Origin of the sequence: Musicola paradisiaca NCPPB 2511, from assembly GCF_000400505.1 — a bacterium.
In the GTDB taxonomy this organism is placed as follows: Bacteria; Pseudomonadota; Gammaproteobacteria; order Enterobacterales; family Enterobacteriaceae; genus Musicola; species Musicola paradisiaca.
Genome location: NZ_CM001857.1, coordinates 3185507 through 3243177, shown reverse-complemented (window position 1 = coordinate 3243177; position 57671 = coordinate 3185507). Strand labels below are relative to the sequence as shown.

At 52.5% G+C, this 57671-nt stretch carries 47 protein-coding genes, 2 tRNA genes and 3 pseudogenes (1 of these 52 cut by a window edge); 38 read left to right on the top strand and 14 right to left on the bottom strand.

What is annotated here, in order from left to right:
- The first annotated feature begins 73 nt into the window (after positions 1 to 73).
- Positions 74 to 149: transfer RNA gene (locus DPA2511_RS14360), tRNA-Ala, on the top strand.
- Positions 150 to 191: 42 nt separating this feature from the next.
- Positions 192 to 267, top strand: a tRNA-Ala gene (locus tag DPA2511_RS14355).
- A 167-nt stretch (positions 268 to 434) separates the two neighbouring features.
- Here DPA2511_RS14355 and ung read toward each other — a convergent pair.
- Positions 435 to 1121 (bottom strand): uracil-DNA glycosylase, encoded by a 687-nt coding sequence (gene ung / locus DPA2511_RS14350; RefSeq protein WP_015854478.1) that lies wholly within the window; start codon positions 1119 to 1121, stop codon positions 435 to 437.
- Positions 1122 to 1493: 372 nt separating this feature from the next.
- Between ung and grcA the strand changes: the two genes are divergently transcribed.
- Entirely contained in the window at positions 1494 to 1877 is a 384-nt protein-coding gene (gene grcA / locus DPA2511_RS14345) for an autonomous glycyl radical cofactor GrcA (RefSeq protein WP_015854477.1), read from the top strand.
- Positions 1878 to 2002: 125 nt separating this feature from the next.
- On the opposite strand, the pseudogene srmB reads toward grcA, so the two are convergent.
- Positions 2003 to 3342, bottom strand: a pseudogene (gene srmB, locus DPA2511_RS21870) (ATP-dependent RNA helicase SrmB).
- A gap of 184 nt (positions 3343 to 3526) precedes the next feature.
- Between srmB and trmN the strand changes: the two are divergent.
- On the top strand, positions 3527 to 4273 hold the full coding sequence (gene trmN, locus DPA2511_RS14335; RefSeq protein ID WP_015854475.1) for a tRNA(1)(Val) (adenine(37)-N(6))-methyltransferase TrmN: 747 nt from the start codon (positions 3527 to 3529) through the stop codon (positions 4271 to 4273).
- 30 nt (positions 4274 to 4303) lie between these two features.
- Here the strand turns inward: trmN and nadB are convergent, their stop codons facing one another.
- Positions 4304 to 5923, bottom strand: a complete 1620-nt coding sequence (nadB, locus tag DPA2511_RS14330; protein ID WP_015854474.1) for an L-aspartate oxidase — start codon at positions 5921 to 5923, stop codon at positions 4304 to 4306.
- Positions 5924 to 6286: 363 nt separating this feature from the next.
- On the opposite strand from nadB, the gene rpoE reads away from it, so the two are divergent.
- The 11 genes and pseudogenes from rpoE (at position 6287) to acpS (ending at position 15743) form a co-directional block, all read left to right on the top strand.
- Positions 6287 to 6862 (top strand): RNA polymerase sigma factor RpoE, encoded by a 576-nt coding sequence (gene rpoE / locus DPA2511_RS14325; protein WP_015854473.1) that lies wholly within the window; start codon positions 6287 to 6289, stop codon positions 6860 to 6862.
- A 48-nt stretch (positions 6863 to 6910) separates the two neighbouring features.
- A complete protein-coding gene (gene rseA, locus DPA2511_RS14320; RefSeq protein ID WP_015854472.1) occupies positions 6911 to 7564 on the top strand; it encodes an anti-sigma-E factor RseA in 654 nt (217 codons plus the stop codon).
- Positions 7564 to 8520, top strand: coding sequence for a sigma-E factor regulatory protein RseB (rseB, locus tag DPA2511_RS14315; RefSeq protein ID WP_015854471.1), 957 nt, complete (start codon positions 7564 to 7566; stop codon positions 8518 to 8520). The genes rseA and rseB overlap by 1 nt, the downstream gene beginning before the upstream one ends.
- On the top strand, positions 8517 to 8984 hold the full coding sequence (rseC, locus tag DPA2511_RS14310; RefSeq protein WP_015854470.1) for a SoxR-reducing system protein RseC: 468 nt from the start codon (positions 8517 to 8519) through the stop codon (positions 8982 to 8984). The genes rseB and rseC overlap by 4 nt, the downstream gene beginning before the upstream one ends.
- Positions 8985 to 9262: 278 nt before the next feature.
- A pseudogene (gene lepA / locus DPA2511_RS21865) lies at positions 9263 to 11061 on the top strand (translation elongation factor 4).
- Positions 11062 to 11077: 16 nt separating this feature from the next.
- Positions 11078 to 12046 carry a signal peptidase I gene (gene lepB / locus DPA2511_RS14300; RefSeq protein WP_015854468.1) on the top strand — a complete coding sequence of 323 codons (969 nt, stop codon included), beginning with the start codon at positions 11078 to 11080 and terminating at the stop codon, positions 12044 to 12046.
- A 181-nt stretch (positions 12047 to 12227) separates the two neighbouring features.
- A complete protein-coding gene (rnc, locus tag DPA2511_RS14295) occupies positions 12228 to 12908 on the top strand; it encodes a ribonuclease III (protein ID WP_015854467.1) in 681 nt (226 codons plus the stop codon).
- Positions 12905 to 13810 (top strand): GTPase Era, encoded by a 906-nt coding sequence (gene era, locus DPA2511_RS14290; RefSeq protein WP_015854466.1) that lies wholly within the window; start codon positions 12905 to 12907, stop codon positions 13808 to 13810. The genes rnc and era overlap by 4 nt, the downstream gene beginning before the upstream one ends.
- Before the next feature lie 12 nt (positions 13811 to 13822).
- Complete coding sequence (gene recO, locus DPA2511_RS14285; protein WP_015854465.1) at positions 13823 to 14557, top strand: DNA repair protein RecO; 735 nt, start codon at positions 13823 to 13825, stop codon at positions 14555 to 14557.
- 74 nt (positions 14558 to 14631) lie between these two features.
- Positions 14632 to 15363: a pyridoxine 5'-phosphate synthase gene (pdxJ, locus tag DPA2511_RS14280; RefSeq protein WP_015854464.1), complete on the top strand. Its 732-nt coding sequence runs from the start codon at positions 14632 to 14634 to the stop codon at positions 15361 to 15363.
- Positions 15363 to 15743 (top strand): holo-ACP synthase, encoded by a 381-nt coding sequence (gene acpS, locus DPA2511_RS14275; RefSeq protein ID WP_015854463.1) that lies wholly within the window; start codon positions 15363 to 15365, stop codon positions 15741 to 15743. The genes pdxJ and acpS overlap by 1 nt, the downstream gene beginning before the upstream one ends.
- Before the next feature lie 8 nt (positions 15744 to 15751).
- On the opposite strand, the gene DPA2511_RS14270 is transcribed toward acpS, so the two are convergent.
- The gene (locus tag DPA2511_RS14270) at positions 15752 to 16012 is read right to left on the bottom strand and encodes a YfhL family 4Fe-4S dicluster ferredoxin (RefSeq protein WP_015854462.1); all 261 of its coding nucleotides are present in this window, start codon (positions 16010 to 16012) and stop codon (positions 15752 to 15754) included.
- A 343-nt stretch (positions 16013 to 16355) separates the two neighbouring features.
- Here DPA2511_RS14270 and pdeH point away from each other — a divergent pair, with 343 nt between their 5' ends.
- Positions 16356 to 17147 (top strand): cyclic-guanylate-specific phosphodiesterase, encoded by a 792-nt coding sequence (gene pdeH, locus DPA2511_RS21860; RefSeq protein ID WP_015854461.1) that lies wholly within the window; start codon positions 16356 to 16358, stop codon positions 17145 to 17147.
- 760 nt (positions 17148 to 17907) lie between these two features.
- A complete protein-coding gene (locus DPA2511_RS14260; RefSeq protein WP_015854460.1) occupies positions 17908 to 19428 on the top strand; it encodes a sensor domain-containing protein in 1521 nt (506 codons plus the stop codon).
- A gap of 152 nt (positions 19429 to 19580) precedes the next feature.
- Here the strand turns inward: DPA2511_RS14260 and DPA2511_RS14255 are convergent, their stop codons facing one another.
- Positions 19581 to 21764 carry a type I secretion system permease/ATPase gene (locus DPA2511_RS14255; RefSeq protein ID WP_015854459.1) on the bottom strand — a complete coding sequence of 728 codons (2184 nt, stop codon included), beginning with the start codon at positions 21762 to 21764 and terminating at the stop codon, positions 19581 to 19583.
- Positions 21765 to 22412: 648 nt separating this feature from the next.
- Here DPA2511_RS14255 and DPA2511_RS14250 point away from each other — a divergent pair.
- The 4 genes from DPA2511_RS14250 to tadA all read left to right on the top strand — a co-directional run bounded on the left by DPA2511_RS14250 (position 22413) and on the right by tadA (position 25023).
- Positions 22413 to 22754, top strand: a complete 342-nt coding sequence (locus DPA2511_RS14250) for a hypothetical protein (RefSeq protein WP_015854458.1) — start codon at positions 22413 to 22415, stop codon at positions 22752 to 22754.
- A 155-nt stretch (positions 22755 to 22909) separates the two neighbouring features.
- Positions 22910 to 23803, top strand: a complete 894-nt coding sequence (gene murQ / locus DPA2511_RS14245; RefSeq protein ID WP_015854457.1) for an N-acetylmuramic acid 6-phosphate etherase — start codon at positions 22910 to 22912, stop codon at positions 23801 to 23803.
- A 12-nt stretch (positions 23804 to 23815) separates the two neighbouring features.
- On the top strand, positions 23816 to 24478 hold the full coding sequence (yfhb, locus tag DPA2511_RS14240; RefSeq protein WP_023638405.1) for a phosphatidylglycerophosphatase C: 663 nt from the start codon (positions 23816 to 23818) through the stop codon (positions 24476 to 24478).
- Between the two features lie 50 nt (positions 24479 to 24528).
- Entirely contained in the window at positions 24529 to 25023 is a 495-nt protein-coding gene (tadA, locus tag DPA2511_RS14235; RefSeq protein WP_015854455.1) for a tRNA adenosine(34) deaminase TadA, read from the top strand.
- Between the two features lie 23 nt (positions 25024 to 25046).
- Here the strand turns inward: tadA and mltF are convergent, their stop codons facing one another.
- A complete protein-coding gene (mltF, locus tag DPA2511_RS14230) occupies positions 25047 to 26507 on the bottom strand; it encodes a membrane-bound lytic murein transglycosylase MltF (RefSeq protein WP_015854454.1) in 1461 nt (486 codons plus the stop codon).
- A gap of 281 nt (positions 26508 to 26788) precedes the next feature.
- On the opposite strand from mltF, the gene purL reads away from it, so the two are divergent.
- The 5 genes from purL to glnB all read left to right on the top strand — a co-directional run bounded on the left by purL (position 26789) and on the right by glnB (position 35668).
- The gene (purL, locus tag DPA2511_RS14225; RefSeq protein ID WP_023638404.1) at positions 26789 to 30673 is read left to right on the top strand and encodes a phosphoribosylformylglycinamidine synthase; all 3885 of its coding nucleotides are present in this window, start codon (positions 26789 to 26791) and stop codon (positions 30671 to 30673) included.
- Positions 30674 to 31671: 998 nt separating this feature from the next.
- Complete coding sequence (locus tag DPA2511_RS14215; protein ID WP_015854452.1) at positions 31672 to 33105, top strand: sensor histidine kinase; 1434 nt, start codon at positions 31672 to 31674, stop codon at positions 33103 to 33105.
- A gap of 47 nt (positions 33106 to 33152) precedes the next feature.
- Positions 33153 to 33911 (top strand): two-component system QseEF-associated lipoprotein QseG, encoded by a 759-nt coding sequence (gene qseG, locus DPA2511_RS14210; RefSeq protein ID WP_015854451.1) that lies wholly within the window; start codon positions 33153 to 33155, stop codon positions 33909 to 33911.
- Positions 33908 to 35245: a two-component system response regulator GlrR gene (gene glrR / locus DPA2511_RS14205; protein WP_015854450.1), complete on the top strand. Its 1338-nt coding sequence runs from the start codon at positions 33908 to 33910 to the stop codon at positions 35243 to 35245. The genes qseG and glrR overlap by 4 nt, the downstream gene beginning before the upstream one ends.
- Before the next feature lie 84 nt (positions 35246 to 35329).
- Positions 35330 to 35668, top strand: coding sequence for a nitrogen regulatory protein P-II (gene glnB / locus DPA2511_RS14200; protein ID WP_015854449.1), 339 nt, complete (start codon positions 35330 to 35332; stop codon positions 35666 to 35668).
- Between the two features lie 335 nt (positions 35669 to 36003).
- Here glnB and pemA read toward each other — a convergent pair whose 3' ends face one another.
- The 4 genes from pemA to DPA2511_RS14180 form a co-directional block, all read right to left on the bottom strand.
- Complete coding sequence (gene pemA, locus DPA2511_RS14195; RefSeq protein WP_015854448.1) at positions 36004 to 37104, bottom strand: pectinesterase PemA; 1101 nt, start codon at positions 37102 to 37104, stop codon at positions 36004 to 36006.
- An 85-nt stretch (positions 37105 to 37189) separates the two neighbouring features.
- Positions 37190 to 38830, bottom strand: coding sequence for a pectin acetylesterase PaeY (gene paeY / locus DPA2511_RS14190; RefSeq protein WP_015854447.1), 1641 nt, complete (start codon positions 38828 to 38830; stop codon positions 37190 to 37192).
- Positions 38831 to 38903: 73 nt separating this feature from the next.
- Positions 38904 to 40112: a polysaccharide lyase gene (locus DPA2511_RS14185; RefSeq protein WP_015854446.1), complete on the bottom strand. Its 1209-nt coding sequence runs from the start codon at positions 40110 to 40112 to the stop codon at positions 38904 to 38906.
- A gap of 363 nt (positions 40113 to 40475) precedes the next feature.
- On the bottom strand, positions 40476 to 41669 hold the full coding sequence (locus DPA2511_RS14180; RefSeq protein ID WP_015854445.1) for a pectate lyase family protein: 1194 nt from the start codon (positions 41667 to 41669) through the stop codon (positions 40476 to 40478).
- A gap of 650 nt (positions 41670 to 42319) precedes the next feature.
- On the opposite strand from DPA2511_RS14180, the gene glyA reads away from it, so the two are divergent.
- The 5 genes and pseudogenes from glyA to DPA2511_RS14155 all read left to right on the top strand — a co-directional run bounded on the left by glyA (position 42320) and on the right by DPA2511_RS14155 (position 47841).
- A complete protein-coding gene (gene glyA, locus DPA2511_RS14175) occupies positions 42320 to 43573 on the top strand; it encodes a serine hydroxymethyltransferase (RefSeq protein ID WP_015854444.1) in 1254 nt (417 codons plus the stop codon).
- Between the two features lie 138 nt (positions 43574 to 43711).
- Positions 43712 to 44854, top strand: a complete 1143-nt coding sequence (locus DPA2511_RS14170; protein ID WP_015854443.1) for a 3-phenylpropionate MFS transporter — start codon at positions 43712 to 43714, stop codon at positions 44852 to 44854.
- A gap of 49 nt (positions 44855 to 44903) precedes the next feature.
- Positions 44904 to 45566: a DUF1007 family protein gene (locus DPA2511_RS14165; RefSeq protein WP_015854442.1), complete on the top strand. Its 663-nt coding sequence runs from the start codon at positions 44904 to 44906 to the stop codon at positions 45564 to 45566.
- Positions 45557 to 46611, top strand: a pseudogene (locus DPA2511_RS21855) (nickel/cobalt transporter). Before DPA2511_RS14165 ends, DPA2511_RS21855 begins: the two are co-directional and overlap by 10 nt.
- A gap of 108 nt (positions 46612 to 46719) precedes the next feature.
- Positions 46720 to 47841, top strand: coding sequence for an ABC transporter substrate-binding protein (locus DPA2511_RS14155; protein WP_015854440.1), 1122 nt, complete (start codon positions 46720 to 46722; stop codon positions 47839 to 47841).
- Positions 47842 to 48056: 215 nt separating this feature from the next.
- On the opposite strand, the gene DPA2511_RS14150 is transcribed toward DPA2511_RS14155, so the two are convergent.
- The 4 genes from DPA2511_RS14150 to suhB all read right to left on the bottom strand — a co-directional run bounded on the left by DPA2511_RS14150 (position 48057) and on the right by suhB (position 52041).
- The gene (locus DPA2511_RS14150) at positions 48057 to 48857 is read right to left on the bottom strand and encodes an ABC transporter ATP-binding protein (protein WP_015854439.1); all 801 of its coding nucleotides are present in this window, start codon (positions 48855 to 48857) and stop codon (positions 48057 to 48059) included.
- Positions 48854 to 49936 carry a FecCD family ABC transporter permease gene (locus tag DPA2511_RS14145; protein WP_015854438.1) on the bottom strand — a complete coding sequence of 361 codons (1083 nt, stop codon included), beginning with the start codon at positions 49934 to 49936 and terminating at the stop codon, positions 48854 to 48856. Before DPA2511_RS14145 ends, DPA2511_RS14150 begins: the two co-directional genes overlap by 4 nt.
- A 5-nt stretch (positions 49937 to 49941) precedes the next feature.
- On the bottom strand, positions 49942 to 51069 hold the full coding sequence (locus tag DPA2511_RS14140) for an ABC transporter substrate-binding protein (protein WP_015854437.1): 1128 nt from the start codon (positions 51067 to 51069) through the stop codon (positions 49942 to 49944).
- Positions 51070 to 51237: 168 nt separating this feature from the next.
- A complete protein-coding gene (suhB, locus tag DPA2511_RS14135; protein WP_015854436.1) occupies positions 51238 to 52041 on the bottom strand; it encodes an inositol-1-monophosphatase in 804 nt (267 codons plus the stop codon).
- A gap of 130 nt (positions 52042 to 52171) precedes the next feature.
- Between suhB and trmJ the strand changes: the two genes are divergently transcribed.
- The 7 genes from trmJ to hscA all read left to right on the top strand — a co-directional run.
- Positions 52172 to 52906, top strand: coding sequence for a tRNA (cytosine(32)/uridine(32)-2'-O)-methyltransferase TrmJ (gene trmJ, locus DPA2511_RS14130; RefSeq protein WP_015854435.1), 735 nt, complete (start codon positions 52172 to 52174; stop codon positions 52904 to 52906).
- 129 nt (positions 52907 to 53035) lie between these two features.
- Complete coding sequence (gene iscR, locus DPA2511_RS14125; protein ID WP_015854434.1) at positions 53036 to 53530, top strand: Fe-S cluster assembly transcriptional regulator IscR; 495 nt, start codon at positions 53036 to 53038, stop codon at positions 53528 to 53530.
- 57 nt (positions 53531 to 53587) lie between these two features.
- On the top strand, positions 53588 to 54802 hold the full coding sequence (locus DPA2511_RS14120; protein WP_015854433.1) for an IscS subfamily cysteine desulfurase: 1215 nt from the start codon (positions 53588 to 53590) through the stop codon (positions 54800 to 54802).
- 24 nt (positions 54803 to 54826) lie between these two features.
- The gene (gene iscU, locus DPA2511_RS14115; protein ID WP_015854432.1) at positions 54827 to 55213 is read left to right on the top strand and encodes a Fe-S cluster assembly scaffold IscU; all 387 of its coding nucleotides are present in this window, start codon (positions 54827 to 54829) and stop codon (positions 55211 to 55213) included.
- 32 nt (positions 55214 to 55245) lie between these two features.
- Positions 55246 to 55569 carry an iron-sulfur cluster assembly protein IscA gene (gene iscA / locus DPA2511_RS14110; RefSeq protein WP_015854431.1) on the top strand — a complete coding sequence of 108 codons (324 nt, stop codon included), beginning with the start codon at positions 55246 to 55248 and terminating at the stop codon, positions 55567 to 55569.
- A gap of 110 nt (positions 55570 to 55679) precedes the next feature.
- Positions 55680 to 56198, top strand: coding sequence for a co-chaperone HscB (gene hscB, locus DPA2511_RS14105; protein WP_015854430.1), 519 nt, complete (start codon positions 55680 to 55682; stop codon positions 56196 to 56198).
- Positions 56199 to 56279: 81 nt separating this feature from the next.
- Positions 56280 to 57671 carry the 5' portion of a Fe-S protein assembly chaperone HscA gene (gene hscA, locus DPA2511_RS14100; RefSeq protein WP_015854429.1) on the top strand. Its footprint extends 459 nt past the window's final position, so the window shows 1392 of its 1851 coding nt (coding positions 1-1392); its start codon is at positions 56280 to 56282; its stop codon lies beyond the right edge, outside the window.

Here is a 57671-nt window from a genome sequence, read left to right as displayed (position 1 = left end):
TTGATTTTGGCGTTGACAGCACGGATAGCGTTGCATATTATCCGCCCCGTTCACACGATACAGCGTATGAAACGGGGCTATAGCTCAGCTGGGAGAGCGCTTGCATGGCATGCAAGAGGTCAGCGGTTCGATCCCGCTTAGCTCCACCAAACAACGCATTGTTTGGATGTTTCATGGGTTGACCCAGGTGTGGGGCTATAGCTCAGCTGGGAGAGCGCTTGCATGGCATGCAAGAGGTCAGCGGTTCGATCCCGCTTAGCTCCACCAAATTCTTCCGTAATACTTCATGTCGTATCCTTAATCCTTAATCCTTAATCCTTAATCCTTAATCCTTAATCCTTAATCCTTAATCCTTAATCCTTGCGTCGCGTTGTCTGCAGAATATCTAACGATATCAGCCATTGATCCGACGAAAGGGACAATGGCTGACGCCGTTATTCCCTTTCCGGTAATCGGGGAGTCCAATCTATCGGTGTATCTCCCTGTTGTTCCAACAAGGCATTAGCTTGTGAGAAATGCCTGCATCCCAAAAAACCACGGTGGGCGGAAAGGGGGGAGGGGTGAGGTGCTTTCAACACGTGGTGGCGTTTAGGGTCGATCATGCTGCCTTTTTTCTGCGCGTGTGAACCCCATAGTAAAAACACGATGCCTTCACGATGCGCATTCAGTGTCTCAATGACCTTATCGGTAAAGGTTTCCCACCCAAGATTGGCATGCGAGTGCGCTTTCCCTGCTTCTACCGTCAACACGGTATTGAGCAGCATTACCCCTTGTTGCGCCCAACTTTGCAGGAAACCGTGATCGGGAGTGGTAAAACCGGGGATATCGTTGGCAAGTTCCTTATAGATATTGACCAGCGATGGGGGGGCCGGTACGCCGGGACGCACCGAGAAAGACAGCCCGTGTGCCTGATTTGGGCCGTGATAGGGATCCTGTCCAAGAATGACGACCTTCACCGCGTGAAACTCCGTAAAGCGGAACGCATTGAAGACGTCTTTCTGGGGAGGATAAATCACCTTGCCTGCGGCTCGTTCTTGGTGAACGAACGTCATCGTCTGGGTGAAATAAGGTTGCTGTTTCTCTTGTGCCAACACATCGTGCCAGGTCAGGGAAGTTGCCATCATGTGCCTTTTACATGTTCAAAGAAGGGGAGCGGATTAAAGGCGAGTAGCTTACCGTCCCTTGCACTGCAGGTAAAACCTGAAGGTGCCCGATTTGCCGAAGTCATTATTGCAATGCAAAAAAAATTGAAAATTTACAAAAAATATTTAATAGATTGCTTTGGGTAAAATTGATGTGAAACAATTATTTATGCTCAATCGCTTTTGTTTTGGCTTTTTAAAATTGATTTAAATCAAGGATTGCCCATCAATGGGCTGGTATATAAGAGAACAAATCTGGCCGCGTTAATGCTGATGTTAATGAATGTTGGCATTTGTTGCAGGGTGCGGCCTTTTTCTTTTAGGCAAAACGATGCTGCCCACGGAGGCCTTATGATTACAGGTATTCAAATCACTAAAGCAAACAACAACGCTCTGGTTAATTCTTTTTGGTTGCTGGATGACGAAAAATCCCAGGCTCGTTGTGTTTGTGCAAAATCTGGTTTTAGCGAAGATCAGGTAATCGCCGTCAGCGATCTGGGCCAATTCGAATATCGCGAAGTTCCGCTCGAAGTGAAGCCGCAGGTTCGCGTTGAAGGAGGGCAGCATCTGAACGTTAATGTTCTGCGTCGTGAAACGCTGGAAGATGCAGTAAAAAATCCGGAAAAGTATCCTCAGTTGACTATTCGCGTATCCGGCTATGCCGTCCGTTTCAATTCACTGACGCCGGAACAGCAGCGTGACGTTATCACCCGCACTTTTACGGAAAGTCTGTAAGTTATTACGGGTATCGATTTGAAAATGAAAAGAGGGAGCCGATAGGCTCCCTCTTTTTGTCTATAGAACCCCTTGCTAGGCTGGGGGTTCCGTAAAGCTTCCAGTGTTGAGGCGGATATTTACTTTTACTGTTCGCCACTGTCGGCTGGTTTGTCCGTCGGCGCGCTTGGTTGACGGCGTTTGCCGATATTTTTGCGATCGCGATGCCGAACCTTGACTTTGACTTTTTGCTTCTCTTTTTCTTTCTCTTTTTGCTCTTTACGTTTGGCCAGGGCCTTCTTCGAGGGTTTCCCCGTGGACTTTTCGCTAGGCGCGCGCGTCGTTGGCCGTAGTTCCTCGACAACGCGCATTTTGAGCGGTTCGTTCAGATAACGGCTGACTTTTCCGAGCAGCAGATGATCGTGAGCTTCTACCAGTGAGATGGCGCATCCTTTGCGACCTGCTCGTCCGGTACGCCCGATGCGGTGCAAATAAATATCGGCAGTACGCGGCATATCGAAGTTGAAGACATGGCTAATATCCAAAATATCCAGCCCCCGGGCCGCCACATCGGTTGCCACCAGTACGTTTACCCGGCCGTTGCTCAAACGGGTAATCGCCTCGTTGCGTTTGGCCTGCACCATTTCGCCTTCCAGATAGCAGGCGTCGATACCAGCCTGGCGAAGCCAATCGACCAGCTCATGCACGCGCTCGCGTTTGCGAACGAAAATAATGGAGCGGGTCACATCGGGTTGGCGAAGCAAATGGCACAGCAGCGCCGTCTTATGCTCGATATTGTCTGCCCGGTAGTACCATTGCTGTATTTTTTCCGTTCCCGGCGTGAGGGATCCGCTTCAACAGAAACCGGTTCGTTGAGCAACCGTTCGGCGAAATCCTGAACCGCGTTGCCTTCCAGCGTAGCGGAGAACAGCAACGTTTGTTTGCGCCAGCGGGTTTCTCCGGCGATATGTTCGATGTCCTGGGCGAATCCCATATCCAGCATGCGGTCGGCTTCATCCAGAATTAACGTTTCCACTGCCCGGCAGTCGAAGTTTTCTTCTTTGATGTACTGCAACAGACGCCCGGTGGTTGCGACGACGACGTCCTGATTTTCGCTGAAGACTTCAGCATGGTTCATGTAGGCGACACCGCCGGTGATCGTGGCGATATCCAGATGGGTATGAGCCGCTAATGTACGCGCCTGATCAGCAACCTGCATGGCCAGTTCCCGTGTCGGCGTCAGGATCAGGATACGAGGCGGCCCTGATTTTTTGCGAGGAAAATCCAGCAGATGTTGCAAGGCTGGCAGCAAGTAAGCGGCTGTTTTACCTGTGCCGGTCGGAGCGGATCCCAGTATGTCCCTGCCATCCATCGCCGGGGGAATCGCCGCCGCCTGAATGGCTGTCGGACGCTTGAAACCCATATCATTCAGGGCCTCAAGCAGGCTTTCATCAAGGTCAAACTCGGAAAAATTGGTTGCAGTCATGATCCACCTCTGTTCGGGGCGCCGATTATAGACGTATTACTCTGCTTGTTCATCTGTTAAAGCAGAACGGCGATTAAGCCCCCCGAAGAATGAATGCAATGGTTTCTGCGTGAAGTCGGGGGTGAGCGTCACCTATAATGCCGGATATTACCGCGTTGCGCTGACAGAAAAAGGATCGACATACATGAGTGCTCGGCAGCATACGCCTGACTTGCGTGCTGATGGTTTTACGTTTAAACGGTTTTTTATTGCTCATGACCGCTGTGCCATGAAAGTGGGAACCGATGGCATATTACTGGGTGCCTGGGCGCCGTTGCGTCATGAAAGCCGGATTCTGGACGTCGGTTGCGGATCGGCGCTGATTTCCCTGATGCTGGCCCAACGATGTGAGGGACGGGTTCCGGTGGATGCCGTGGAGCTTGATATTGCAGCCAGCGTACAAGCGGCGGAGAACGTTGCGGCATCCCCCTGGCGCGATACGGTGGTGGTTCATCAGGCAGATATCGTCGAGTTTTCCTGTACGACGCCGCATCGCTATTCGCTGGTGGTGAGCAATCCGCCTTATTTTGCCGCTGGCGTCGCGTGCGCATCGCCACAGCGGACGCAGGCACGCTATACCAGCTCGTTGTCGCATGAGGCGTTGTTGCATTCGGTGAGTGCGGTGCTGATGCCGGAAGGGCGCTTTTGCGTGGTGCTGCCTAGCCAGATCGTCGGGGACTTTCTCTTCCTTGCTGAATCCTTGCAATGGCATTTGGCGTTGCGGGTTGATGTGGCCGACAATCCTCGGCGTCCGGTGCATCGTGTCCTGCTGGCATTGACGCAGGCACCGATTGACCCTGTGTATAGCAGCGCGTTGTTGATCCGTGATGAATTGCAGCAATATTCACCGGATTATCGGGCGCTCACACAGGATTTCTACCTGTCTATGTGAGCGCTTGCTGACGGCTATGACCGGGGGCGCTTACGGATGCAGCATGGTGGGCTGGAGAGTATCCGTATGTTCCGGGTAGTCCAGCGTGTAGTGCAGACCGCGGCTCTCCTTGCGGGCTAGCGCACACCGCACGATCAATTCGGCGACCTGCACCAGATTGCGTAATTCCAGCAGATTGTTGGAAATACGGAAATTGGCGTAATACTCGTTGATTTCCTGTTGCAACAGGTTAATGCGGCGGAGTGCGCGCTCCAGGCGTTTGGTGGTCCGCACGATGCCGACATAGTCCCACATGAATAGCCGCAGTTCATGCCAGTTGTGTTGGATGACCACTTTTTCGTCGGAGTTTTCCACCTGGCTTTCGTCCCAGGGGGGGAGGTTGTCGACCAGTGTTTTGTGGGGTAAACGCCGCAGAATGTCTTCGGCGGCTGACCAACCGTAGACCAAACATTCCAGTAGTGAGTTCGATGCCATTCGGTTGGCGCCGTGCAGACCGGTATAGCTGACTTCGCCAATGGCGTAGAGGCCGCTGAGATCGGTGCGGCCCTGCTGATCTACCACCACTCCGCCACAGGTATAGTGGGCTGCAGGGACGATAGGGATCGGCTCCCGGGTAAGATCGATGCCCAGCGACAGGAGTTTGTCGTAAATAGTAGGGAAATGCTGGGTAATGAAGTCGGCGGGCTTGTGGCTGATATCCAGATACATGCAGTCCGCACCCAGCCGCTTCATTTCATGATCGATGGCGCGCGCTACGATATCTCTGGGCGCCAGTTCCGCCCGAGCGTCGAAATCGGGCATGAAACGGCTGCCATCCGGCCGTTTCAGGTAGGCGCCTTCACCACGTAGCGCCTCTGTTAGCAGGAAATTTCGTGCTTGCGGATGATAAAGGCAGGTGGGATGAAACTGGTTGAACTCCATGTTTGCCACCCGGCACCCTGCTCGCCATGCCATCGCGATACCATCGCCGGAAGAAATATCAGGATTGGTGGTGTATTGATAAACCTTCGAGGCACCGCCCGTGGCCAGAACGACGGCTTTGGCCCGGCAGGCTTCGACATGTTCCTTCTCCCGGTTCCAGATGTAAGCGCCTACTACACGTTTGTGACCGGATAGCCCGAGCTTACTGGATGTGATCAAATCAACAGCATTGTAACGCTCCAGCAGGATGATATTGGGATGCTGTCTGGCTTGAGATACCAGCGTGGTTTCCACTTCTTTGCCAGTGGCGTCTGCGGCATGCAGAATGCGACGATGGCTGTGGCCACCTTCGCGCGTCAGGTGGTAACGCGCTTCGCCCTGGTCGTCGGTTTCAGTATCGAACAGCACGCCTTGATCGATCAGCCACTGAACACACTGTTTGGCATTTCGGGTGATAAAGGAAACGGCTTCGCGATCACACAGCCCATCTCCGGCGATGAGCGTATCTTCAATATGCGACTCAATGCTGTCGGTTTCGTCGAAAACTGCGGCGATACCGCCCTGAGCATAAAACGTGGCGCTTTCATTCAACGGGCCTTTGCTAAGCACCATGACTCTGGCATGGGGGGCCAGACGAAGTGCAAGGGAAAGCCCGGCGGCGCCGCTACCGATGATGAGGACATCGCAATGGTGTTCTGTCGTTGAATGGTGTTCTGTCGTCGAAGGCATGATGTTTGTTTAGTTTATAAAACAATGTTAGTGATGCTAGCATCAATAAATACATTCATACATCATTTTTGTTTAGTTTATTAAACCTTGTAGCAAGAGGGATGCTGCGGCTGGTGGTTCGGGATGCCAGAGACGTACTTTTAACGTATGATTTTCATGGTTGTGTGACATACCTGACGGAATTGAACGAAGGTTGTCCGATGCTGTACGGCATGCTTTGCGTGAAGAGCAAAATAAAAATGCCATGTGTGGAACTTTATGACGCAAACCAGACTCGAAACGAGTGCTTGCTCGATTTTTCTGATAATGGCTGGCGGTATGTAATTGGGGCGTGGAGACAGATTTGGGGAGATATTACCTCGGATGAGCGAGCAGTTAGCGGATCAGGTGCTGGTTGAGCGGGTCCAGAGAGGCGACAGAGCGTCGTTTAATTTACTGGTCGTCCGCTACCAACATAAGGTGGCGAGTCTGGTATCCCGTTATGTTCCGCCCGGTGATGTACCTGACGTTGTGCAGGAATCATTTATTAAAGCCTATCGCGCGCTAGAGTCATTTCGCGGTGAAAGCGCGTTCTATACCTGGCTGTATCGTATCGCGGTGAATACCGCAAAAAATTATCTGGTTGCTCAGGGGCGTCGTCCACCTTCCAGCGATGTGGACGCCAACGATGCCGAAAATTATGAAAATGTCGGCGCGTTAAAAGAAATTTCGAACCCTGAGAACTTAATGTTGTCAGAAGAGTTACGACGGATCGTTTTTCAGACTATTGAGTCGTTGCCTGAAGATTTGCGGATGGCGATTACATTACGTGAACTGGATGGGTTGAGTTATGAGGAGATTGCCGAAATCATGGACTGCCCCGTCGGCACCGTTCGGTCTCGAATATTCCGCGCAAGGGAAGCGATTGATAATAAAGTGCAACCGCTTATTCAGCGTTAGCTTGCTCTGAATGTTACTCATGACGAATTTGACAAGGTAGGGTGAGGTATGCAGAAAGAGAAACTTTCCGCTCTGATGGACGGTGAGGCGATAGATAATGAATTGTTGAAATCCTTGTCGCAAGACCAAGAGTTACAACAATGCTGGCAGAGTTATCATCTGGTTCGCGACACGTTGCGTGGAGAAGTCTGTGAAAGCCTGTTGAATGTAGATGTCGCATCCAGAGTGGCTGCAGCACTGGAACAGGAGCCGGTGCGGATTGCTCCTCAGCGGGTTCAAGATGCTCAACCTCATCCGGATACATGGCAAAAAATGCCGTTCTGGCGTCGTGTGCGGCCGTTGGTCAGCCATTTGACGCAGATTGGTGTCGCGGCCTGTGTTTCGCTGGCAGTGATTGTCGGGGTTCAGCACTACCAGCAAAATAACGCTGCAACGGATAATACGGCGGATGCGCCGGTAATCAGTACATTGCCGGTTATGGGGTCGGCATCGCCGGTCAGTTTGAGCGTTCCATCGGAAAATGGCGTTGCACACTCCGGTCAGCGTCAGATGCAGGCGCAGCATGAACGGATTAATGCGCTGCTGCAGGATTATGAGCTGCAACGCAGAGTGCATTCAGAGCAATTGCAGCCGCAGGGTGAACAACAGCAGGCTGCCGTACAGGTCCCTGGGACTCAATCATTAGGAATCCAGCCGCAGTAATGAAGCGTTTTTGGTTTGCCGCAAGTGTATTGCTGGGAAGCCTGTCTTATTCCTCCTTCGCCCCGGCGCAAAGCGATACCGGGGCGTTGTTGCAGCAGATGGGCAGCGCCAGTCGATCTTTGAATTATGAAATCCACTTCATCAACGTTTCCCGACAGGGAATCGAATCGTTGCGTTATCGCCATATTATCGACGGGAAGGACACCTTGGCGGAGCTGGTTCATTTGGACGGCCCTCGGCGAGCTGTTGTTCAAAAAGGTCATGAAATCAGTTATTTCGAATCAGATTCCGAGCCTTTTACTTTGTCTGGCGATCACATTGTCGATGCGTTGCCTTCGCTGATTTTTGCTAATTTCGATCGGTTATCGACATATTACGATTTCATCCCAACCGGGCGTATTCGCCTGGCCGATCGGCAAGGTGATGTGATTCGGGTTGTATCCCGTGATGGTACCCGTTTCAGCTATGTTGTCTGCCTGGATTCCGAGTCTCATTTACCATTGCGGGTCGATTTGCTCGATCAAAACGGCGAACTGTTGGAACAGTTCCGTATTGTTTCTCTTTCGTTTGATGACCATGAGGTTCAGTCGGCGGTAAAACCGCTGGATAGTCTGAGTTTACCGCCGCCGGTGAATATCCCGGCCGGGACTACGGCGAATTTCAGCTGGATTAGCGAGTGGCTACCGGCGGGGGTTGAAGAGATATCCCGCAGCCAAAGAACATTGCCCGGCGTCAACGGCGTGGTGGAGTCGCGACTATATAGCGACGGTCTGTTTAGCTTTTCTGTCAATATCAGCCCGGTTGGCGAGAAACACCCTGATCAAAATGCGTTGCTGGGGCGTAAAGCCATTCATACCGAGGTTCGCAATGAGCACGAGATTACTGTGATTGGCGAGTTGCCGCTGGCGACGGCGAGACGGATCGCCGATAACGTGATATTCAAGGCATCACAATGATAAAAGAGTGGGCTACGGTTATTTCATGGCAAGCTGGCAGCGCCCTGTTGCGTTGTGAACCTCGTTCGGGATGCAGTAGTTGTCAGACGCGCACATCCTGCGGCACCGGGTTGCTCAGCGGGAATGACGGCGATAGTGTCATGCACCAACTGTGGGTTCCCTATTCACAGCCGTTACTGCCTGGGCAGCGAGTAGAAATTGGTCTTGCTGAAACCAGCTTACTGCGCTCGGCGATGCTGGTTTATCTGGTGCCTTTGCTGGGGCTGCTGGCCGGCGCAGGCGGAATGCAGTTTTGGTTGAACAGTGAACCGGCATCGGTGTTTGGCGCGTTCTTCGGGGCAGCTGTAAGCTTTATGGCGATCCACAGAATGTCGTCCAGAATGGGGAATGATCGACGCTATCAACCGGTTATTCTGCAGGTTGCCCTGCCTGAGTCGGTATTACGTGCAAGCGTCACGCCTTAACCTGGCCATTATGGCTGTCCAGCAGATATCCCTTTCGCGATTAACTCCATATTTTTTCCTATTTAAATCACTTTTTACTGCTGTTTTCAGTTTATTTCTCGGGTATCGCTGCGGGAGCGTTCATAATCACAGGTATTGGTGTCGGCCATGACTAGGTTTTCCCTCGCATGGCATGTAGAATGCTGCGATTCGGGTATATGACAGCAGCTATGGTTGTCAATGACGCGCATGCCGATCGGCAATAATTTCAGAAATACCAAGGTAGAAAAACTTTTATAATGAAGCATATACGAAATTTTTCCATTATTGCTCACATCGACCACGGTAAGTCGACGCTCTCTGATCGCATCATCCAGATCTGTGGTGGTTTGTCCGAACGGGAAATGGAAGCGCAGGTGCTGGATTCCATGGATCTGGAGCGTGAACGCGGCATTACCATCAAGGCGCAAAGCGTCACTCTGGATTACAAGGCGTCTGACGGACAGATTTATCAGCTGAATTTCATCGATACGCCAGGTCATGTCGATTTTTCTTATGAAGTTTCCCGTTCTCTGGCTGCATGTGAAGGCGCACTGCTGGTGGTAGATGCCGGTCAGGGGGTTGAAGCGCAGACGTTGGCGAATTGCTATACCGCTATCGAGATGGATCTGGAAGTCGTTCCGGTTCTGAACAAGATTGACCTGCCGGCCGCCGATCCTGATCGCGTCAGTCAGGAAATCGAAGACATCGTCGGGATTGATGCCACGGATGCCGTGCGTTGCTCAGCAAAAACCGGCGTGGGCGTTCCAGAGGTACTTGAGCGCCTGGTGCGTGATATTCCGCCGCCGGTGGGTAATCCTGACGCGCCGCTGCAGGCGCTGATCATTGACTCCTGGTTTGACAACTATCTGGGTGTCGTATCCCTGATTCGTATCAAGAACGGTAGCTTGCGTAAAGGCGATAAGGTCAAGGTGATGAGCACTGGCCAGGTTTATAATGCTGAACGTCTGGGTATTTTCACGCCGAAACAGGTTGACCGTGATGTGCTGCAGTGTGGCGAAGTTGGTTGGTTGGTGTGTGCCATCAAAGACATTCTGGGCGCGCCAGTAGGGGATACCTTAACGCTGGCTCGTAACCCAGCGGAGACGCCGCTGCCGGGGTTCAAAAAAGTAAAACCCCAGGTTTATGCCGGTTTGTTTCCGGTCAGTTCCGATGACTATGAAGCGTTCCGCGATGCACTGGGTAAACTGAGCCTGAACGATGCGTCATTGTTTTACGAGCCGGAAAGTTCTACTGCGCTGGGCTTTGGTTTCCGTTGTGGTTTCCTTGGATTGTTGCACATGGAAATCATCCAGGAACGTCTGGAACGTGAATACGATCTGGATCTGATTACCACTGCGCCGACCGTAGTGTATGAAGTGGAAACCACCAGCCATGAAACCATCTACGTAGACAGCCCTTCCAAGCTACCACCGGTCAACAATATCCATGAACTGCGGGAGCCGATCGCAGAATGCCATATGCTAATGCCGCAGGAGTATCTGGGCAATGTGATTACTCTGTGCGTAGAAAAGCGTGGTGTGCAGACCAATATGGTTTATCACGGCAACCAGGTTGCGCTGACTTATGACATTCCAATGGCTGAAGTGGTGTTGGATTTCTTTGATCGCCTCAAATCGACATCACGCGGTTATGCATCTCTGGATTATGGCTTCAAACGTTTCCAGACGTCCGACATGGTGCGAGTGGATGTGTTGATTAATAACGAGCGGGTCGATGCGCTGGCATTGATTACCCATCGCGAGAATTCACAGTACCGCGGCCGCGAGTTGGTGGAAAAATGAAGGATTTAATCCCGCGTCAACAGTTCGATATCGCTATTCAGGCGGCTATCGGCAACCACATTATCGCGCGATCCACCGTGAAACAGCTGCGTAAAAACGTTCTGGCCAAGTGCTATGGCGGTGATGTCAGCCGTAAGAAGAAACTGTTGCAAAAACAGAAAGAGGGTAAAAAACGCATGAAGCAGGTAGGTAACGTCGAACTGCCGCAGGAAGCGTTTTTGGCCATTCTGCATGTGGGCAAGGAAAGTAAATAACACCTGAGGAGTTGGCATGGCCAATATGTTTGCCTTGATTCTGGCGTTGGCGACGCTGGTGACTGGCATTGTTTGGTGCCTGGAGCGTTTCAAATGGGCCCCGGCTCGCCGCACCAAAGCCGCGGCGCTCAGTCAGCAAGCGGGTAGCGCTGTTGGTGAAACATCACCGGTGGTCAGCCTGAAGCAGCCCGGTTGGATTGAAACCTGTGCATCAGTATTCCCGGTATTAGCGTTAGTGTTTATCGTGCGTTCATTTATCTTCGAACCGTTCCAGATTCCGTCTGGTTCAATGATGCCGACCTTGCTGATTGGGGATTTTATTCTGGTGGAGAAATTCGCCTACGGCATTAAGGACCCGATAACCCAGACGACGCTGCTGGAAACCGGGCATCCGCAACGTGGCGACATTGCTGTGTTCAAGTACCCTGTCAACCCGAGGCTGGACTATATCAAGCGGGTGGTGGGATTGCCGGGTGATCGCGTCAGCTATGATCCGCTCGCCAAGCAAGTCACCATCCAGCCAGGGTGCAGTGATCCACAGCGTTGCGACAAGGCGTTGCCGGTGACTTATAGCAATGTTGAAGCCAGTGATTTTGTACAGACTTTTAGCGGCACTGGCCGCGAGATGAGTAGTGGTTTCTATCAGATCCCGGTTGGTCAGCCCAGCGAGGGTATTCGCATGGCGGCTCGTAAAGAGACGCTGGGTGAAGTTACGCATAATATTCTGATGGTTCCCGGCGCGCAGGATCAGTTGGGGATGTACTATCAACAGTCGCGACAGCCGTTGGCATCCTGGGTTGTCCCCGCCGGTCATTATTTCATGATGGGTGACAATCGAGATAATAGTGCGGACAGCCGCTACTGGGGATTTGTGCCGGAGAAGAATCTGGTCGGCAAAGCAACGGCAATCTGGATGAGTTTTGAGAAACAGGAAGGTGAATGGCCTACCGGCATTCGTCTGAGTCGGATTGGCGGTATTCATTAAATCAATGTAAATAAACACGCAGCATATTTGAGTCTTCCGTTGTAGAATATTTCAAATAAATAAACGCAGGCTCCCGGGTGGGAGCCACTGCAAACGAAACAGTGTTGACTAGTAGTATGAAAAGACAGGTCTGTTCCGTATGCTGTTGTTTAATAAAGCATTATAGGTTTTCTGGTAACACATGAATCCCATCCTCATAAATCGCTTACAAAAAAAACTAGGTTATACTTTCCAACAATACGATCTTTTATTGCAGGCTCTGACCCATCGTAGCGCCAGCAGTAAACATAATGAAAGGCTGGAATTTCTCGGAGATTCCATTCTGAGTTTTGTGATCGCTAATGCGTTATATCATCGTTTTCCTCGCGTTGATGAAGGCGATATGAGCCGGATGCGCGCTACATTGGTTCGTGGCAATACGCTGGCGGAAATTGCCCGGGAATTTGAATTGGGCGAGTGTCTGCGGCTTGGGCCGGGAGAGTTGAAAAGCGGCGGTTTTCGTCGCGAATCCATTCTGGCGGATACCGTGGAAGCGTTGATTGGCGGTGTGTTCCTGGATAGTGATATTCAGGCGGTCGAACGTCTGATTCTCAAATGGTATCAGAGCCGTCTGGATGCCATCAGTCCTGGAGATAAACAGAAAGATCCGAAAACCCGATTGCAAGAGTTTTTGCAAGGACGACATCTTCCGCTGCCGACATATCTGGTGGTGCAGGTGCGGGGTGAAGCACACGATCAGGAATTCACTATTCACTGCCAGGTTAGCGGTTTCAGCGAGCCGGTAGTGGGAACCGGGTCAAGCCGTCGCAAAGCTGAACAGGCTGCGGCCGAACAAGCGTTGAAAAAGCTGGAACTTGAATGAGCGAAGAGCAAACCTACTGCGGCTTTGTCGCAATAGTTGGCCGTCCGAATGTCGGCAAATCCACCTTACTGAACCAGTTGCTGGGTCAGAAGATATCTATTACCTCCCGCAAACCGCAGACGACACGTCACCGCATTATGGGGATCCATACGGAAGGGCCGTATCAGGCCATCTATGTGGATACGCCAGGTCTACACATTGAAGAAAAACGAGCCATCAACCGGTTGATGAACCGTGCCGCCAGCAGTTCGATTGGTGATGTGGAACTCATTGTTTTCGTTGTGGAAGGTACCCACTGGACCGACGATGACGAGATGGTGGTCAATAAGTTGCGGGAACAGAAAACACCGGTCGTGCTTGCGATCAATAAGGTCGACAACATTACGGATAAGTCTTTGTTGTTGCCCCATATCCAGATGCTGAGCGAAAAGATGAAATTCCTGGATGTGGTGCCTATTTCAGCGGAAAAAGGCACTAACGTTGATGCGGTTGCCAGCATTGTGCGTAAACATTTGCCGCAGAGCCTGCATCATTTTCCGGAAGACTATATTACCGATCGTTCCCAGCGGTTTATGGCGTCCGAGATTATCCGTGAAAAACTGATGCGTTTTTTGGGCGAAGAGTTGCCGTATTCGGTAACAGTGGAGATTGAACGCTTCGTCGCCAATGAGCGTGGTGGGTATGACATCAACGGGTTAATTCTGGTCGAGCGCGAAGGCCAAAAGAAAATGGTGATTGGCAATAAAGGCGCCAAGATCAAGACGATTGGCATTGAAGCGCGTCAGGATATGGAACGGATGTTCGAAGCCCGGGTTCATCTCGAACTGTGGGTGAAAGTTAAATCAGGCTGGGCGGACGATGAACGTGCGCTGCGTAGCCTGGGATATATCGACGATCTATAAGGGTCGATGCCTATGGAGGGCTGGCAGCGCGCATTTGTGCTTCATGGGCGACCTTATAGTGAAACCAGCCTGCTGCTGGACTTGTTCACTGAAAATGAAGGGCGGGTCAGAGTGTTGGCCAAAGGAGCCCGAGCTCGTCGTTCAAACCTTAAAGGTGCTCTCCAACCGTTTACGCCGCTGCTGGTTCGTTGGGGAGGGCGCGGCGAAGTCAAAACGCTGCGCAATGCCGAGCCCGTTTCGCTGGCATTACCACTTCATGGTGCTTTGCTCTATAGCGGTTTATATGTCAATGAACTGCTGATGCGAGTCCTGGAATTCGAAACCGACTATTCCGCTTTATTCTTTGATTATCTTTATTGCTTGCAACAACTTGCCGCAGCACAAGGGTCTCCGGAGCCTGCCTTGCGGCGATTCGAACTGGCATTATTGGCGCATCTTGGGTACGGCGTTGATTTTCTCCACTGCGCGGGCAGCGGCCAGCCGGTTTCCGACACGATGACTTACCGTTACCGGGAAGAAAAAGGGTTCATCGCCAGTCTGGTGGTGGATAATCGTAGTTTTACCGGTCGGGAGTTACAGGCGCTTGCTGCCCGCGAATTCCCGGATATGGAGACGTTGCGTGCGGCTAAACGTTTCACTCGCATCGCTCTGAAGCCTTATTTGGGGCCTCGCCCGCTGAAAAGCAGAGAACTGTTTCGGCAATTTCTGCCTAAACGATACATGCTGCCTTCGAAAGGAGAGGCATAAGTTAATGTGAATATGCCGTCGCGGTTATCATGGGTGTACACTGCCGCAATCGTTTTGCTGATGAAGGATAAATCATGTCTGAGTTGTTGTTGGGCGTAAATATCGATCACGTCGCCACCTTGCGTAATGCGCGTGGTACTGCGTATCCAGATCCGGTGCAGGCGGCATTTATCGCCGAGCAGGCGGGAGCAGACGGGATCACTGTGCATTTGCGGGAAGATCGGCGTCATATCACCGATAGGGATGTCAGGTTGTTGCGTCAAACTATCCAGACCCGGATGAACCTGGAAATGGCAGTGACTGATGAAATGCTGGCTATTGCCTGCGAACTGAAACCGCATTTTTGTTGCCTGGTCCCGGAAAAACGCCAGGAAGTCACAACGGAAGGCGGCCTGGACGTTGCCGGACAGTTGGAAAGAATGAAGATCTCAGTAGCCAGATTGCGCGATGCCGGGATTCAGGTTTCCCTGTTTATTGATGCGAATCATGCGCAGATAGACGCTGCCGCCGCCTGTGGCGCACCCTATATTGAAATCCACACTGGCGCCTATGCCGATGCGGTTGATGAACACACCCGCCAGCTGGAATTTGCCCGCATTCGTGAGGCGGCCTCTTATGCCGCTGGCCTGGGGATTAACGTTAATGCCGGGCACGGATTGACCTATCACAATGTACAACCCATTGCAGCACTGCCTGAGATGCATGAGTTGAACATCGGTCACGCCATTATTGGTAGAGCAGTGATGAGTGGTCTCGCCGACGCAGTCGCAGACATGAAGTCCCTGATGCGGGAAGCCCGTCGTTAATGGCAATTCTGGGGCTCGGTACGGATATTGTAGAGATCGCCAGAATTGAAGCGGTGGCCGGGCGTTCCGGCGACCGTTTGGCCAGACGGGTTCTGAGTGAGCATGAGTGGCGGCAATATCAGATGCATCATCAGCCGATTCGTTTTCTTGCCAAGCGTTTCGCAGTAAAGGAAGCTGCGGCTAAAGCGTTTGGTACCGGAATTCGAAACGGCCTGGCTTTTGCCCATTTTGAGGTGTCCAACAATGGAATGGGAAAACCTGAACTGAAATTGCTCGATCGCGCGGCAGAACTGGCTGCGGAAATGGGTGTAAGACACATTCATGTTTCTCTGGCGGATGAGCGGCACTATGCTTGTGCCACGGTCATCATTGAAAGTTGAATGACGAGTCAGAGTTTATCCGCATGGTGCAATTGAACGAATTTCTCCCAAAGTTGCTCGGTACTTTCCTGGCGGTTGGGATCTTTCAGGATCGTATTATCGATCGGGCAAACCCTTTGGCAGGTAGGGATGTCATAATGTCCGACACATTCGGTACAGCGTAACGGATCTATTTCATAAATCTCTATCCCCATGGAGATTGCCTGATTAGGGCATTCCGGTTCACACATATCGCAGTTGATGCATTTTGCGGTAATCAGCAGAGCCATATTATTTCCCTTCTATAAAACGGCGCCGATTATACTCTGGCAATGTGTTTTACACACTCGGCACCTTCATCAAGGCGATGAAGCCGAGTAAAACACAAAAACAGAGTCTATTCTGCTGATTGATAGCGTATATGGCGGGTAGACTTAACTTGATTATGTAGTTGCAGTGTGTTTTCTTTCATAGTCTTTTGATATAAAAACAATTTTTCCCATGCAATGTATCCGTCATGTTTACTTTGTAATGTAATTCATCTTACATCCAGCCAGGATAAAGTTTGTCAGGGTTCACTCGATAAACTTATATGTGCATGTGGTATATTTTTTGTTGGTAAGCGTATCTTTCATGGCGGAATATCTGGTGCAGCAAAATAGTCACTTTAATCAGTCCGGCCCTGCCATCTCTTCATCAGGAGAAGAAGGATGCGTTGATGTTGATTCGTGGCGCAGTTGCCATAGACGCTATACGTTTCAACCGATTTATCGAACATCAGGTCGGCTGATGGGAATCGAATTGTTGACCGCCGTATTTCATCCCTCTTCTCCCCAGACTCTGCTCTCGCCCGAGAAATACTTTTCCCACCTTAATGTTGTCGAACGGTTGGATATTGTTATTGATCAACTTCGGTTTCTGAATCAGTGGTCTCTCCGTTTCCAGAACGATGGCCTGCGTGCGTCCGTCAATATCGATGGTTTGACGCTTCTGGCGCTGCAGGACAACCGCGCAGCAAAGAAATTGCTCTCTTCTATGCCATGGTTGCGTTTTGAATTGGTAGAGAACCTGGATGTGCTCCCCAAAGACAAGCTGGCGGGGTTGCCAGAGGCCAATCGATTGTGGCTGGATGATTTTGGATGTGGCGTTGCTAATTTTTCTTCTCTTTCTCTGACCAAGTATGACTGTATCAAAATAGCCAGAGAGTTATTCATTATGTTGTTGAAAACGGAGCAAGGACGTCAGCTATTTCCTTATCTGATCACGTTACTGGCCAGTTATTGCAACGACGTAGTGATTGAAGGTGTTGAAACCGAAGAAGAATGGGAGATAGTTAAACAGTCTAAAGCCTCTGCTGCGCAAGGGTATTTCCTTTCCAGACCTCAACCTTTTGAAAAAATAGACAGTCTTCACACCGAACTCTAGATCACCAATTTTTTTGCCAAGATTTTCTCTGCAACCCCATGTATCGTTTTTGTCCACAGCGTTCTCTTTTGTATACCAGGGAGCGCTGACCGCGTCAGGAGCGGCCCTGGATTTTTCTATAACGAAAAATAAATTATTAGTTTACTAATGGTGGGGTTCATGTTTTTATGGCTTGTTTTTTGTAAAAAACTAGTGTTTTATGTGGTAGATGATTGAGTTTTTGACGTGAGAAAGCGCTATTTTGTTGAAAACGAGATCATTTCTCAATGACAGCACCTATAGTTGAATGCGCTATGTAATTATTTGATTTTTAATAAAAAAGTATAAATGTTTGTTACCAACGATCAAAAATAAGCTTATGATAGATTTTTTTGATTAAAATAATATTACCTATTGGTATAAGTGATTTGCTTACGAAAAATTGATGGTCACAATATTGCGCTACAAAATGCGTAAAGGGTTGTATCTAATTATTAGTCAAGCTTATATCTATAACGATTATTAATATAGCTGATTCAATTAGTGCCTGATTCTTACCCTTGGGGGCTGCACGCGGCGATATGGAGGCTTTATGCTGTCGTTTTTATGTTTGTGAACTATCCATCAGAGCCGGATAGTTTTTTTATTCTCCCTTTCTACTCTCCGGAAATGTGCCGACCCTGAAAACCCATGTGAGGGGATGTTTTTGCCGGGATTTTCATTTTCAGTGATTCGACGTTTTGTACGTTCAGGACCATTTGGGCCTGAGGGGAGTGTTATTGTGTATGAAATTATAATAATTCTATTAATAGTGCTCTTAGTGGTTTCCTCGGCAAGAAATCGTCGGCTTCAGGAGAAAAGCAATTCAGATCAAAAAAAGCAAGATTTTCTGAATATGATTTTCTTCGCTGCCGAGTACAGCCCTGCATCGATAATGATTGCTGATGAAAACTGTGAAATCGTTTATGTGAATCGTCAATTCACGACGATGTCGGGATATGAGGCGGAAGAGATTCTTGGCAGAAAAACCAATATATTAAGTTCCGGAATGACCAATGCCAGTGTTTATGACGAATTATGGTCAACGCTGAATAAAGGTGAGGTCTGGAATGGAGAGTTTATTAATCGTAAGAAAAACGGACAGTTATATTGGGAAAAAGCCAGTATCGTAAAAATATATAATAAAGCCAGCAATTCTATGCAGTATGTTGGTATAAAAATAGACATTACCGAGCGTAAGACTCAGGAACATCATGATAATTCATATAATCGCGCACTGGAGCTGCTATCTAGCGGCGCGCCGCTGAAAGATATTCTTGACGCAATTATTTTCAGCGTGGAAGAGAAAAACCCTGGGCGTATCGTGTGCTCTGTATTGCTGGTTGATAAGGAAAAGAAATGTTTGACTCTGGGTTCTGCGCCCAGCCTGCCGGGCTTTTATAAAAATGCCATGCATAACGTGAAGATTGCTGATGGTGCCGCTTCTTTTGGAACCGCTGCATATAGCGGAAAACGTGTTATTGCAGAAGATATATCTACACATCCTCACTGGTCTCTTTATAAAGGTCTGGCATTGTATGCCGGGCTACGTTCATGTTGGTCGGAGCCTATTTTTGGTCAGAACAAAGAAATATTAGGTGTCCTTAGCGTTTATCATCGAAAAGTCTATTCTCCGACGGAAGATGAGATTGCATCCATTGAAAAATCGGCGCAGTTGGTCGCCGTAGCGATCGAGCGATATCGCGCAATCGATATGTTGCGTCGCAGCGAAGAGCATTACCGCCAGCTGGCGCATTACGATTCTCTCACATCGCTGGCGAATGGGTTAACGTTTGCCGAGCAGATGGAGCAAGCTATCCAACTCTCCAAGCAGACCGGCAGGAAGATCGCACTGATGTTCCTCGATCTGGACAAGTTTAAACAAATCAATGATACCTTTGGCCACGCGACAGGTGATTTGCTGTTGAAGGAAGCTGCTGTACGTATGCGCAGCGCGGTGCGAGATACCGACACCGTATATCGCCGAAGCGGTGATGAATTCATCATCCTGTTGCAGGGAATTAAGGAAATTGAAAATACGCTGTATGTTGCAGATAAAATCCATCATGCCTTGAATGAGCCCTTCTTTATCGAAGGGAAGAAGCTCGATATATCGTGCAGTATCGGTATTGCGCTATATCCGGAGCATGGAACGGATTCGCTGACGCTGGCAATCAACGCAGATGCCGCCATGTACCAGGCTAAAGCGTTGGGGCGGAGCCAGACCCAGATCTACCACGATCTCAATAGCACCCACCAGTGAGTTCGACAGAGACCCGCTGCATATCTGCCGCGTTTCCTCTTCTATCTGATATGCACCCACCTTGGCTGTCGCATCACATCGCACCGTTATGATGCCTGACCCTGATGAATATCCCGCCCGCAATCGAATGGGTTCGAACCGTGGCTCGAATATCAGCGCGATGTATTGATCTGACCGTTCTTTAATGCATCCATCACAATTGTTTTGGGGCCATCGGCAATCACACGCCCCTTATCAAGAATGATGAGCCTGTCGACCAGCGCCAACATGGAAACCCGATGAGTGACCAATATCAGCGTCTTACCCTCAAGGCCAGGCATCAGCGCCTGACGAAACCGGTCTTCACTGCTGTTGTCCATTGCGCTGGTGGGCTCATCCATCACCAGGATCGGCGGTTCCAGCAGTAAGGCGCGAGCGATGGCGACGGCTTGCCGCTGCCCCCCGGATAACTGTAAGCCGCGCTCGCCGACCTGCAGGTTGTATCCGTCAGGGTGTAACCGGGCGAATTCGTTAATCCCGGCAATTTCGGCCGCTTTCAACATGGCCTCGTCTTCGATATAACGTGCGCCGCAGAGCAGATTCTCGCGCAACGTCCCGTTGAATAGCTGGATATCCTGCGGTACATAGCCGATGTTATGGCGCAGATCGCCGACATCCAGCTGGCGAGCGTCCATTCCGTCAATTAACAAATTGCCGTGCGAAGGGGAATAAAGCCCGAGCAGCAATTTTTCCAATGTGCTTTTTCCCGATCCGGTTCTGCCGATAATGCCGACTTTTTCACCGGGGCGAATCGAAAGGTTAAGATCGATCAGCGTGCATTTTTTTTGCTCCGGGTACTGAAAGGTGACATCGCGAAATTCAATGCTGCCGCGAATATTTTCTCGTGTGAGCGGTCGTTGCGCTTCATGGCGTTCCTGCGGTGATTGCAGTATCTGATGGGCGGCATCCACCGCCAGACGGGCATGAAGCGTGCGGCTCAGGCGGGTGGCCAACGTATTCAGAGGCGCCAGTATTCGGCTGTTGAACATATAACAGGCGATCAATGCGCCGGGCGAGAGCGTATCGCCCATGATTCGGTAGACGCCCAGTACCACGATGATGAGCCCGGCGAATTGTGTTCCCCAGTGAGTCAGGCTGGAGGAAAAGGCGGCCAGTGAGTTGATGCGGGCCCTGAGCCGGCTGAGCAACCCAACATTTTGCTCCCATTGGTATTGCCGTTCACTCTCTGCATTGTTGATTTTGATGGTATCCAGCCCGGACAAGGTTTCTATCAGTAACGAGGTTTGTTCACTGAGAAGCGGTTGTGATTTCCTGATGGCGTTTGATAACGGAAATTGTAAGAGCCAGTATGTCGCACTCAGCCCCAGACATGTCAGCAACGGAACCCAAACCAACGGCCCGCCGATAAACCCCATGGCGATCAATGCCAGCACGGTAAACGGAATATCCAGCAGCGCGCTCAAATTTTGGGGGGTGAGAAAGTTTCTCAATCCCTGCAGGGCAAGCATGTTGTGAATGAGTGGGCTTGCTTGCTGCCGGGATGCGGTCTGCATGCCCAATAACCGTTCGAATAATGTCGCAGACGCGGTCACATCGATTCTTTTGGCTGCTTTGTTCAGGCAGAGATGCTGTAGAGCACGCAGCAACAGCTCAAACAACTGAGCAATGATGATGCCGGAAGCCAGCATCCACAGGGTTTCGGTGGTTTGGCGGGGAATTACCTGATCGTAAATGTGCATCACGAATAACGGAAGACTTAGCGCGATGGCGCTTATCAGCAGACTGGCGATAGCGGCATCCAGATAAAAGAAGCGCGACAAGTTCAGGATTTCGCTGACACATAAATAAGCCCGGGACAGTAGCGGAGAAACATGCTGTTCAAAGCGATGACGCGGCTGGGCGAACAGCACCAAACCCAGGTAATTCTGCTGTAGGGTATTGTGGTCGAGGGTTATTTCGCCGCCCTCCGTTTCGCTCGGCATGATACGGGCCGACCCATCGTCATTCCACCCCAGCAGGATAGCCGCCCGGCCTTCCCGGAGCATCAGCATGGCAGGCAGCGACATTCTGGGGATTGCTGATAATGAGCGTTTGAGGATCCGGGCCTGCAAACCGGCACGGGCTGCGGCTGTCGGTAGCAAATTGATGGTTAAACGCTGTTCTTTCAGGGGTAATCCGGCGGTCAGCGCCGTGCGGCTGGAGGCTTTCCCCTGTAACCGGCACAGCACCAAAAGGCTGTCGAGCAGCGGGTCATCATGACGACTGCGAAGATCCTGATAGTGGCGAGACACGGGATTTTCCGTATCATCCGGCGGTTGTCCATGAAATGCATTCATGCTGTGGCGTGTTCCCTAACCATCATGACTGCCCGGTGGCAAAAGCGTCGAGGCCAATCAAAAAAGTGATATAACTCAAATGCATTGACTGAATGCATTGGACTCATACAGTTAACAGTTACAAGTATTATTGATGGTAGAACGTATCGGACGCAACTCTTCATTCTACTCGCCGAAGATATTGTCGCGTAAATGGCTGGCGGTGCGCAGTCAAGGGCGGGTTTAGCCGTGAACTCGGACGAGTATTATTGACGATATCTTGCTCAACCTGCGTTGAGGTGACATTCTGAGCGACAGATCGATGATGTCGTGTCGGGTTAAGACGGAAGCGGCTATCTGTCCAATCTGAGGGTATCGATCGTGCCGGGTAAAGCACTACTCGGAATAAAACCTTCATATCTATCTGGGGAAGCCACCTTTTGACAGAATACGACGGCGGTTTTGAGACCGGGTAGCGAAGGTCATGGCACCGTCTGATTTTGTCTCGCGCATGATGGGATAAACGCGATGGGGCGGCATGTTGATACGGGCTGAATCTGTTGGATCCACTCCCCAGAGCGCACTGAAGTGTAATGACATCGCAATCAGGAGTGAATCCTTGTTCCAGTAACGTAAGGATTTCACAAGTAAATAAAAAAGGGCTTTTTTATGTTTTATATTTTGCGTGACAACAGCGGTCATTTGATCAGGGTAGAGAAAGCGCCGTTTTCTGATATGAACGGTGAACTTCCCGATGATTCCGTTGAGGCAATAGCCTGGATGAATAATCAGCAAGCTATTCTGGCGAGTATTGAGAAACTGCGCAGCAGTGATTTGGAAATGGTGCGCGTGCTGGAAGATCTTATCCAGGTTCTGATCACCAAGGGACAAGTCAGCATCACCGATTTCCCGGAGGCAGCACAGCAAAAGCTCGTCAATCGGGCGCAGGCGCGTGAGACGCTGGGCGGTCTGGATGCGTTGATCCGTGAAGACGAAGACAAGATGTTCTGATCCTGGGCGGATTTTTCCATAAAACGGCTTGCCGGTGCGCCTGCAAGCCGTTTTTTATGCTCGGAATATTGATGTACCGTGAGAGACCGGGTGGTAGACCGGTTGATACTTTTATCAGGGCCTGGTGTTGCCTGGAACCAGAAGTGAGGAAAATGATGGACTTGGGAGCGTTAATTTCAGAAACGCGCAATCCGGCGTCAATGTCGTTGGATCAACTGTCGACGCTGGAGATGATGGCGCTGTTCAACCAGGAAGATCGGAAAGTGCCTGAGGCTATCAGCCAGATCCTGCCTGATATCGCTGCGGTTGTGGATGCGACGGCCGACTGCCTGAAATCCGGCGGGCGTCTCATTTATATGGGGGCAGGAACCAGCGGTCGGCTGGGGGTGCTGGATGCATCCGAGTGCCCGCCGACATTCGGTATCCCGCACGATTGCGTCATCGGCCTTATCGCCGGCGGTTCGGGAGCCATGTTCAAGGCGGTAGAGGGGGCGGAGGACGATCCGCAACTCGGCGGGTCCGATCTGGCGGCATTGTCGTTGAGCTCGGCGGATATGGTGATAGGGCTGGCCGCCTCCGGCCGGACGCCTTATGTCATTGGCGGGCTGCGCTATGCCCGCAGGCTTGGATGCCGCACCGCGGCCATTTCCTGCAACCCGCTCTCCCCCATCGCGCAGGAGGCCGAGTTCGCTATTTCTCCCGTGGTAGGGCCGGAGGTACTGACGGGGTCGACACGTCTGAAGTCGGGTACGGCGCAAAAGCTGATCCTGAATATGATCTCTACCGGGGCGATGGTACGGATGGGGAAGGTCTATCAGAATCTGATGGTGGATGTAAAAGCCACCAATGTGAAGCTGGTGGATCGCGCCTGCCGAATCCTGATGGAAGCCACCGGTACGGATCGGGAAAGCGCACGGCACTATCTGGCTCAAACCGGGTATGAAGTCAAACCCGCCATTGTCATGATCCTTACCGGTTGCGATGTCGAAGAATCCCGGCGTCGTCTGGCGCGGCAGGACGGCTACCTGCGAAATGCCTTGCAACCATAAATGGGCGACACGATGGCAGACGAAATAACGATGTTAACGCCGGAAGCGGCTTCATCCCGCAGGGTGTTTTTTGATTTGGATGGAACGCTGCATCGTCAGGATCTGTTCGGGGCGTTTTTGCGTTTTTTGCTCCGCCGACTGCCGTTGAATCTGTTGCTGCTGGCACCGCTGCTGCCGGTAGTGGGGCTCGGAATGTGGGTGTGCGGCCATACGCGGCGCTGGCCGGTGAGTTTGCTGCTTTGGGGGATAACCTTCGGTAGAAGCGAGGCGCGGCTTTTACGTCTGGAACAACAGTTTATCGAGCATTTCCGGCGGCGGATAACCCCTTTTCCATTGGTGCGACAGCGCTTGATGTCTTGTCTTGCCGAACAGAACACGCAGGTATGGGTGATCACCGGTTCTCCGCAGCATTTGGTGGAAGCGGTGTACTGCGATGTTCCCTTTATGCCGGAAGTTCATCTGATAGGAAGCCAGATAACCCGGCGCTGCGGCGGCTGGGTGTTGACTCTGCGCTGCCTGGGGCGTGAAAAAGTGGTTCAACTGGAACATCGGTTGGGGAAACCGCTGAGGTTTGAGAGCGGCTACAGCGACAGCCGCCACGACAATCCACTGATGGCCTGTTGTCGGCAGCGCTGGCGCGTAACTGCGTCAGGCCAGCTGCGTCCCTGGGGGTAGGCTGTGTATAATGCCGGCCGCTTGCTGTAAACACCCTGAACGGAGGAACCATGGATACCCTTGCGGATGATGAGTATTGGATGCGCCATGCGCTGATATTGGCTCAGCGCGCCTGGGATGAAGGGGAGGTGCCGGTGGGGGCCGTGTTGGTGCAAGGCGGTAAGGTGATTGGCGAAGGCTGGAATCGCCCCATTGGTCAGCATGACCCTACCGCTCATGCCGAAATGATGGCGCTGCGGCAGGGCGGCCGGGTGCTGCAGAATTACCGTCTGTTGGATACCACGCTCTACATTACGCTAGAGCCTTGCATTATGTGTGCCGGAGCGATGGTGCATAGCCGCATTTCACGCCTGGTTTACGGCGCGGCCGATGCCAAAACCGGCGCGGCCGGTTCGCTGGTGGATATTTTGCGACATCCGGGAATGAATCATCAGGTCGCGATTACATCAGGCGTGCTGGCGGAGGCGTGTTCAACGCTGCTGAGCGATTTTTTTCGCATGCGCCGGCAGCAGCAGAAGGCGGCGCGGGCAGCCGGAAACGCATGACTGGTGACGAGCCGGCCATGACGTCAGGGCGCGGGTTTCGTCGGCGGTATCTGTTCCGGCGGTACCACCGGATAGGCACGAGCCAGCAACTGTTGTTGCTGTTCTTTACTCTCTTTTTCCGACAGATATCCCACCAGACTCACCATATAACGGCGGATATTTTCCACATAGTTGTAGGCCTCTTGACCGCGTGCGTATCCGTTGGCGGTTTGCGCGTAATAGCGCTTTTGGCTCAACAACGGCAGACGAGTTTTAACCTCTGCCCAGCTATCGGGGTTCGCTTTTTGCGTTTCGGTTAATTTGCGTGCATCCATCATATGGGCGTAGCCCATGTTATAAGCGGCAAGCGCGAACCAGATACGTTCATCCGCCGGTATGCTGGCGGGAATTAATTGCATCATGCGGGACAGGTACTGAGCGCCGCCGCGAATACTCTCTTCCGGGTTAAGCCTGTCGGCGACATCCAGACTATCCGCGGTATTGCGCGTCAGCATCATCAGCCCGCGAACGCCTGTTGGCGACGTCGCAAGCGGGTTCCAATGCGATTCCTGATAAGAGATGGCCGCCAGCAGTTTCCAGTCGATTTCCCGTGCGTACTTTTCAAACAGTGGGCGTAAGCCGGGCAGGGTGCTGTCGATAGCGTTGAGAAATGTCGTGGTGTCCACATAATCGAAGTTCCCCACATGCCCGAGATACTTTTCTTCCAGCCGGGCCAGCGTGCCGTCTTCCATGGCCTGACTGAAAAAATCCAGCAGCGCGGCGGAGAGGCTATCATCATGCGTCCGTCGCAGATACCAGGTGACGGGCTCTTCATCGCTGAGGTCAAAGGCCACGGCGAGTTGGGGATGAATTCTCTGCATCAGACCGATGGTGACGGAGTCGGCGATGGTGTAGTCGAGTTTGCCGTCGGCAACCTGTTTTAGCAGATCCTGTTCGGAGATATCCGCCGCGGCTTCCCAGCTCAACTGGGGATAGCGGGCCGATTTTAGTGCCCGTAATGTGGCGATATGCGCGGAACCCGACAATAGTGTTAACCGGCCTTGCAACTTATCCAGTGTGGCCGGCCGGGGATTGCCCAGCCGATAGACCAGCTGCTGAGAGACGGAATAATAAGCAGGCCCGGTACGGAAACGGTTCAGTCGCTCATGGTTGTAAATCAGACCGGCGCAGAGCAGGTCGGCATCGCCGTTATCGAGATCGTTGAACAGCTCGTCAACGTTCTGACGCACCGAAACCACCAGCTTCACGCCAAGATAATCGGCGAATCGTTTAGCCAGTTCGTAGTCAAGGCCGGTGGGCGAACCGTTGTTGGGGGTATAGGTCAGCGGAGACGCAATGGTGCTGATACGTAATTCCCCGCGTGAAAGGATCTGTCTGAGCTGGAACTCCTGGTTACTGCGCCATGGAATATTCGGCCACAGCGCCAGCGTCAGCAGCAGAGCGATTACCCCGATGAAAAAATAGTTTATCGTCAAACGTTTCAAAGAGTTATCTCTCGGTGGCCAGGTGGCCAGTCTGTCTGTAACGGCAGTTTTTTGTGTGCTATTTCCCAGAGTTGGAGGGCATTTTGCGCAACAAATCGTCACTGTGCAACTTTTATTCCTTTGTCTACTGTGGGGCTCCAGCCCTCTGACGATCTGCAACAATCCCTGCGCAAACGGTTTCGTCGTCCGTCACTATTCTTTATAATGGCGTGCGTTTCCCACCCCTGTAGCGCCATAACGCACTAACGTCAGTGCACCGAAGACAAGAGAAATTTTAGATGATGGAAATACTGCGTGGTTCACCTGCCTTCTCGGCTTTTCGTATCAATAAATTGCTGGCCCGGTGTAAGGAATACCATCTGCCCGTCAGCGACATTTATGCTGAGTACGTGCATTTTGCCGATGTGAGTGCCCCGTTAAGCCAGGATGAGCAATCGCGTCTGGCCCGCCTGCTGAAATACGGCCCCTCGCTGACCGAACATGAACCAACCGGCCGTCTGCTGCTGGTGACTCCTCGCCCAGGCACCATTTCTCCCTGGTCTTCCAAGGCAACGGATATTGCGCATAACTGCGGGCTGCAGAAAATTCTCCGTCTTGAACGTGGTCTGGCTTTCTATATTCATGCGCCTACGTTGAGCGATGAACAATGGAAAGAACTGGGCGGTTTGCTGCATGATCGCATGATGGAAAGCGTATTTAGCGATATGCAGCAAGCAAGCGCGCTGTTCTCCCATCATCAGCCGGCGCCGTTGAAGCGTGTGGAAATCCTGTTGCAGGGACGTGAGGCGCTTGAAGCCGCCAACGTCCGTCTGGGGCTGGCGCTGGCGGATGACGAGATTGATTATTTGCTGGATGCGTTCACCCGGATGGGACGTAACCCGACGGATATCGAGTTGTATATGTTCGCGCAGGCCAACTCGGAACACTGTCGGCATAAAATTTTTAACGCCGATTGGGTCATTGACGGTGAAAAACAGCCTAAATCGCTGTTTAAAATGATTAAAAACACTTTCGAACATACGCCTGAACATGTGCTTTCCGCGTATAAAGACAATGCCGCCGTGATGGAAGGCTCGTCGGTCGGCCGTTTCTTCCCGAACCCTCAGGGCGTGTATGAATATCATCAGGAAGATGCCCATATTCTGATGAAAGTCGAAACCCACAACCACCCGACAGCTATTTCTCCCTGGCCGGGCGCCGCCACCGGTTCCGGCGGCGAAATCCGTGATGAGGGGGCGACCGGGCGCGGCGCTAAACCCAAGGCGGGGTTAGTGGGATTCTCGGTTTCCAACCTGTGCATTCCCGATTTCGTGCAGCCATGGGAACAGGATTTCGGAAAACCGGATCGCATTGTCAGCGCGCTGGATATCATGGTGGAAGGCCCGTTGGGCGGTGCTGCATTCAATAATGAATTCGGCCGTCCGGCCATTGCCGGTTATTTCCGTACTTACGAAGAGTCCGTGGACAGCCACAACGGCGTCGAAATTCGGGGTTATCACAAACCCATCATGCTGGCGGGCGGGATTGGCAATATTCGCGACGAACATGTGCAAAAAGGGGACATCAGCGTTGGCGCCAAACTGATTGTGCTGGGTGGCCCGGCGATGAATATCGGTTTGGGCGGCGGGGCGGCATCTTCCATGGCGTCCGGCCAATCTGACGCCGACCTGGATTTTGCTTCCGTTCAGCGCGACAACCCGGAAATGGAACGTCGTTGCCAGGAAGTTATCGACCGCTGTTGGCAGTTGGGCGAACAGAATCCGATCCTCTTTATCCATGACGTTGGCGCGGGCGGCCTTTCCAACGCCATGCCGGAACTGGTCAGCGATGGCGGTCGCGGCGGCCGCTTCGAATTGCGCGATATTCCCAACGACGAGCCGGGCATGAGCCCGCTGGAAGTCTGGTGCAACGAATCCCAGGAACGTTACGTACTGGCGGTGGCGCCGGAGCAACTGGCGCAGTTTGCTGAAATCTGTAAACGCGAGCGCGCGCCTTATGCCGTGATCGGCGAAGCGACGCAAGAACAGCATCTGACGCTGAGCGATCGTCACTTCAACAACAAGCCTATCGATATGCCGCTGGATGTGCTGCTGGGCAAGACGCCGAAAATGCAGCGTGATGTTGAGCGTAAAGTGGTGGAAGGCGTGCCGCTGAACCGCAACGAGATCTATCTGGCGGAAGCGGTGGAGCGTGTGCTGCATTTGCCGGTCGTGGCCGAGAAAACCTTCCTGATCACCATTGGCGACCGAACGGTAACTGGCATGGTCGCCCGCGATCAGATGGTGGGGCCATGGCAGATTCCGGTTGCCGATTGCGCCGTTACTACTGCAAGCCTCGATAGCTACCACGGCGAAGCGATGTCGATCGGCGAGCGAGCGCCGGTGGCGCTGCGTAATTTTGCGGCTTCCGCACGTCTGGCTGTCGGGGAAGCTATCACCAATATCGCTGCTACACACATTGGCGATTTGAAGCGGGTGAAACTCTCCGCTAACTGGATGGCGGCTGCGGGGCATCCCGGTGAAGATGCCGGCCTGTATGAGGCGGTGAAAGCCATCGGTGAAGAGCTTTGTCCTGCGCTTGGGTTGACGATCCCGGTGGGTAAAGACTCCATGTCCATGAAAACCCGCTGGCAGGAAGGCAATGACGATCGTAGCGTGACGTCGCCGATGTCGCTGGTAATCTCCGCGTTTGCGCGTGTTGACGATGTTCGCAATACCGTGACGCCGCAATTGCGTACCGACAGGGACAACGTGCTGTTAATGGTCGACCTTGGCGCGGGCCACCATGCACTGGGCGCGACGGCGTTGGCCCAGGTGTATCGTCAATTGGGGCGCAAAACGGCGGATGTCCGTAATCCGGAACAATTGGCCGGCTTCTTCAACGCGATGCAGAAGCTGGTGGCCGATGGCGCGCTGCTGGCTTATCACGATCGTTCTGATGGCGGCCTGCTGGTGACATTGGCTGAGATGGCGTTTGCCGGTCATTGCGGGATCAAGGCAGATATCAGCGCAATGGGAGAAGATTCTCTGGCGGTGCTGTTTAATGAAGAATTGGGCGCGGTGATCCAGATTGAGGCCGCCCGCCGTCAGGAGGTTGAACAGGTGCTGGCCGGGTTCGGCCTTGCCGACTGCGTACATTATCTGGGACGGGCCGCAGCGGGGAACCATTTCGAGATCGTCCAGGGTGACAATGTGGTGTATCGCGAAAGTCGCACCACGCTGCGTAAGTGGTGGGCGGAAACGACCTGGCAGATGCAGCGCCTACGTGATAACCCGCAGTGCGCCGATCAAGAGCATCGTGCCAAATCGGATGATAACGATCCTGGTCTGAATGTGACGTTATCTTTCGATCTGCAGGAAGACGTCGCTGCGCCTTATATCAGCCGTCAGGCGCGTCCGAAAGTGGCGGTATTGCGCGAGCAGGGGGTTAATTCGCATGTCGAAATGGCGGCTGCGTTTGATCGCGCCGGTTTCGAGGCTATCGACGTGCACATGAGCGATTTGCTGGCGGGGCGTCGTGCGCTGACGGATTTCCATGCCTTGGTCGCCTGCGGCGGTTTCTCCTATGGCGATGTGTTGGGCGCAGGCGAAGGCTGGGCCAAGTCCATCCTGTTTAATAATCGCGTGCGTGATGAGTTTTCTTCCTTCTTCCTGCGCCCGCAAACATTGGCGTTGGGGGTATGCAACGGTTGCCAGATGATGTCCAATCTGCGGGAATTGATCCCCGGCGCAGACCACTGGCCTCGTTTTGTACGTAATAAATCGGATCGTTTCGAAGCTCGATTCAGTCTGGTGGAGGTGGCGCACAGCCCGTCCTTGTTCCTGCAGGATATGGCGGGTTCACGGATGCCCATCGCGGTATCGCATGGCGAGGGGCGCGTGGAAGTACGTGATGAGGCGCATCTGGTCGCTCTGGAACAGAACCAGTTGGTTGCGCTGCGGTATGTCAATAACTATGGACAGATGACCGAGATTTACCCGGCAAACCCGAACGGTTCGCCGAACGGTATCACGGCAGTCACCAATGCCAATGGGCGTGTAACGGTGATGATGCCGCATCCCGAGCGTGTATTCCGGACGGTCAGCAACTCCTGGCATCCGGCCGAATGGGGCGAGGATAGTCCATGGATGCGTATGTTCCGTAATGCGCGGCGTCAACTGGGGTAAGCGCTGTGTTGATATAAGCGTAGAGCTGAAAAAGGGGCGCCGGCCCCTTTTTTTATGGCATAGATCCGCGCGCTAACGCGAAGTGTCGTAGAAAACGTTGCCGGCATTTTTTATAACCTAGCGACACTAAAACTGATGCCCCTTGAAGACCACACTGACAGCGTTGCGTGAATGTAGTGGAGAACGCACCTGTTTTTATTGAGCACCCATTCTTAATGGTTATTCACTGGATCCAGAACTGGCCGTCCGCCGTTTTTAATGTCGCTTGATATCGTGAAAACGGCAATCGGCCTGAAACTACACGCCCAAAGTGGGAGACGATGCCGCCAACATGCGGTTGTCTCAAATCAGAGACAACAAGGATATGGCATGTCTCAAAAAAGAGACATTTATTTATTTGATTAATAAGAATTATTTTTATGCCTCATGGGGCTGTCTGTTTTAGGCGACAGATAGACGGTATTTTTCCTCTATCCGCCCGATATGTTGTCGATACATCCTATTGAATAACAATGATGTCATTATTTTATTATTTAATTTCAATTTGTTGCGTTTTTATTTTTTAAAGTGGCACACTATGTGCATAGTGACGAGCGCTGCTCATTCGATTGGTTATGATTGCAAAACTGGCAAGTGGTATTGCTCATAACGCCTGGAATGACGCCAAAAGAAAAGGTGCCTATCGCCTATTTATCAGGATAACTGCTCTGCAAAGCGCTTTATCCAGCACCGGGCGACACGTTGAGTGAGGCACCGCCTATTTAGAGACCCGGTCATGCAGGTTATGTGTGACCGGGTTTCGCTTTTATAGCCCTGCTTGATGCGCCCGGTCTTGCGCAAAATGACCGCCGACAACAGTCGCCACAGCGACGGGCCGGCTGGCAATGCGTTACACCGGATGCGCGCAGTTACGCAAATCTCCCCGAATGGGGTTGTGCTTTACATCGTGGTCGCTAGGATGCTGAAAGCGGTAATCTGGTGGATGGACAAACAGTAAAATGATTTCTTTGAAACCGTGGCGCTTGTTTCCGCGCTCATTGCGACAACTGGTTATCATGGCATTTCTGCTGGTGCTGTTGCCTTTGCTGGTTCTGGCATATCAGGCATATAAAAGCCTGGACAACCTCAGCGAAAAAGCGGCGAACATCAACCGAACCACGCTCGCGGATGCGCGCCGCAGCGAAGCCATGGTCAGTATGGCGTTGGCCATTGAACGCAGCTATCGGCAGTATTGCGTTTTGGGCGACCCGACCTTATCCCAACTCTATCAAAATCAGCGTATGCAGTATTCGCAGATGCTTGACGCGCACGGGGCGGTTCTGCCGGACAAAAGTTATTACCAGAATCTGAATCAGTATCTGGCGCAGTTGACGGACATTCAGTGTCAGAACAGTACGCCAAATCAGGCGTCAGCCTTGTTACTGGAGAATTTCTCCCGCACGAATGCGCAAATGGTTCAGGCAACGCGGGAGGTGATTTTCTCTCGAGGTCAGCAATTGCAGCAAGATATTGCCGAACGGGGGCGTTTCTTTGGCTGGCAGTCGCTGGCATTGTTTCTGGTGAGCCTGGTGTTGGTGATGCTGTTCACTCGGATGATCATCGGCCCGGTCAAGGAAGTTGAACGGATGATTAATCGGATGGGGGAGGGAAAAGCGCCGGGTAAAACCAGTCTATTTCGCGGCCCCAAAGAGATTCGATCACTGGCACAGCGTATTGTGTGGTTAAGCGAGCGCCTTTCCTGGCTGGAAGCACAACGCCACGAATTTCTCCGCCATATCTCTCATGAACTGAAAACGCCGCTGGCCAGCCTGCGGGAAGGCGCTGAACTGCTGGCCGACGAAGTGGCGGGGCCGCTAACGGACGATCAAAAAGACGTCGTTGCCATTCTGGATAATAGCAGCCGACATCTCTTGCAGTTGATTGAGCAACTGCTGGACTACAACCGCAAGCTGGCTGATGTCCCCACGGGATTTGAACGAGTCGATGTCGCTGCAATCGTAGCGATGGTGGTTGAGGCTCACAGTCTATCTGCAAGAAGTAAACAGATGCGAACCCATGTTGATTTGCCGGTGTCCAACTGTCGAGCGGAAACGACATTGTTGATGCGCGTAATCGACAATCTCTACTCCAATGCGGTGCACTATGGGCAGGAATCCGGTAACATTTGGATCCAGAGTCGACAGGTCGGCAATCGGGTTCAGATCGAGGTCGCCAACAGCGGTACCCCTATTCCCGAGACCGAGCGAAGCATGATCTTCGAGCCTTTTTATCAGGGGATCCATCAGCGTAAGGGGGCAGTAAAGGGCAGCGGGTTGGGGTTAAGTATTGCTCAGGACTGTATCCGCCGCATGCAGGGAGAACTGAACCTGGTGGTGGTTGACTATGCTGATGTCTGTTTTCGTATTGAATTGCCATTAATCACCGAGAATTAATCATGATTGCACGGAGTTTTCGTCCTCTGTCGTTGCGAGGCTTGGCTATGCTGTTGCCTGATGTTCGGCAGTGTTACGTGCATAATGTATTGATATTTATAGCAACTATTCTATTGTCCGCGTGTGCGGACAAGGTAAGCGAGCCTGCTGCTCATCGTGGCGCAGACATCGTACCGCCCAGAGAGCAAGTGACCGACTACCGCATGGTTTCTTGTGAACGCCTCTGGACCTTCCATCACCCGGATGCCATGAACAATGCGCTCTACTGGCTGCGGTACATGGAATGTGCAGATCGGTTGACGGCGGCGCAGGCCAGAGAGCAGACACTGCTGGTCGGTGACAATACCTGGAGTGGTTTGTGGCGACAGGCCATTTTGCTGGATCACGCGGAATTGACCGTTCCCGAACGACATCAAATTATGGATCAGCTCAATCGACATGTTCGGGAAGTGCCTGTCGCACTGCTGCCATTACTGCAAATCTGGATGGATAAACAGAATCTGACGATTACGCTTGAGGATGAGCGTTTACGTTTTCAGCGGATACAAGAAACCAATGACAAGCAGTTAGAGAGCATGCGCGAACAGCAGGGGCATTTGCAGTATCAACTGGAAACCACGACTCGTAAATTGGAAAGTTTGACCGACATTGAGCGACAGCTTTCAAACCGCAAATCGGTGCAGAGTGATTTGTCGGAAAATGAAGAACGTCGAGCCGGTACCCGTTCTACATCTGATGGCAGTAACAAACAAACCGACGCGGTCACACCGCCAGCCGTAGTGAAAAAGGGATTCAAAAGCGAATGACCACCCGAAAAACAGCCAGTTTGCTATTGGTGGATGACGATCCCAGTTTGCTGAAACTATTGGGTATGCGTTTGAGCAGCGAAGGTTTTGCCGTGACGACCGCCGGTAGTGGTCAGGAGGCGCTGAAACTTTTACACCGGGAGCAGATCGAGCTGGTCATCAGTGATCTGCGCATGGATGAAATGGATGGTATGGCGCTGTTTGCCGAAATTCAGAAGGTTCAGCCTGGATTGCCGGTCATCATCCTGACAGCTCATGGCTCCATTCCCGATGCGGTTGCGGCAACGCAAAAAGGTGTATTCAGTTTTCTCACCAAGCCGGTGGATCGTGATGCTTTGTACAAGGCTATCGACGATGCTTTGCAGATTTCAGCACCTGCGGGTGATGAACGTTGGCGGGAAACGATCATCACCCGCAGCCCGATAATGCTGCGTTTACTGGAGCAGGCGAAGTTGGTCGCGCAGTCTGACGTTAGCGTATTGATTAATGGCCAGAGTGGGACGGGTAAAGAAGTGCTGGCACAGGCCATTCATGCCGCCAGTCCGCGGGCCGGCAACGCTTTTATCGCGATAAATTGTGGGGCGTTGCCCGAGCCGCTGTTGGAGTCTGAACTATTCGGTCATGCTCGAGGGGCGTTTACCGGCGCAGTCAGCCAGCGGGAAGGACTCTTTCAGGCGGCAGAGGGCGGAACGCTGTTTCTGGATGAAATCGGCGATATGCCGCTTTCGCTGCAGGTTAAATTATTACGGGTGTTACAGGAGCGTCGTGTTCGGCCTTTGGGAAGCAACCGCGATGTAGAGATTGATGTGAGGATTATTTCTGCAACGCACCGTGATTTACCCAAAGCGATGGAGAAAGGCGAGTTTCGGGAGGATCTGTTCTATCGGCTGAATGTCGTCAATCTGAGGTTGCCTGCGTTGAATGAACGTTCAGAAGATATTCCCTTATTAGCCAATCAGTTGTTGCGGCAGGCAGCGGCCCGGCATAAACCGTTTGTGCGCAGTTTTTCCACGGATGCCATGAAGCGTCTGATGGCGGCCAGCTGGCCGGGAAATGTGCGTCAGTTAGTCAATGTGATTGAGCAGTGTGTGGCGTTGACCAGCGCCCCGGTGATCAGTGATGCGCTGGTCGAGCAGGCGCTGTCAGGTGAAAATACGGCGTTGCCGACGTTTGTCGAGGCGCGTCATCAGTTCGAATTGAACTATCTGCGTAAACTGCTGCAGCTTGCTAAAGGTAATGTGACTCAGGCGGCGCGAATGGCGGGGCGGAATCGTACCGAGTTTTATAAATTGCTGGCGCGCCATGAGTTGGACGCCAATGATTTTAAAGAATAGTGTTAATCTATTGTGAATTTATGGCGGGCGACTCTTTGTCCATGCTGGCGCCGACCACTACATCGTGATAATTAGGATTTCATCATGAAGAAAATTGATGCAGTTATTAAACCATTTAAGCTGGATGATGTACGCGAAGCGTTAGCCGAAGTAGGGATTACCGGCATGACGGTGACGGAGGTGAAAGGTTTCGGGCGTCAAAAGGGCCATACCGAATTGTATCGTGGTGCGGAATATATGGTCGATTTTTTGCCGAAGGTGAAAATCGAGATAGTTGTTGCCGACGACATCGTGGATACCTGCGTTGAAACCATTATGCGTACTGCTCAGACCGGCAAGATCGGCGATGGCAAAATCTTTGTATTCGATGTGGCCCGTGTTATTCGAATCCGAACTGGCGAAGAGGATGAAGAGGCTATTTGATCGCGTGGCTTCTTGTTTCGGGCCTGGCCCTATGACGTTTTCGGCCAAAGCATCTGTTAGGCGAGTGGGTTAGGTACCCGGCGGTGAGTTGGAGCATAACGTTTTGAAACGATATCCGCAGGGTAAATTCCGCATCCATGAAGGTTTGCGCCCCTGACGAGGCGCTCTGTTCGTGAGCTCGTCAGGGATGTTAAACCAGTACGGCTTCCGTCTATGTCATGGCGTGCCAGTGAAACAGTGACCAGCCCTTTACTCGCGCGGATTCCAGACCGTGATAAAAAAACCGCCCTTGACGGCATGACGTCAGGGCGGTTTTTTACTTTATCGCGATGAGATCAAGGCAGGGTTGGCGTCCAACCGTTCAGCACTTTGCTCTTGGTGTACTGAGCGGCTTCCGTGCTGGTTAGCTGGCGACGTGATGAAGTAACTGCTGCGCCATTACCCGTGGATTTGTATTCGTAGAAGCGTGAGTCTTCCGGATAGAACCAGATGGTATTGCCGTCTTTATCCTTGCCGGACATCTTGTCCCAGCCGTAGATATGGTTATCCATACTGGTGTTCAGGAATACAGTTTGGCCGATAGCATTCGGGTCGGCATAACGGCCGTCCGAGAAGGTGGTCGTCGGGTGCCATGGGCGTCCCAACGCATAGCTTTTTGACGGTACGCTGCTGCTTTCCTTGATAACCCGGCTGTTGGTAATGACGAGGCCATAGGTGGTGTTGATATCGGTGCTGGGCGCGGTGAGATAGCCGTAGACGCCGCCGCTTGCGACATCGGTACGGTTACGGGATACCAGATCGCAATCGTCAAACAGGGCGGTACCATTGCCGAAGATAAAATCCACGGTGCCGCTAATGCGGCAGCCGGAGAAGAAGCTGCGGCCGCCGGAAACGTACAGCGTGTCCTGATAACTGACCAGGCTGACGTTTTTGAAGTAGGCGCGATCACTGTTGCCGGCAACGTAAAGCGCTACTGCCTGCGTATCCTTTATCTTAGTGCTGTCGCTATCGCTTTTGGCCTGGTTAGCGGGGAAGTCAAAGTCATTGCGGATAGTCAGGGCTTCTGCGGTGAAATCCTTGGCGTTGACTTTAACGGTACTGCTACCGGAGGTGCCCCACTTGGTGCCATCCGATTTGAGCGTTCCCGCCGCCGTCGTGGCCGCAATGATGGTGCCGTCGCGGCTTTGGCCTTTAAGGTGCACATTGTCCCGGCTAATGGTTAGACGTTCTTTGTACACGCCATTTTTAATATAAATCACAAATGAAGAGCTGCCCGATGGCGCACTGGCAACGGCTTCAGCGATGGTTTTAAACGCAGAACTATCGCTGGAGGATGTCGAAACGAGGGCATTGTAGGCATCCGCTGCCTGAGCATTCTGTAAACTGGCGGCGAGCAACAGCGTGAGCGCCAGTGATCCCGATATGGTTTTCAGCATACTTATATTCCTTGTATTTTAGAGGGTTGAGGTAAGGCGCATGCTGGAGTATGCGCCGGTGGTCGTGGTTGTGTTCGCGTTATTGTCAGTTCTTTGTCGCCAGCTTTGTTGCCAGCGGTTTGAGCTCAGGCGTATTCCGGATGGCATCGGCAACAATGGCGGCGACGGCAAGAGCGCCTTTTTGCTGAAAATGCGTGGTATCTGGTTGCGAGATGCTGCCTTGCTGATTGCGATAGTAAGGGTAAATATCCGGATCGACCGCCAGCCAGTATTGTTGCCACCGGCTGCCGTTATCCTGATTCGCCAGCGCGATCGTGGCGGTTTCCACATCAAGCAACGGCACCTTGTTGGCGCTGGCGGTATCGTGGATGGTTTGGGTGTAATCCCCGACGAATGCGTAGCCGTTGCTTTGATTTTGCCGGGTGTAGTGGCTGTGAACTACCGGCGTGCCTGTTTTCCCTTCGGCATTTTTTACTCTGGCGGTGGGGGTTAACAATACGGGATGCATCTGGTGCTCCCGCGCGTAGCGAATGTAGCGTTCCAGGGACTGCTGGAACGACATGTCGGGCTTCCCTGCCGGATATTGCTGTTGACCTGCGGCGTTATTGGGGTAGGTACACAAATTGGCGACATCTGCCGCGCCGCGTTCAGCTTTATTACTGTTACAGTTCTGGTCGTTATGCCCCATATGAATAAACATGTAATCGCCGGGTCGCATAAAAGGTTCCATTTGCCGGAACCAGCCTTCGTAATAAAAGTCCCGGGAACTGCGGCCTGAACGCGCGCCATTCACCACATACACATTGCCGTTCGTGCGAAATTGTTGGGCAAAGACCTGGCCCCATCCCATTCTGGGATAACGTGCTTTCTCGTAGGTGGCGGCGGTTGAATCGCCAACGATGAAAATTCGGATGTCGGATTGTTTGAGGGCCGTTAATTGTTGGCTGGCGCTGGCGTAGTCCAGTGGTTCGTAATCGCCCTGCGCATTCAACCCGACGATGGGACGGAATGCGATATCCGTCAGTACAGTGTGTCCGGCTTGTCCGGTGTTGTTGTGGTAATTGCGCGCATGGTTGATGACAGTGAGGATTTTCCACACGACAGCGTGCTGGGATGCAGCGTAAGTCAACGGGGCGAATTGGGCCGTTTGCCGAATACCTACCTGTTTGAGTGCAGTATCAAAGCCGGCATGGAAGGCCTGATGGGCAGTATTCCAGGCGCTTCGGGAAATGCCGGGAATCTCCGTTGCGTTGAGAAATTGCTGTGGGCCCAGATATCCGAGCGCTGCCGCAACGTCGGATAACATGCGGTCAGTCAGTGGGTTGATATTGGCGGTATTTTCCTTACCAGAATGAGGGGCGGGCAGTAATGCGCCCAGACAAACAGCCCTCAGTCGATTGCTGTCCAGACAATTTTCCCCACCGTATTCAATGGCGCTCAAACGCAACGGCGCTGACATCTGAGATGCATCGGCGGAGAAACGCCCGCTGTCATCGGTTTTGACATCGCGGCGTAACCCTCTGGAATCAATGACGCTGATCGTGGCCGGGAAACGGATATCGCGGGAGCTGACAATGCCGCTGATACGGGTATGGTCATTGAGCGTTATGGTGGGGAACTCGGCCGTTTCTGCTGCCGATATGGTTTCCGCCGCCAGTACCCCATGCATGGAGCCTGATATCAAGGCGCCGAACAGCACCATTCCCTGTAAAGCGGATTTTGTCATGAGTGCATAAACCTTTCAAAAGTACAGACGTAAAAACGGCCACTTGGAGAAGTGGCCGTTGCGTCAGGAAATATTACAGTTTGCCGTAACCCGCGTTACTGGTGATGCTGCTCGCCAGACTGGTCGTCATGGTTTGAGCCTTGTAGGTATAAGGGATGGTTCCCTTGTACGCCGTCAGGCTACATTCGCCGGCGAAGTCGAACGTGCTGCCGTTAACCAGCGAGCTTTTATCGGTCAGAACCTTGCTGTTGAACTGCTTGACGATACTGCAGTTTTTGTTCAGACCGTTAACACTCTTCAGGTTACTGATGGTGAAGCTATTGGCTTCAGACAGGATGCTGCCGCTGGTTCCCAGGCCTAAGCTGTACAGGTACGGATAGACACTGTGTTTTACGTCGCCGACATAAACGTTGTTATAAGCGTGGATGCTGCCGTAGCGAACGCGCGGAGTACGTTCTCTTACGCGGTCAAACACGTTTTCGAGGAAGGTGACGCGCAGTTTGCCGGAATCCTGGGAGGAGTTGCTGTCGCTGTGGCCAATCAGGATAGTCTTATCATGCAGCTCGAAACGGCTGTTGGAGACGGTGATGTAGTCAGCGCCTTTTTTGATGTCCAGTGATCCGTCGTGCTGTACATAGGTTTCACCGTTCTTGGTGGTGTACTGGTCATCGGTAAAGCTGCCGTCGCTGATGGTGAGGTGGTCGACCCATACGTGATCGGAGTTGTCGATCACCACCGCATCCCACTCGGCGTTCCAGCCGTCGCCATCTTCATAGACCGGTGCTACGTCAACCGGGGTCTCAACGTAGAGATTACGCAGAATAACGTTGCTTACGCCTTTCACCACCAGCGTCCCTTTGGTGATCTTGGCCTTGCTACCAATGCCGATGATGGTGGTATTGGAGGGGACGCTCAGCTGACTGCGGGATTTCTGGTCTGATGCGCTGGTGTAGGCTTTGCCGCCGCTGACATCGATAGCGCCGGTAATCTGGATGATTTTCGCCGTAGTACCTGCATTCAGCGCGGTTTTAAGGTCAGCCAGTGTGCTGACGGCATAAATGTTGGAAGAGCTTGCCTTGGCTCCCCCAGTCGTACCACCACTTTGTGTCGCCCAGCCGATGGAGGCGGACTCGGTTGCTTTGGTCGTTTGCAGGCTGGCGGCGTTGGCGCCCGTCGTTATGACGGAAGCTAATACAGCCGTAGCCAGAAGGGTTTTCGTGGTTGCCAGCACGCCGTGGGAGATGGTTGAGCGTCCTGCACCCGTCTTACGTGTGTTGTTCATCGCGTAGTTCCTTGCTGTTAATGATATTGTCAAAAAATCATTTCTATAAAAATGAAATTAAATTTCACCCTTGTCGGCACTTGATTTTATTCATTGGTGGGTGACATTTTGTGATCTGTGTTGTTTTTTTTGTTCAGACTTTGTTCGGGTTTTCTAAACTGTGATCGATACCGGTAACTATTTGTAATCAGTGAAAAAAACACCCATCTAATAAAATCAAATGAAATGATTATTCCCGTTACTTTTCATAATAAAAAATTATTCTTCATAAAATGCGCGATGAACACGAGGCGTGAGGAGGATGGATGAATGGACTCGTCAACAGTGAAAACGGCCACCCGAAGGCGGCCGTGAAGAGATCGATCAGAGTTTGCCTGAGCCGGCATTGTTTACAATGCTTTGTGACAACGCGGTAGTCATGGTTTGTGCGGTATAGGTATAAGGGATGGTGTCTGAATAGGTGGTCAGCCCGCAATCCGACAAATCCACCGAACTGCCGTTCAACAGTGAGCCGCTATCCGAGAAATTGCCGTTGTTGAATTTTTTTACAATCTTGCAGTTCTTCTTCAAATTGCTGACTTCAAAGCTATTTTTCTCCGACAGCAGGCTGCCTTTGGTGCCAATGCCGAAACTGTACAGGTAGGGGTATACGCTGTGCTTCACATCACCCTGATAGACATTATTGAACGAATGGATATTGCCGAAACGTACCCGCGGAGCCCGTTCCCGAACATTGCTGAACAGGTTGTTGTACAGCGTAACGTGCAGTTTGCCGGCATCCTGTGCGGAGTTGGTATCGCTATGACCGATGAGCATGGTTTTGTCATGCTGTTCGAAACGACTGTTGGAGACCGTGACGTAGTCGGCGCCGCGCTTGATATCCAGCGCACCGTCGTGTTGCACATAGGTTTCACCGTCTTTGGTGGTGTACATATCGTCGGTAAAACTGCCGTCGCTGATGGTGACGTGATCGACCCATACGTGCTGGGCGTTGTTGATGTTCATGCCATCCCATTCGGCGTTCCAGCCGTCACCGTCTTCATAGTGAGGTGCAACATCCACCGGGGTTTCGATATAGACGTTACGAACGATGACGTTGGTCACATCCTTGATGATCAACGAGCCGTTGGTGAGTTTCGCATCAGTACCGATACCGAAGATGGTGGTATTAGACGGGATGCTTAACTGGCTGCGCGTCTGTTGGTCTGTAAAACTGGTGTAGGCCGTACCGCCGCTGACGTCGATCTTCCCTTTGATCTGGATGATCTTCGGTGTGCTACCGGCATTCAATGCAGTTTTGAACTCACTGATATTGGTGACGACATAAATGTAGTCGCTGGCGGCGCTGGCGCCCCCGGTGGTCGACCCATTCTGCGACGCCCAGCCGACAGTCGGCGCTGTTTCCCGGGCTTTGCTGCTTAATAGCTCGGCAGCAAATGCGCTGGAGGTCAGCATTGATGCCGCCACCACGGATGCCAGCAGGCAACGGGAGGTTTTCAGGGCGGTGATTGACGCTATTCCTTTCCTTTGAATCGATGAGGTTAATACCTTGGTCATAATGATTTCCTTACCTTGTTCCTTGCCAAAAAAACCTTCATTTAAATTGGAATGGTATTTTAAATAAATGAATATTACGTTTCATGATGGATGTCGCTATTTTTAATTTTGCGGTTTAAATCATGGTTAATTTATTATTTTTTAATATATTTCATATGGTTATTTTTTTAGAGGGATGGGTTGTGGTTCGGCAGAATAGAGACGCTGTCGCGACGGGTGAGGCTGATACGTTTTTCCAGAACGGTCGCATAGGCACAGCTGGCGCTGAACCACGCTCCCTACTGTGCTGGTCGCCGTGACGATGATGTGTTGTTCAATACATACGCCGCATTGTGATTGATGATGTGTATCTTTAATACGTTTTATGGCGTCTGCTCATCGTCCAGTGATGAGGGGATGCAAGGCGCGATACGTGTGGATGAAGAAGGCCGCTGAATGAAAAAAACGCAGGTGACGAGTGAGAAAATGTCAGCTGGAATCCAGATTGAAAAAAATACGGGAACCCTTGTCCCACCTGTAGCTAATCGTTTGCGTAAAAACCTCTGTCAAGCCCTATCATCGTCAGTACAAAACGGTTTACACTATGAACCTCTGCCCTCTGGGGCGATTTTTTTAATGCAGAAGCACGTTAGCTGAGTCAGGAGATGCGGATGTTAAAGCGTGAAATGAACATTGCCGATTACGATGCCGAATTGTGGCAAGCAATGCAGCAAGAAGTGGTGCGTCAGGAAGAGCACATCGAACTGATTGCGTCTGAAAACTATACCAGTCCACGCGTCATGCAGGCCCAGGGGTCTCAACTGACCAACAAATACGCCGAAGGGTATCCGGGCAAACGCTACTACGGCGGTTGCGAATACGTTGACGTGGTTGAGCAACTGGCTATCGATCGCGCCAAGGAACTGTTTGGCGCCGACTACGCCAACGTGCAGCCGCACTCCGGCTCTCAGGCTAACTTCGCTGTCTACACCGCGCTGCTGCAGCCGGGCGACACCATTCTGGGCATGAACCTGGCGCACGGCGGCCACCTGACTCACGGCTCTCCGGTCAACCTGTCCGGTAAACTCTACAACGTCGTGCCTTACGGCATCGACGACAGCGGCAAAATCAACTATGACGAAATGGCTGAATTGGCCCGTACTCATAAGCCGAAAATGATCGTGGGCGGGTTCTCCGCCTATTCCGGTGTTGTCGACTGGGCGAAAATGCGTGAAATCGCCGACAGCATCGGCGCTTATCTGTTCGTCGATATGGCGCACGTCGCCGGTCTGGTTGCTGCGGGCGTTTATCCGACCCCGGTGCCGCATGCTCATATCGTAACCACCACTACCCACAAAACGCTGGCCGGTCCGCGTGGCGGCCTGATTCTGGCGAAAGGCGGCGACGAAGAGCTGTATAAGAAGCTGAACTCTGCCGTATTCCCGGGCGGACAGGGCGGCCCGCTGATGCACGTTATCGCCGGTAAAGCGGTAGCGCTGAAAGAAGCGATGGAGCCGGAATTCAAAACCTACCAGCAGCAGGTCGCGAAAAATGCCAAAGCGATGGTGGAAGTGTTCCTGTCTCGCGGCTTCAACGTGGTGTCTGGCGGTACTGACAACCACCTGTTCTTGCTGGATCTGGTCAGCAAAAACCTGACCGGTAAAGAGGCGGATGCTGCGCTGGGCCGCGCCAATATCACCGTCAACAAAAACAGCGTGCCGAACGATCCGAAGAGCCCGTTCGTGACCTCCGGTATCCGTATCGGTACACCGGCAGCCACTCGCCGTGGTTTCAAAGAAGCGGAAGTGCGTGAACTGGCCGGCTGGATCTGCGATGTGCTGGATAGCATCAACGACGAAGCGGTGATCGAGCGTACTAAGCAGAAAGTGTTGGATATCTGCGCCCGGTTCCCGGTTTACGCCTGATTTCGTTTTTTAACCGGCTCCTGTTGTTGAGCCGGCACTTACCGTATCAACGCCAGCCTTTGTGCTGGCGTTTTCTTTGATAGGGCGGCTGCACCGTCGGCTCTCTGACAGAGTAACGTGCCGTACAGGGGGGTAAATATGGTTCTGCAATCAACGTACTGGCTGGCGCTGAGTTATTTCACCTACTTTTTCAGCTACGGCGTGTTTCTTCCGTTTTGGGGCGGGTGGCTGCGTGGCGAGGGGTTGACGGCCGAGTCGATCGGGATCCTGCTTGGCGCTGGTTTAGTGGCGCGTTTCGTCGGAAGCTTGTTTATTACCCCTTGTATCAAAAATCCGGCAACGCTTATCACTGCGCTGCGTCTGCTGGCATTGTTATCGCTGATAGCATTCGCCGGCTTCTGGTTTGGTAGCGCAGTGGTCTGGCTGCTGCTGGTGATGGTTGGTTTTAATCTGGTGTTTTCCCCGCTGCTTCCGCTGACGGATACACTGGCGGCGACCTGGCAAAAGCAGATGCCGATTGATTATGGCCGCGCCAGGTTATGGGGGTCGGTGGCTTTTGTGGCGGGGTCGGCGGCTACAGGCAAACTGGTTTTGTTGTGGGGGCATCAGGCGATTCTGGTTACGCTGGCGATAGGTATGGTTGCCATGCTGTCCGGCATGATGATCAGGCCACATGTTATGCCGAAAGCATCGGCGTTATCGACGGCTAAAAACAGCACGGTTCCCTGGGGGCGGTTGCTGACTGAGCGTGCCGTTTGGCGATTTCTGCTGTGCGTGGCGCTATTGCAGGGGGCACATGCCGCCTATTACGGTTTCAGCGTGATTTACTGGCAGCAGTCTGGTTATACCGCCGATGTGATCGGCTATCTTTGGTCGCTGGGCGTGGTGGCTGAAATCGTTATTTTTGCGCTCAGCCGCCGGTTGTTCCACGCCTGGAGCGCATCGGCGTTGCTGATGTTGTCTGCTGTGTGCGGGGTGTTGCGCTGGGGGTTAATGGGGGCGACGGTCTCGCTACCCTGGCTGGTGGTGATTCAGCTATTGCACTGCGGTACTTTCGCCGTGTGTCACCTGGCAGCGATGCGTTTTATCGCTATGCGCGACGACACCGACGTTTTACGGTTGCAGGCGGCCTATTCCGCATTGGCGACCGGTGGGGCGATCGCGGTGATGACGGTGCTGTCCGGATTTTTATTCGAGTATTTGCAGGGTGCGACGTTCTGGGTGATGGCGTTGTTGGTCGTTCCGGCGTTTTTTCTGCGCCCATCCACGAAAACATCCTAACGGATGGTTGCCATGCAGCGGACGACGACGACCGTTGAAAGGATAAAATATGTTACGTTATAACGTTTTTGATTTTCCCCGTCGCTGGTTAAGCTGCCTGCTATGCGGGAGTGCGCTGTTGCCGTTTGCGGCGGTGGCGCATCCTCATAGTTTTATCGATATGCAGACCCAGGTAGAAGGACAAGGTGAAGTGATCACCGGATTTCGCATGACCTGGACGATGGATCCCATTACCTCGGCCGACCTGCTTTACGATGCCGGCGACGCGCCGCGGGATTCTGTGGTTTGGAAGAAACTGGCGGCCGAAGTGATGGCGAACGTATTGGGGCAGCACTATTTCACCGATGTCTATCGCGACGGCAAGGCGGTGAAATACCAGCCGATGCCGACGGAGTATCACTTGTCGAGTCAGGGAAACAAAGCTGTGCTGGAGTTTGTATTACCGTTAGCGCATCCCCAACCGTTGACGGGAAAACCGCTGCAGATATTTACGTATGATCCCACTTATTTTGTTGATATGTATTATAAAAAAGATACCGATATTACGCTGTCGCCCGTACTGGCTACAAGGTGTAACACCACGCTGACGACGCCCAAACCTGATGCTTCCCTGCAATCTTATGCGTTGTCATTGGATAAAGGCGCCAAACCGGCCAAAGAGGTTGAACTTGGCAAACAGTTTGCTCAACGGATTACTTTGCAATGTCAGTAAACCTGCCTGAGGCGCGGATTCGTCTGACCCGCGGCCCGCTGGCGTTGCTGGCGCTCGCTGCGCTGCTGCTTGCCGGCGGCATCTGGATGTTGGTGCTCTGGTGGCCATCTATTTTGCTGCTGAGTGTGATGGGGCAGAAAGTGTTGCATCAGCAGATGGCCGATCTGATGGCGATGGTGCAGACGCAGCCTCAAAAAACCGGTGTGACGCTGATGGGGTTTAGCCTGGCGTATGGCGTGTTGCACGCCGTTGGTCCGGGTCATGGAAAAGTGGTGATTACGGCATACCTCGCTACCCACCCGTCGAGACTGAAAGGCAGCTTGCAGATGACTTTCGCGGCGGCGTTGTTGCAGGGGATGATGGCGATAGGGTTGACGACGCTGGTGCTGATGGTGTTTCAGCTTTCCAGCCGGACTTTGCACCTCAGCAGTTTCTGGATGGAAAAAGGCAGCTTTGTGCTGGTGGTCGGGTTGGGCGGATGGTTATGTTTCCGGGCGTTGGGGCGGTTGTGGCGATTGCTGCATTCAGCCGATATGCGTAAGCCAGGATTGCGTATTCAGCACTTGCATCCTCTCGCTGATACGCCGACGTCAGGCCGGCAGAGCGTGCTGATGATGACGGACACTGCCGGATATGATGCCGTCTGCGGATGTGGGCATCGGCATGTGCCCGATGCGATGTCGTTGAATCGGGCTGAGGGTTGGCGTACCCGGCTGATGATTGTCCTGGCAATGGGACTGCGCCCTTGCTCCGGTGCCATCATGGTGCTGCTGTTCGCCAAGGTGCTAGGGGTATTCATCTGGGGTGTCATGTCGGCACTGGCGATGGCGATGGGAACCGCACTGACGGTCTCCCTACTTGGTGCGCTGGTGTTTTTTGTCGTCGTCAGATGGAGCGTATCGTTGTGCATCGTTCTTCCTCCTGGCAAGTCGTCGTCTGGCCGCTACTTTCGCTGGCTGGCGGCCTGGTACTGGTCTGTAGCGGTATGGCGCTCTATTTGAGTGCCGAAGCCGGTATTTTGGGCGGTAGCCCATTGTTCGGCTGATCTTCTGCGTTGAATTCCCGTTTAAACATATTGCTCATTTATTTCCGTCACTTTATTATTTCGTGAGAATGATAATGACTTTCATTATCCATTAAGGGCGAAAACAAAATGAAGACGTGGTTGTGTGCAATTGGCATGGTGTTGGGGATGGTTTCGGTCGTCAGGGCGGCGCCGATCGTGGTTGAAGACGTCAGCGGCAGAACAGTTGAAATCAAATCTGAAGTCAAACGGGTCATTTTGGGGGAAGGACGGCAAATTTATCTGCTGGCTGCGTTCGACACGGAGGCGCCTTTCCAGCGTGTTGTGGGGTGGCGTGACGATTTGTCTAAGGCGGATTACGACGGCTATATGGCTTATGAACGTAAGTATCCGCAGATCAAACAGTTGCCGACCTTTGGCGGCGCCAAAGACGGGACTTTTAATGTTGAGCAGGCAGTGAACCTGAAGCCCGATCTGGTGCTAATGAACCTGGAATCGAAAGCGGCGACTGATGAAGCGAAACTGACTGAAAAACTGGCTGGTTTGGGAATTCCGGTGGTGTTTATCGATTTTCGCGAGAAGCCATTCGAAAATGCGGAAAAGAGCATTCGTATCATGGGGCAGTTGATCGGCAAACCTGAGCGCGCCGAGCAGATAATCCAGTTCCGTCGTCAGCAGATTGATATTGTCATCAAACGCCTGAAAAATTATCAGGGCGTTCGGCCGAAGGTGATGATTGACCGGGCCGGCGGTTATACCGAAGAGTGCTGCATGTCTTTCGGCAACGAGAACTTCGGTAAAATGGTGGAAGCCGCCGGAGGCATCAACATTGCCAAGGGGATTATTCCCGGTACGTTCGGGACGCTGAACCCGGAACAGATTATCAGCGCCCGCCCGGACGTGGTGGTCGTGACCGGCGCCAACTGGAAAAACTACAATACCGCCAATGGCTGGGTCGGCGTTGGCCCCGGCGCCGATCAGGCGCAGGCATTACAGCGCTTGCAGGCGCTGATGCAGCGATCGGCGTTCCGCACGCTGCCGGTTGCCGTAAATGGCAATGCGCACGCCATATGGCATCAGTTCTATGACAGTCCTTATCAATTTGTAGCGATTCAGGCTATCGCCAAGTGGCTGCATCCCGATTTGTTCAAAGACATCGATCCGGACGCCACCTTCCGGACTTTCCATGAGAAATTCCTGCCGTTACCGTATCAGCCGGGGTATTGGGTAACGTTACCGGCGAAGTCCTGAATGTGCGCTAAGTAGGCTGCTGGTATCGCCGGCAGCGTGTTGACGTCCAATTGACGTCATTCGTTTCGCTGTCGCCGCCGCCTCTCGCCTGAGGATATTCAGGCGTGTAGCGGATATGATGGGTCTATCTCATTGTCTCTATTAATAAAAATGCCCCGCGTATAGCGCAGGGCGTTTTTTTAATCAGGAAACCGTTGCGGAAAGGGTGGGGCGAATTACAGGGAGGGCGCAGCGACCAGACCGTCGATCATGACCTGGGGAATGCCGCGTGAGCAGCGCTCGATGCGCCCGCGAACGCCGTAGACGGTCGCCAGGCTCTCTTCGCTGATCACTTCATCCGGTACGCCATCGGCAATGACCTGACCATTTTTCAGCATCAGAATGTGATCGCCATGGCGCAGTGCAATGTTGATGTCGTGTACCACGACAACCGTGACGATATTGCGTTTACGGGTTTCCTGACGCACCAGATCCATCACATGGAACTGATAATTGAGATCCAGCGCGCTGAGCGGCTCATCGAGCAGTAGCAGCGATGGGTGACGAATCAGCGATTGCGCCAGCCCGACCAGCTGTTTTTGCCCGCCGGAGAGTTGATCCAAATAACTGAGTGCCAGATGCTCAATCCCCAACTGCTTCAACAACAACATCACATCATCTTGGTTGCTGGAATGAGGGGTCAGGCTTCCCGATGCGCGTTGCGCCACAATGATGGATTCCAGCACATGCAGATGCACGCCAGCCGGCAGCGATTGCGGCAGGTAGACCACTTTTTCGGCACGTTTGGCGAACGGGAGCTGCATCAGGTTGACATCGTCAAGCCGCAGTTCGCCCTGCGCCGGGCCGAGCCCCGCCAATGCGCGCAATAATGTGGATTTACCGCTGCCGTTAGGCCCCAGTAACACGGTGATTTTTCCGCGCGGCAGCAGGGGAACGGACAAGTCGGAGATCACGGCGTGCCGGGGATAACCGGCGTGAAAGTGAGCGATGCTCAAACCACTGATTGACGAATTCATGCATTCCCCCGATGACGCAGAATAATACTCAGGAAGAACGGAACGCCGACCAGCGAGGTGACGATCCCGACGGGAATGATCACGCCGGGCAGCAGATTCTTGGACGCGACGGACGCCAGCGAGAGCACCAGCGCGCCGGTCAGCGCGCTGGCGGGCAGATAGAAACGATGATCTTCACCGAATACCATGCGGGCGATGTGCGGCGCCACCAGCCCGATGAAACCGATGGGGCCGACAAAGGCTACCGACAATGCAGACAGAAAACTGATGCGCAGCAAGGTGGCGAGGCGAAGGCGACGAACGTTGATGCCGAAGCTGATCGCCCGATCCTCGCCTAAGCGCAACGCGGTCAGCTTCCAGGCGCTCATCATGGACAGCGGCATAACTACCATCAGGACAACGACCAGTATGCCTAATTTTTCCCAGGAGGAGCGCGCCAGACTACCCATGGTCCAGAACACCAGACCTTGCAGGGTATCTTCGTTGGCGATGAACTGTAGGATCGAAACTAATGCATTGAACGTGAATACCAGCGCGATGCCGAACAGTACGACGCCGGACGTCGCCACTTTCGTCCAACGGGTAATGCCGTCCAGCAATAAAGCAGCCAGTAAGGCGAAGAAAAATGCATTAGCGGAAATAAACCATTGTACCGGTACGCCGGGGATCCCGATGCCGAGTACGATGGCCAGCGCCGCGCCAAACGCGGCAGCGGAAGAGACTCCCAGTGTAAACGGGCTGGCGAGTGGGTTGTTCAGGATGGTCTGCATTTCTGCTCCTGCTAATCCCAACGCCAGCCCGACAACCACCGCCATCAGCGCATACGGCAGGCGGATATCCCAAACGATCACCCTACTGCCGGCGTCGGCATTGGCGGGATCGGTTAGGGTTTGCCACAGGACATGCAGAGGTAGGCCGGATGGGCCCAGCACAAAGTCCAGCAGCAGCGAGCCGAGAATCGCTACCGCCAGCACCGCCATAACCAGCAATCGATGGCGAACGATGTGCTGATAGTGACTCATCACTGTGTTTTCCGCCGCGTTGATGCGGCTGATGTTTGGCTCGGTGGTTACACTCATGAACGTTACTCAGCCAGTTTCTGTGCAAAAATAAAGTTGTTATCAGGCAGTTTGGTGAACTGACGGATGATGTGATGGTAGGTCTCATCCGGGTTCAACGCGGCAAATTGCTGCGGATAAATCGCCTTGGCCAGATATTCCATCCCGACGATGTTGTACGGATGGTTGTAGAAATGATGATAAACGCCATAAACCCTTTTCGCTTGAATCGCCGGTATCTGATCGATGCCAGGGCGGCTCAGCAGCTCTTTGGCTTTGGCTTTAATATCGTCAGCGCTGGCGCCATAGCCGAACGGCAGAATTTTGCTGGCGCCGTTGCCGCGTTTGGAGCCGGTCATGATGTAAGCTTCTGGTTTCTCACTGATCACTTTTTCCAGTGACACAAAACCAGTTGCGCCTGGCAGCAGTTCTGAGCCGATGTTTTTTACGCCGATCGCTTCCAATAGACCGCCCCAGCCGTTATGGGCGTGGCTGAAACAGCAGGCTTCGCTATTGCCGGCGATGGGTTCGATGAACACCTTGGGTTTGTTGCTGATGCCAGCGGTGGTTTTCATGATGTTGTCAAAATGCTGGCGGTAGAAATCGGTATAGGCTTTGGCATTATCTTCGCGGTTCAGCACTTTACCGAGCAGGTCGATGCTGGGAGCGGTATTCTGGGCCGGTTTGATTTCATAATCTACAAACAGTAGTGGAATGTTCAACGATTGCAGCTTGCTGACTACGCCGTTGGTTTCCAGCGATGATTTGGCGCGCAATTGGGCTACCATCAGATCAGGTTTTTTCGCCAGAACGCTTTCCAGCTCGATATCGCCTTTGTCGCCGAAGCCCATGTCCATAATATTTTCGGCTTGCGGCCATGCGCCTTTGAGCAGTTCCCAAGTCGCTGTGTCTTGTTTTTTCGGCAAGTTATTCCAGGCAACCAGACGGGTGAACGGATTGTCCCGATCAAGCAGGGCCAACGCCATGATGTCACGCCCGTCCTGCAGCACGACATGCTGCGGCTCCTGTTTAATCGTGACGCTTCGTCCGTCAATATCGGTGACGGTGAGCGGGTACTGTGTAGCCAATACGGTAAACGAAGACGTCGTGAGTGCTGTAGCCAGCAATAAGCGATGAAGTGTGTTTCTTAACATAACTCTCCCTGAGGTTTACTGTTTATTAACGTAAATGACTCTTTGTTAACGAATGAGTTTAATTATTATTATCATATCTAAGCTAAACCATCACTTAACAGAGCGCAGTTGTAAAGAAAAATAACGAAACAGGCCATCAGTGGATGGCCTGTGAGAGACAGAGAGAGGTTAACGCTTCAGTGCGTCGCTGAGTTCTTCACGGATAGTCGACAGCAGAGATTTTACTACGCGGGGGTTGCCGGCAACGATGTTGCCTGTCGCCATGTAGTTGTGGCCGCCGATGAAGTCAGTCACCATGCCGCCGGCTTCGCGCACCAGCAGTTCGCCGCCAGCGAAATCCCAGGGTTTGAGGCCGATTTCAAAAAAACCATCCACCCGGCCGGCTGCGACGTAGGCCAGATCAAGCGCGGCGGAGCCGGTGCGGCGGAAATCGGCGCATTGGGCGAAGAGGACTTCCATCATGCGAAAATAGGTGGGGGAGTGCTGCTTCTGTTTGAAAGGAAAACCAGTCGCAAGTACGGTGCCGTCTAGATCACGGGCATTGCCGCCACGCAGACGATAACCATTCAGTTGGGCGCCCTGACCGCGAGCGGCGCTGAACAATTCATTGCGCATGGGATCGTAAACAACAGCCACTTCAGTGCGGCCCTTGACGCGCACAGCGATGGAAACCGCGAAATGTGGAAGACGTTTGATAAAGTTGGTGGTGCCATCCAGTGGATCAATAACCCATTGAACATCCTGATCTTCTCCGGCCAGTTCGCCACATTCTTCACCGATGATGGTGTGCTGAGGGTAGGCTTTTCGGATGACGTCAATGATCAAGCGCTCTGCATCGCGATCGACGTTGGTGACAAAATCATTACTGCCCTTCTGGCTGGCCTCGATGGCGTCAGGCGTTTCGTAATTTTTAGCTATCAGGTTACCGCCTTTGCGCGCAGCGCGAATGGCGATGTTAAGCATCGGATGCATGGGTATCGTCCACAAGAATGTTAAAGAACAGGAAAACGGCGCGGAGTATACCAGACGACAAGGTAAAGAGAAATGGGTGAGGCTGTGTTAATATGGGCTGTTTTTTTCCGTTTGGTATAACAGAGCCTACATGTTAGAGAATATACGCATTGTGCTGGTGGAGACATCCCATACCGGCAATATGGGGTCGACCGCCAGAGCGATGAAGACGATGGGATTAAGCCGTCTTTTTCTGGTTAACCCCCTGGTCAAACCTGACTCTCAGGCGATTTCACTGGCTGCCGGCGCCAGCGATGTCATCAGCCATGCAACAATTGTCGAGACGCTGGATCAGGCGCTCGAAGGATGCAGTTTGGTGATTGGAACCAGTGCGCGATCGCGTACATTGCAATGGCCAATGCTCGAGCCGAGGGAGTGCGGTGTGTTGAGCGCCGAAGAAGCACGTCATGCTCCGGTTGCCATTGTCTTCGGACGTGAACGTGTCGGGTTAACCAACGACGAATTGCAAAAGTGCCATTACCATGTCGCTATTCCCGCCAATCCTGAATACAGCTCACTGAATCTGGCAATGGCGGTGCAACTCCTGTCATACGAAATCCGGGTTGCCTGGTTGGATAACCTCAAAGCGGAAGAACCTGCTTATGAGGAAAGTCCCTATCCGTTGGTGGACGATCTTGAACGCTTTTACCAGCATCTTGAGCAGACGTTGCTGCAAACAGGTTTTATCCGTCACTCTCATCAAGGGCAGGTGATGCATAAATTGCGCCGTCTGTTTACCCGGGCTCGCCCAGAAAGCCAGGAGCTCAATATCTTGCGCGGTATCCTGAGTTCGATCGCCACGAATCGACACCCGCAGGGGAAATAGTTGAGTAAATTACCCGGTTAAATAGTTGACTGAAACACTCGGGAATGTCAGACTCATGTTGTGCTATGTATTACCGGATTCATAATACTTGTCTTAATAATACATGTTTATCTTACGGGTACTAAAAACATGAGACTGACATCGAAAGGCCGTTATGCCGTCACCGCCATGCTGGATGTGGCGCTGCATTCAAAAGAAGGCCCTGTACCTCTGGCTGATATTTCAGAGCGTCAGGGCATTTCGCTTTCCTATCTGGAGCAGCTTTTTTCCCGTTTGCGTAAACATGGTCTGGTCGCCAGTGTACGCGGGCCGGGCGGGGGTTATCTGCTGGGTAAAGACGCCAGCGAAATCGCCGTTGGCTCCGTGATTTCCGCTGTTGACGAATCCGTGGATGCGACCCGCTGCCAGGGGAAAGAAGGTTGTCAGGGGGGGGATCGCTGTCTGACCCATACTTTATGGCGTGATTTGAGCGACCGCATCAGTGAGTTTCTCAACAACATTACCCTGGATGAACTGGTGAACAACAAAGAGATTCTGGACGTCGCGGATCGTCAGGATGCAGATGCGCGTCGTACCGCCAACGGACGCATACAAGAAACCATCAGCGTCAACTTGCGCGCCTGAAACAAAAAAATAAAACGCCTTGAACGTTTTGAACGTGATGTACGGAGTTTAAGAGCAATGAAGTTACCGATTTATCTCGATTATTCAGCAACAACGCCGGTTGATCCGCGCGTGGCTGAGAAAATGATGCAGTTTCTGACGCTGGATGGCACTTTTGGCAATCCGGCTTCTCGTTCTCACCGTTTTGGCTGGCAAGCGGAAGAAGCGGTAGATATTGCACGTAATCAAATCGCCGAATTGGTAGGTGCAGATCCCAGAGAGATCGTTTTCACCTCTGGCGCCACTGAATCCGACAACCTGGCTATCAAAGGTGCAGCTAATTTCTATCAGAAAAAAGGCAAGCACATTATTACCAGCAAAACAGAACATAAAGCTGTGCTGGATACTTGCCGTCAGTTGGAGCGTGAAGGTTTTGACGTGACCTATCTCGCACCTCAGCGCAATGGCATCATTGATCTGCACGAGCTGGAATCGGCAATGCGCGATGACACTATTCTGGTGTCCATCATGCACGTCAACAATGAAATCGGCGTGGTGCAGGACATTGCCACAATCGGTGAGATGTGCCGTAGCCGCGGAATCATTTTTCATGTCGACGCAACCCAAAGCGTCGGCAAATTGCCGATCGATCTTGGCGTGCTCAAGGTTGATCTGATGTCTTTCTCCGGGCACAAAATCTATGGCCCGAAAGGTATTGGCGCGCTGTATGTTCGTCGCAAACCGCGTGTGCGTATCGAGGCGCAGATGCATGGCGGTGGTCATGAGCGAGGCATGCGTTCCGGTACGTTGCCTGTTCACCAGATTGTCGGTATGGGTGAAGCCTACCGCATCGCCAAAGAAGAAATGGCGGCAGAGTCGGTGCGTTTACGCTCATTGCGTGACCGTTTGTGGAACGGCATCAAAAATATCGAAGAAGTGTATTTGAATGGCGATCTGGAGCAAGGGGCGCCGAATATTCTTAATGTCAGCTTCAACTATGTTGAAGGCGAGTCACTGATCATGTCTCTCAAGGATCTGGCGGTTTCTTCCGGTTCAGCCTGTACGTCGGCCAGCCTTGAGCCATCTTATGTGCTGCGTGCGTTAGGGATGAATGATGAACTGGCCCATAGTTCCATCCGTTTCTCGCTGGGGCGTTTTACTACCGAAGAAGAAATCGACTACACCATTGATCTGGTACGCAAATCCATTGGCCGCCTGCGCGAACTTTCTCCGTTATGGGAAATGTTCAAGGACGGTGTGGATATCAGCAGCATCGAATGGGCGCATCATTAATTCGCAAGAATCAGGACACAGACTATGGCTTACAGCGAAAAAGTAATCGATCACTATGAAAACCCCCGTAATGTCGGTTCTTTTGATAACGAAGATCCGAATATCGGCAGCGGTATGGTGGGTGCGCCGGCTTGCGGCGACGTGATGAAATTGCAGATTAAAGTCAATGATGACGGTATTATTGAGGACGCCCGTTTTAAAACCTATGGTTGCGGCTCTGCAATTGCATCCAGCTCGCTGGTCACTGAGTGGGTGAAAGGCAAAAGCCTGAACGAGGCCGAATCCATCAGGAATACTCAGATCGCGGAAGAACTGGAGTTGCCGCCGGTGAAAATCCACTGCTCGATTCTGGCGGAAGACGCCATCAAGGCAGCGATTGCGGATTACAAAAGCAAACGTGGCATCAAGTAATAGTCGGATAGCTTAAATTTCGAGGTTGTTGTATGTCGATTACCCTGAGCGACAGCGCTGCGCAACGAGTCAGTAATTTTCTGGTTAACCGGGGCAAAGGCATTGGCCTGCGTTTGGGTGTGAAAACATCCGGCTGTTCTGGTATGGCGTATGTGCTGGAATTTGTTGATGAACTGAGTGAAGACGACGTCGTGTTCGAAGACAAAGGCGTTAAGGTCATTATCGATGGCAAAAGCCTGGTCTATCTTGATGGAACCCAACTGGATTTCATCAAGGAAGGATTGAACGAAGGCTTTAAGTTCAATAACCCTAATGTTTCAAGCGAGTGCGGTTGCGGCGAAAGCTTTAATGTGTGACCGCTGTTCGATTCGGGTTATTAGCCACTTCTGCCATTGCTTTCTGTCCTGTTCGGGATGATGGAAGTGATGGCAGCGCGTTAATTCCCCCCGAGTTCTCAGAGTACACTATGGATTACTTTACGTTGTTCGGGCTGCCGATTCGCTATGATGTGGATGGCAGCCTGCTTGCTTCCCGCTATCAGGAACTGCAACGGCAGTTTCATCCAGATCGTTTTGCCGCCAGCCCTGAGCGTGATCGCATGCTGGCGCTGCAGCAAGCGGCGACAATCAATAACGCTTATCAGGCGCTGAAGCATCCGCTGAAGCGTGCAGAGTATCTGCTATCGTTGCACGGTTTCGACCTGACAAACGAGCAGCACACCCTGCACGATACCGCGTTCCTTATGGAGCAACTGGAGTTGCGTGAAGAGCTAGATGCGATCGCGCGTCAATCCGATGCGGACAGGGTGTTAACCGTTTTTGCGGATCGGTTGAAAACGATGATACGCCAGCGTGACGAGCAGATGCGTCGGGAACTGGATGCGGAGTCCTGGAACGCCGCGGCGGATACTGTACGTAAACTACGCTTTTTTGACAGGCTTCAGCAGCAGGTTGAACAACTCGAAGAACAATTGCTGGAGCGGTGAATTTAATTCCGGTGAAAGTGCTGGCATGTTGTTATCGGAACGCCAGCTTTTTTACCCGCCGATTATTGATGGAAGCTCAATATGGCCTTATTACAAATCAGTGAACCGGGGATGACGGCGGCACCCCATCAGCATCGTCTGGCGGTGGGGATCGACCTTGGTACCACCAATTCTCTGGTGGCGACTGTACGTAGCGGTGAAGCACAAACTTTGCCTGATCATGATGGGCGTCATTTGTTACCCTCCGTAGTTCACTACCATGCCGACCACATCATGGTAGGTTGGGACGCTAGGCAGCAGGCGGCTGTCGACCCGGTGAATACCGTGAGTTCGGTAAAACGCCTGATGGGGCGTTCTCTGGCTGATATTCGTCAGCGTTATCCGCATTTACCTTATCAATTCAAGGCCAGCGAAAACGGTTTGCCTGTATTGCAGACCGCGGCCGGCCCGCGCAATCCTATCCAGGTTTCTGCCGATATTCTCACTGCGCTGGCCGCCAGAGCGCAGGAAACGCTTGGCGGCGAAACAGAGGGTGTCGTGATTACTGTGCCGGCGTATTTTGATGACGCACAGCGTCAGGGCACCAAGGATGCGGCGCGTCTGGCAGGGTTGCATGTGCTGCGGTTGTTGAACGAGCCTACCGCGGCGGCAATTGCTTACGGGTTGGACTCGGGTCAGGAAGGGGTGATCGCGGTTTACGATCTGGGCGGCGGCACTTTTGATATTTCTATTTTGCGCTTGAGCCGTGGCGTCTTTGAAGTGCTGGCTACCGGCGGCGACTCCGCGCTTGGCGGCGATGACTTCGATCACTTGTTGGTCGAATGGTTGCGTGAGCAAGCCGGTATTACCGCACGAGACGATCATACGCTGCAGCAGGTGCTACTGAAGGCGGCGATTCAAGCCAAAATTACCTTGAGTACGGCGGATTTCGCTGAGGTGTCGGTTTCCGGTTGGCAGGGGCGAATTACTCGTGAACAGTTCAACCAATTGATTACATCCCTGGTGAAACGGACATTACTTGCGTGTCGCCGCACCCTGAAGGATGCCGGTATTGATGCGCAAGACGTGCAGGAAGTTGTCATGGTCGGCGGCTCGACGCGAGTACCGCTGGTGCGCGAACAGGTTGGCGAGTTCTTCGGCCGGACGCCGTTGACGTCGATCGATCCGGATAAAGTCGTCGCCATCGGCGCTGCCATACAGGCTGATATTTTGGTCGGCAACAAGCCGGACAGCGAAATGCTGCTGCTGGACGTCATCCCGCTATCGCTGGGGCTGGAAACCATGGGGGGGCTGGTAGAGAAAGTCATCCCGCGCAATACCACGATCCCGGTTGCCAGAGCGCAGGAGTTCACCACGTTCAAAGACGGCCAGACGGCGATGATGATTCATGTCCTGCAGGGCGAGCGCGAGCTGGTGCAGGACTGCCGCTCGTTGGGCCGTTTTACTCTGCGCGGCATCCCGCCGTTGCCTGCC

Excerpts from the sequence above, each read along its gene's own strand:
- lepB (WP_015854468.1), top strand. The coding sequence starts at position 11,078 with ATGGCCAATATGTTTGCCTTGATTCTGGCGTTGGCGACGCTGGTGACT.
- tadA (WP_015854455.1), top strand. The coding sequence starts at position 24,529 with ATGGATACCCTTGCGGATGATGAGTATTGGATGCGCCATGCGCTGATA.
- nadB (WP_015854474.1), bottom strand. The coding sequence starts at position 5,923 with ATGCCTTCGACGACAGAACACCATTCAACGACAGAACACCATTGCGAT.
- rseC (WP_015854470.1), top strand. The coding sequence starts at position 8,517 with ATGATAAAAGAGTGGGCTACGGTTATTTCATGGCAAGCTGGCAGCGCC.
- rpoE (WP_015854473.1), top strand. The coding sequence starts at position 6,287 with ATGAGCGAGCAGTTAGCGGATCAGGTGCTGGTTGAGCGGGTCCAGAGA.
- glnB (WP_015854449.1), top strand. The coding sequence starts at position 35,330 with ATGAAGAAAATTGATGCAGTTATTAAACCATTTAAGCTGGATGATGTA.
- DPA2511_RS14140 (WP_015854437.1), bottom strand. The coding sequence starts at position 51,069 with ATGTTAAGAAACACACTTCATCGCTTATTGCTGGCTACAGCACTCACG.
- iscR (WP_015854434.1), top strand. The coding sequence starts at position 53,036 with ATGAGACTGACATCGAAAGGCCGTTATGCCGTCACCGCCATGCTGGAT.
- DPA2511_RS14255 (WP_015854459.1), bottom strand. The coding sequence starts at position 21,764 with ATGAATGCATTTCATGGACAACCGCCGGATGATACGGAAAATCCCGTG.
- rnc (WP_015854467.1), top strand. The coding sequence starts at position 12,228 with ATGAATCCCATCCTCATAAATCGCTTACAAAAAAAACTAGGTTATACT.
- iscU (WP_015854432.1), top strand. The coding sequence starts at position 54,827 with ATGGCTTACAGCGAAAAAGTAATCGATCACTATGAAAACCCCCGTAAT.
- glyA (WP_015854444.1), top strand. The coding sequence starts at position 42,320 with ATGTTAAAGCGTGAAATGAACATTGCCGATTACGATGCCGAATTGTGG.
- qseG (WP_015854451.1), top strand. The coding sequence starts at position 33,153 with ATGCTGTTGCCTGATGTTCGGCAGTGTTACGTGCATAATGTATTGATA.
- era (WP_015854466.1), top strand. The coding sequence starts at position 12,905 with ATGAGCGAAGAGCAAACCTACTGCGGCTTTGTCGCAATAGTTGGCCGT.
- pdxJ (WP_015854464.1), top strand. The coding sequence starts at position 14,632 with ATGTCTGAGTTGTTGTTGGGCGTAAATATCGATCACGTCGCCACCTTG.
- rseA (WP_015854472.1), top strand. The coding sequence starts at position 6,911 with ATGCAGAAAGAGAAACTTTCCGCTCTGATGGACGGTGAGGCGATAGAT.
- iscA (WP_015854431.1), top strand. The coding sequence starts at position 55,246 with ATGTCGATTACCCTGAGCGACAGCGCTGCGCAACGAGTCAGTAATTTT.
- DPA2511_RS14185 (WP_015854446.1), bottom strand. The coding sequence starts at position 40,112 with ATGAACAACACACGTAAGACGGGTGCAGGACGCTCAACCATCTCCCAC.
- paeY (WP_015854447.1), bottom strand. The coding sequence starts at position 38,830 with ATGACAAAATCCGCTTTACAGGGAATGGTGCTGTTCGGCGCCTTGATA.
- DPA2511_RS14150 (WP_015854439.1), bottom strand. The coding sequence starts at position 48,857 with ATGAATTCGTCAATCAGTGGTTTGAGCATCGCTCACTTTCACGCCGGT.
- DPA2511_RS14215 (WP_015854452.1), top strand. The coding sequence starts at position 31,672 with ATGATTTCTTTGAAACCGTGGCGCTTGTTTCCGCGCTCATTGCGACAA.
- DPA2511_RS14270 (WP_015854462.1), bottom strand. The coding sequence starts at position 16,012 with ATGGCTCTGCTGATTACCGCAAAATGCATCAACTGCGATATGTGTGAA.
- suhB (WP_015854436.1), bottom strand. The coding sequence starts at position 52,041 with ATGCATCCGATGCTTAACATCGCCATTCGCGCTGCGCGCAAAGGCGGT.
- DPA2511_RS14165 (WP_015854442.1), top strand. The coding sequence starts at position 44,904 with ATGTTACGTTATAACGTTTTTGATTTTCCCCGTCGCTGGTTAAGCTGC.
- acpS (WP_015854463.1), top strand. The coding sequence starts at position 15,363 with ATGGCAATTCTGGGGCTCGGTACGGATATTGTAGAGATCGCCAGAATT.
- DPA2511_RS14250 (WP_015854458.1), top strand. The coding sequence starts at position 22,413 with ATGTTTTATATTTTGCGTGACAACAGCGGTCATTTGATCAGGGTAGAG.
- trmJ (WP_015854435.1), top strand. The coding sequence starts at position 52,172 with ATGTTAGAGAATATACGCATTGTGCTGGTGGAGACATCCCATACCGGC.
- DPA2511_RS14120 (WP_015854433.1), top strand. The coding sequence starts at position 53,588 with ATGAAGTTACCGATTTATCTCGATTATTCAGCAACAACGCCGGTTGAT.
- pdeH (WP_015854461.1), top strand. The coding sequence starts at position 16,356 with ATGGCGGAATATCTGGTGCAGCAAAATAGTCACTTTAATCAGTCCGGC.
- hscB (WP_015854430.1), top strand. The coding sequence starts at position 55,680 with ATGGATTACTTTACGTTGTTCGGGCTGCCGATTCGCTATGATGTGGAT.
- rseB (WP_015854471.1), top strand. The coding sequence starts at position 7,564 with ATGAAGCGTTTTTGGTTTGCCGCAAGTGTATTGCTGGGAAGCCTGTCT.
- ung (WP_015854478.1), bottom strand. The coding sequence starts at position 1,121 with ATGGCAACTTCCCTGACCTGGCACGATGTGTTGGCACAAGAGAAACAG.
- DPA2511_RS14170 (WP_015854443.1), top strand. The coding sequence starts at position 43,712 with ATGGTTCTGCAATCAACGTACTGGCTGGCGCTGAGTTATTTCACCTAC.
- DPA2511_RS14145 (WP_015854438.1), bottom strand. The coding sequence starts at position 49,936 with ATGAGTGTAACCACCGAGCCAAACATCAGCCGCATCAACGCGGCGGAA.
- trmN (WP_015854475.1), top strand. The coding sequence starts at position 3,527 with ATGAGTGCTCGGCAGCATACGCCTGACTTGCGTGCTGATGGTTTTACG.
- DPA2511_RS14155 (WP_015854440.1), top strand. The coding sequence starts at position 46,720 with ATGAAGACGTGGTTGTGTGCAATTGGCATGGTGTTGGGGATGGTTTCG.
- yfhb (WP_023638405.1), top strand. The coding sequence starts at position 23,816 with ATGGCAGACGAAATAACGATGTTAACGCCGGAAGCGGCTTCATCCCGC.
- murQ (WP_015854457.1), top strand. The coding sequence starts at position 22,910 with ATGGACTTGGGAGCGTTAATTTCAGAAACGCGCAATCCGGCGTCAATG.
- pemA (WP_015854448.1), bottom strand. The coding sequence starts at position 37,104 with ATGCTGAAAACCATATCGGGATCACTGGCGCTCACGCTGTTGCTCGCC.
- purL (WP_023638404.1), top strand. The coding sequence starts at position 26,789 with ATGGAAATACTGCGTGGTTCACCTGCCTTCTCGGCTTTTCGTATCAAT.
- grcA (WP_015854477.1), top strand. The coding sequence starts at position 1,494 with ATGATTACAGGTATTCAAATCACTAAAGCAAACAACAACGCTCTGGTT.
- recO (WP_015854465.1), top strand. The coding sequence starts at position 13,823 with ATGGAGGGCTGGCAGCGCGCATTTGTGCTTCATGGGCGACCTTATAGT.
- glrR (WP_015854450.1), top strand. The coding sequence starts at position 33,908 with ATGACCACCCGAAAAACAGCCAGTTTGCTATTGGTGGATGACGATCCC.
- DPA2511_RS14180 (WP_015854445.1), bottom strand. The coding sequence starts at position 41,669 with ATGACCAAGGTATTAACCTCATCGATTCAAAGGAAAGGAATAGCGTCA.